The sequence below is a fragment of the Paenibacillus sp. P5_B5 genome, assembly GCF_056400365.1.
The window spans coordinates 1-57,671 of the sequence record NZ_JBFULK010000018.1 but is presented as its reverse complement, the minus strand read 5'-3'; the positions used below and the strand labels follow the sequence as shown (position 1 = coordinate 57,671).

The window sequence follows — 57,671 nt, the reverse complement described above, 5'->3', positions numbered from 1 at the left end:
GAAAAAGATTCATTCCAAATACTTTCCTTTCCAGAAAGCTTCGACCTGCGCCTCTGTAGCTTTTAAGGTGCCGCTATTATCAATTAGAACATCTGACAGCTTCTTCTTATCTTCGATAGGCATTTGTGCTTGTAGTCGTGCCTCAGCATCTGCATGACTGTATCCATCACGCTCCATCAGACGCTGTAATTGAACTTCTTCCGGTACATAAACGACCATGACTTCCTTAAACATATTATCAAGACCTGATTCATACAGGAGGGGTATGTCAACTACGATGAGCTTGTCCGGTTCAGAAAGCTCGTATCGTTCCATACGGCTTTTCATTTCACTGCGAATAGAGGGATGCATAATGGCATTCAGCACTTTACGTTTCGATTCATCAGCGAATACAATACTCCCAAGCTCTTTCCGATTTATGGTTCCGTCTGAATTTAGAATATGAGACCCAAATTGTTTGGTAAGTTCTTCTAATGTATAGGTACCTGGTTCAACAACTTCTCTGGCAATCACATCTGCATCAATTAGAATCGCACCACGCTGCATCAGCATGCTCGCGACTGTGCTTTTGCCACAAGCGATACCTCCAGTGAGTCCTAGGATCATTGTGCTCTTTCCCCTTCTTATAATAATTTCATAATACCCATGATGATTAATACACATCCTGGTAGTAATGAAAGCTTCTTAATCCAGCTTACATCTGCAAATCGCAAGCCGAATTGAAGTCCAAGTGCAATGAATAACCCACTTGAGCATACAATGAAAGCTGCGGTTAGCAGGGGTGCGAGACCAATGAGCGCAGCACCGATTCCTGCGCCAAATGCGTCAAGAGATAATGCTACCCCTAAAAGAATCGCCTCTGAAATCGAAATACTACCTGATTTATCTATATCTGCGGCTACAGGTGTGCGCAAAATTTGAATAACTAATCCGAATCTCCGTAATTCAATATTAAAAATTTCTCTTACTGTTTGGGGCTCATGATAATCAAGTAACAAGGGCTCTTCTTTATCAGTTTCTACACTTTCACTTTTATCATTACTTTTCTGAATGAATAATTGAACAAGCGCCCATATTCCAATACAGATTAGAATGATTGCACCAATTCTGCTGGCATAATCAGACGTAATGAAAGAAGAGAGCATTGCTCCAATACCCATAGATGCAAAAATAACCACACCAGAAAAGAATGAAATAATGATAATCGCAAGTAGACCAATTTTAATTTTACGCAAACCATACATCATGCCTACACCAAAACCATCAAGAGACAAAGCAAAAGCAAGCACAAGCAATGAAATAATTGACACGATACACCACCTCCATGCACTCCTATCATATGGAGAGGTTATTGTCCAATGTGCCTATTTCTTTTGTTGTCGTTTAAAGGGTTGGCAATTAGGGCAAGTGTGTGTGCCACGGCCTCCAATGACCGATCTCTCAACCATATGTCCACATTGCACACATGGCTGCTGTGCCTTACCGTATACTTTGAACTGATGCTGAAACATTCCGATTTCACCTTGACCATTTACGAAAGACTTAATCGATGAACCACCAACAGCTACAGCCTCATGTAAGGTTGCGAGAATGGAATCGTATAATCGTTTAAGTTCATTCTTGCTCAAGGAGTTCGCAGTTCGCTCCGGGTGAATCCCTGCGAGAAATAAAGACTCATCCACATAAATATTCCCAATGCCTACGATATAGGCTTGATTTAACAATAGTGGCTTAATCATTGTTGAACGCGGAGCTACTACCTGCTTGAAAGCCTCATAGGTAAAGCTCTCATCAAGGGGTTCAAGACCAAGCTTATTCAGTGGCGGCTTAAGCAATTCCTCACCTTTAGGAAATAGATCCATTGTTCCGAACTGACGTACATCCTTATAGCGCATTTCAGTTTGATCTGTAAATAAGAATAAAACATGCGTATGTTTCTCTACCGGATCTGTGTTCTGATACAAACCATAGCGACCTTCCATTCTCAAATGGGAGACAAGCACGTAATCATCGAGGATGAAAGTTAGAAACTTACCTCGGCGACCAATATCACGTATCGTCTGACCTTCTAACAGGGCAGCAAATAACTGTGGGTCATCTGGCAAGCGAATAATGCGGTTTAATTTGACATCAACAGATTGAATGGTTTTACCAATGACGAGTCCAGCAAGTGTCCGCCGTACTGTCTCTACCTCTGGTAATTCAGGCATATCTAATCATCCTTATCCTGTAGCGTTTACTTAGCATCATACCAATCTAATCCAGCTGATACATCAGCTTTCAGTGGTACGTCTAGCTGAATGGCTTGCTCCATCACTTCTGGAACAATCTGCTTCATTCGTTCAAGCTCATCAGCAGGAACTTCAAATACAAGTTCATCATGTACTTGCAGTAGCATACGGGAACGTAAATTGTCCGTATGGAGTCGTTCTGCCATATTGACCATAGCCAGCTTAATAATATCTGCAGCTGTTCCTTGAATTGGTGTATTCATTGCTGTTCGTTCTGCAAAAGAACGTATATTAAAATTCGATGCCGTAATATCAGGCAAATATCTTCTGCGTCCAAGCAGTGTAGAGACATAACCATCCTGACGTGCTTCCTGTACAATCGTATCCATAAATTTCCTAACACCTTGGAATACAGTAAAATACTGTTCAATAAATGTAGCTGCCTCTTTACGTGTAATGTTCAAATTCTGAGATAGCCCATAATCTGATATCCCATACACGATACCAAAATTAACTGCTTTGGCTTGGCGTCGCATATTCGAATCAACCTGATCTTTAGAGACACCAAATACATCCATAGCTGTCTTTGTATGAACATCGAGATCATTCATGAATGCCTCGATTAAATTCTTATCTTTAGAGATGTGTGCGAGCACACGTAGTTCAATCTGGGAGTAATCCGCTGCAAGAATATGCCATCCAGGCTCAGATGGGACGAATGCTTTACGAATTTGTCTTCCCTCTTCCAACCGGATCGGTATGTTCTGCAGGTTCGGATACTGAGATGACAAGCGGCCTGTAGCAGCAATCGTCTGTTTGTAATATGTATGTACTTTGCCTGTCTCCGGGCGAATCTCCTTAAGCAATCCTTCTACATAAGTTGAGTTCAATTTAGCGAGCTGACGGTAACGGAGAATGAGATCCACAACCGGGTTATACGCTGCTAGCCTCTCCAGTACCTCTGCATCTGTCGAATAGCCAGTTTTGGTTTTCTTAACTGGTGGTAAACCAAGCTTCTCAAATAAAATTTCACCAAGCTGCTTAGGCGAGTTAATATTGAACTCGGTTCCAGCAAGCTCATAAATACGTCTCATCGCCTCATCAAGGCGAGTCGACAAGCTCTCGCCCAGCTGCTCTAGGGTGCTTGCATTAGCAGCGATACCACGCTGCTCCATATCTGCTAGCACGCCCGAGAGCGGCAGCTCAAGTTCATAGAACAGCCGCTCCATGCCGCTGTTCTTGAGCGCTTCGGCTAGCGGCTCTGCAAGCCGCGCCGTTACTTCCGCCTTGCGGCATAGATGTGCCGCAAGCTTCTCTTCCTCTGGCAAGCGGAACTTCATTCCCTTGCCATAGATGTCTTCGTCGGCGGCTAGCGGAACGCCGACGTTGTGCCTTGCCGCTAAGCCGCTTAGGGTTAGACCCGACTCTGTCGGGTCAAGCAAATAAGCGGCTAAGAGAATGTCGAACGTCACGCCACGCAGTGTGACGTTCGACCAGCGCAGCGCGATGTCCATCCGGTGAAGGTCATATACGACCTTCTGCACCTGCGCATCGCCCATCCACGAACACACAACCTCCGCGCGTGTATTCTCACCACTAAGTACTGTGAATGGTACATAATACCCCATCTCTGGGGTGTGAAATGCCGCTCCGATCACTTCAGCATGATGTGGATTATCACCAATCACTTCAACGTACATTCCTGTTACATCAGTTAGTACTTCAACTAATTCCCTAAGCTCATCGTCATTATGAAGTACCTTGACAGGAACCGTTGGCACATCGGAAGCAGTTGTCCCCGTAAGTAGTTCATCTCCGGATTCAATTCCTTCAGTTGTTCCAAAGTCGGTTTTATCTAAGAGTGATTTGAACTCTAACTTACGAAACATCTCTTTGAGCCTCTGACTCTTCCAGCCCTGGAATGCAAATTCACTCCAGTCTGTCCCCATAGGGACTTCCCGGAAAATAGTCGCAAGCTCTTTACTAAGCTTCGCACTATCCGCATTTCCCACTACTTTCTCACCGAGCTTACCCTTGATCTGATCAGCATGTGCTAGCACTTCTTCAACGGACCCATATTCATGTAGAAGTTTAAGAGCCGTCTTCTCTCCGACACCAGGTATCCCAGGTATGTTATCAGATGTATCACCCATTAAACCTTTGAGATCAATAATCTGTAAAGGTTTTAGTCCATATCGTTCATTAACTTCATGAGGATCATAACGATCCACCTCTGACACACCTTTACGAGTAAGCGCAATGGTCACATTGTCTGAAGCTAGCTGCAGCATATCTTTATCACCAGATACAACTACAACTTGACGACCTATTTGATCTGCTTCTTTCGTCAATGTTCCAATAATATCGTCAGCTTCGTAACCGTCAAGCTCGAATTGACGAATGCCAAAAGCATCAATCAATTCGCGAAGAACAGGAAATTGTTCAGAAAGCTCTGGTGGTGTCTTCGATCTACCACCTTTATATTCTGCAAAATTCGCATGACGAAACGTAATTTTGCCAGCATCAAACGCAACTAGAAAATGCGTTGGTTTTTCTTCCTCAATTAACTTCATCAGCATCGTCGTAAATCCATAAATGGCATTGGTATGTAACCCTGCTGAATTACTAAGCAGCGGCAAAGCATAGAATGCTCTATAGGCAATACTATTGCCATCAATTATCAACAATTTATCCATCCAAACACCCCGTCTTTCCTCTACCTTCATCATATCACAGGTGAGGACAAGTACAAAAATTATTCCATTAAATATCCATCCCAAAACTAATTAATTCTTTAAGACTGAAAACAAAGCACACCTTCATAAACATATAATAAGAATAAAATAATCATTATACTCATCATGTCCACTCTGGACATATAACAATTTTGTAGGAGGTTCTTCCTATGAGCCCCTTTTTTATACCTAACCAAAAAAAGGTCATATTTTTTGATATGAATAACACATTAGTTGATCGACGTAAATGTTTTGATTCTGCATTCATAGCTGTCATGCAAGATTTTACTGGTAGATGGAGCAGTGATGACCTCTCCATGAACTCACAGCAGGTCCTCCAAAACTATAAACTAGAATGGAGCCGTCATCGTAAAACAACAGGCAAAGATTTTGAGTCAGGTGACGAGCTTCGTTACAATTGTCTATCAAAAGCACTTGAACCTTATCATTTTAAAGTGACACCAGGATTTTCAAAAATCTTTTTTACTGAAATAGACGATGCTGAGGAGAGCTATATCAGTTTATTTCCCGGGGTAGAGGAGACCCTAAGAGCGTTATCTACTAAATATACACTTGCCATTATTTCAAATGGCAGTCGTAAACGACTTGAACAAAACTTGCATAAGCTACAATTAACGAGATGGATTCGAGAAGATCGTATCTTCTCTTCACAGCAGGACGGACCTCGCAAACCACACCCAGGTTTATTTGAAACAGCTATGACAGCGACGGATTGTACGCCAGCACAAGGCTTAATGGTTGGGAATTCGTGGAAGAATGATATAATCGGAGCCACACGTTGTGGTCTTGATGCCGTATGGATCCACCCCAATCATATGAAAAAGATGTCCCAGCGAAAGCTTGGACGACAGAAGGTAGTCATTATTCGCTCCTTCCGCCATCTAATAAATGCTCTACTTTAATAGAAGGTTAACGGGTCAGAAAATAGAATGGGGCTGTTCCCCCCAGTAGTTTGATCTACTAAAAGAACAGCCCCGTTTATATTTATTTACTATAGGCTTGTCTTACTTAAAAGTAGCGAGCAGCAGATACGTAACGATTCTTCCAGTATCCTTTGTTCAAATCACTCGTTGTTACTCCATACACACTTCCAGTTGTGTTGTGAATGAATTTGCCATTACCCATGTAAATCCCAACATGTCCAATTTTACCAGGTGTTTTAACGCTCAAAAAGACCAAATCACCTTTTTTCAAATTGCTTTTTGATACCTTTTTACCTTGATTATATTGGGCATTAGCACCCCATTTTACATCAACACCGACTTGTTTAAGTGCATATTTAGTAAAAGAAGAGCAGTCAAAAATAAGGTTCTTAGGATCGTTTACACCGTATTTATATTTAACTTTACCTTGTAGTGACTGAGCAAATTTAATTAACTTGTCCGCTTTCTGCGCAGAAGTCATTGAACTTGTGCTTGCAGCAACTTGTGGTGTATTACTAGTTGTTGTTGCAGCGAATGCCGCTGTTGTTGGCATAAGTAAAGCTACACTAAGCACGGTACCCAAAACTACTTTACCAAACGTTTTAAATTGTTTTTTCATAGTTGTTTGCCTCCCTGAAAACGTTTTGATGATATGCCATAACTATAGCACATCAAAAAGCGTCCCTATTTTTCCAGAAAGGCTTGAAAGTCACGATATGACTAGGTTTGTCCAACTTTATGAGAAAACCATTATAATCTTATTAAATTACATAAAGAAACGTATCCATCACTGAGACGGATACGTTTTTCAATAAAAGAACATAACGATCAATCAAATCAAGGCGATTGCTAATAAATCGAATAGAGCTAATGTCGTAATAACTCCTCCTCCCCAGAATCCAGAGATTCTGCATTGATTCCGATTACAAGGGGAATTGTGCCTTATAAACAAATTTTGTCTATCAACTCCTACAACACGACCTTCAAATACACGCCCATCATGCATACAAACACGTACATTACGATTCATGAAATTATTACAGACATGAAACTTCTCTACCATCGACATTTCTATAAAACCTCCCCAATCTTTGAATTACTATACTATATGTCACTAGTTAACTAATAGCTTGGGTATACATCTGCACGTATAAAAATAACCATACGTCTAGCAAATGCTAGACGTATGGTTATTTTTGCTACTCTTTATTACTTGATAATTCTAATAGTCTATAATTTTATACATTTAAATCTTTCCGTTTACCAGTTGCCATATAAATAACACCCTCACCGATATTCGTCGTATGGTCTGCTACTCGCTCTAAGAAATAGGCAGCCTGGATGAGGTGAACTAGTTGTCTATTACGTGTATAATCATTCGTCATTAAAGATAAAGTATCATGCATTACATTAGCATATAGGCGATCAACCTGATCATCCTTCTCAGCAAGAGCAGATGCCCTGTGAATATTGCGTTCCGTATATGATATTAGACTTTCACGTAGCATTTCTAGCGCTATTTCAGCCATTTTCGGGATATCAATTAATGGTTTTACAAGCTGCTCACCCTTTAATCGCACTGTTATTTTGGCAATGTCAACTGCGTGGTCTGCTATCCGCTCTAAGTCTACTGCAATTTTCATCGCTGTACCAATAACGCGTAAATCTCCACCCATTGGCTGCTGTAATGCGATTAGACTCAAACATTCTTCTTCGATCTTAAGCATAGCATCATCAATTTCATCATCCTTCTCGATGATCGTTTGCGCTAGATCAGCATCTACCCTCGACAATGCTTCAACCGCCTGATGAATCGCTTTCTCGACATTTTTGCCCATCAACGTTAAATCATTCTGCATTTCACTAAGTGCTAGATGAAAGCTTGATCTTGTATCCATAAGAGCCTCCCGCTTATATTCATATTTTCACTTTGGACTATCCAAATCTACCTGTAATATAATCTTCTGTGCGCTGATCTGCTGGGTTAGTAAATATTTTATTCGTTTGATCTGTCTCAACCAATATACCATTTAAGAAAAATCCTGTCCGATCTGAAATTCTCGCTGCTTGCTGCATATTATGCGTTACAACTACAATCGTATATTTTTCTTTCAGTGTTTGAGTTAATTCTTCAACCTTAAGAGTTGAAATCGGATCAAGTGCTGAAGTAGGTTCATCCATCAGCAAAACATCAGGTTCAACTGCCAATAATCGTGCGATACACAGTCGTTGTTGCTGTCCACCTGATAAGCCTAGTGCTGATTTATTCAAACGGTCCTTAACTTCTCCCCAAAGTGCAGCTTGAGTTAAGGAGCGTTCCACGATTTCATCTAATATCGCCTTTTTCTTAATCCCATGAATTCTTGGACCATAGGCTACATTATCGTAAATACTCATTGGAAATGGATTCGGGCGCTGAAAAACCATGCCAACACGTTTACGTAATGCAACAATATCTGTGTCAGACGCATAAATATCCTTGCCATCTACATAGATACTACCTTTAATGGTTACTGAATCAATCAGATCATTCATACGGTTAAGCGTTCTTAAGAACGTTGATTTTCCGCAGCCTGATGGACCAATAAGAGCCGTAATTGTATTTGCTTCAATATTTAAATTAATTTTATTTAGAGCTTGATGTGTACCGTAAAATAAATCCAAGTCTTCTACAATCATTTTTTTGGAATCAGCTTGTGTTTGTGTGATCAAGTTATTTCCCCCCGCTTAGCTTCTTCTGTAATATCTTACTCGGTATTGTGATTAGCAAATTAAAAATAAATACGATAATCAACAACAATGCTGCACTTGCACTGGCAATTTGTCTAGCATCTGGAACAATGGCTTCAGATTGCACGTACCACAAATGCGTTGCAAGTGTTTCCCCCATCATCATTGGATTGAAGTCTGGGACAAACCGAGAGACAGATAAACCTGCGGTGAAGATTAGAATTGCTGTTTCACCAATCGCACGACCAGCTACAAGTGTAACTCCTGTCAGAAGGTTCGGCAGCGCAGACGGCAGAAGCGCCTTTACAATCGCTTGCCATTTCGTTGATCCAAGGGCTAAGCTTGCTTCCCAATACGCTGATGGAACTGTTCGAAAGCTCTCCTCCGTTACTCTGACTAACACAGGTAAATTGAGCAATGCAAGTGTTAAAGAACCACTGATGATGGATACCCTTAAATCAAACCAGTTAACGAATAGCAGGAACCCAAACAAACCGAACACAATCGAAGGAACAGAAGATAGTGCTTCAACTGAAATTCGAATTAATGATGTGAAGTTATTGTTCTTGGCATAAACAGCCAAATATATACCTGCACCAATACCAATCGGCATAGAGAATAAGAGAGATAAGAACAAAATATAGAATGTATTAAATAACTGTGGTCCAACACCACCACCTGCAACAATGTCCTGAGGCTTTCCAGTAATAAAATCCCATGATAAATGAGGTAATCCATCACCAAGAATTCGGTACAGGAACCAAGCTAGAAGTGCAATAATGAATCCAGCTATGATCCAAAAATAAATGGTTGCTAAACGATCTATAAATTTGTTTTTGTTCATAGCTGCTCACTCCTTTTGGACACAACCCGGATAACGATAATGAATAGTAAAGATACAAGTAAAAGTACAAGTGCCATCATAAACAAGGAATTATTCCAAGTAGATCCATACGGCGTATTTCCCATATCTTTAACAATTGCTGTTGTAAGAACAGTCGTTGAGTCCGTTAAGGAATTTGGTAATTTAGGAGCATTACCGATTACCATAAACACGGCCATTGTTTCTCCAATTGCCCGTCCCATGCCAAGAATAATACCTGTTATGATACCTTGCTTAGCTGCAGGTATTTGCACCCGCCAAATCGTCTGCCAGCGAGTTGCACCTAGTGCATATGAAGCTTCCTCAAGTCTACCTGGCAAAGCCCTTATGGCATCTTCTGAGATCGAGAGAATTGTTGGGAAGACCATGACTGCCAAAATAAGTGCAGCGGGTAATATACCAAAAGCCGTTGCACCCGTAATCTTCGAGATCATTGGAATAATAACCGTTAAACCAATAAAACCGTAAACAACCGAAGGGATACCGACGAATAAGTCGGTAGCCGTTCGGATGATACTCCGCATCCAATTTGGGGCAATCCTTGCTGTGAATATTGCACCCGAGACTGCGATAGGCACTGCAAGTAGAACAGATAAGAATGTGAGAACAAACGTACTGATCAAGAAACCAAGTATGCCGTACTTACCATCGGAAGGGGTCCAATCTAAAGATAAGAAGAACTCTGAGAATGGAACGTCCTTAAAGGTTTGTAACCCTTGATACCCGACGAATAAGATGATCGAGAATATTACAGCAGATACAATGATGGCACTACCGATCAGTACACGACGCATTAGATGATCAATGTGATTTGCTTTCATTATTTTAAGAATGCTGCTGGTAGGAACTTAAGCTCTTCGACTCTTTTTTGTTGGAATTCATCACTCAAGATGAAGTCGATAAATGCTTTAGTTGCTCCAGTAGGCTCGCCTTTCGTATACATATGCTCGATTCCGTACAATTTATATGAACCGTCCTTAATTCCTTCTTTGGTATAAGCAACACCATCAAACTTAATTTGTTTAAGGCTATCATCTACATAAGGTGTATCAATGTAACCAATGGAACCTGCAGTTGTTGCTACAGTTGTCTTCATAGCACCGCTGGAATCTTGTGTTACACCATCTTTCGTAAATTCAGCATTATCTAATACAATTTTCTTAACAAGCTTACGGGAACCAGAGCTGTCAGGTCTGTGAACAACAGTGATTTTGGCGTCTTTACCACCAACATCTTTCCAGTTCGTAATTTCTCCTTTGAAAATCTTAGCAGCTTGATCTTTAGACAAGTTATCTACATTAACATCTTTGTTAACGATAATTGCAAAAGGAGCAATTGCTACTACATGATCTACAAGACCTTTATCTTTATATTCATCGCCAGCTTGTACATCAGAATTTCCGATGTTTGACGTTCCATCTGCTACGTTCTTAAGACCTACTCCAGAGCCACCAGCTGTTGGGTTGATCGTTACTTTTTGGTGCTTATCCATAAAATCAGTAGCCGCCTGCTTTACTAAGGGTAATAATGCACTTGAACCTGAAGCTGTTACAGTTCCAGTCAATTCTTCTGTTACTGCTGGAGTTCCTGCTGGAGTACTTGTAGCGGTACCTTTACCAGAATCTTTACTTCCGCATCCTGCGAGTACACCCATCAATAAAACCGCTGTTAAAGCAACTCCTGTAAATTTCTTTGCAAATCCGTTTGTCACTTTCTCTTCACCCCTTAGATAATTTGCGAAGCAACATTTGCTGCCTGCTCTTATTTATTCACAAGCTCATAATAACAATGGTTTGTTAATTCACACCGCGATGTTTGTAAAGCGAATGTAAAATCTTCAAAAATTTTATCCATAAACTCAGTATTTGCATTAACAGTCTATAATGATTCAAAGCTCCAAATTGAATTATACATAACACAAAAACACCCCCACAGTATGGTTGGAATTAACACTAGTGTGTTATCCAGTAACTGTGGGGGCTTTGATAGGTTTAAAGATTATTAGTTATCGTCATCTTTTTTATCATAGCTAAAATTATTATAAAGGGCTAAATTACTTTGTTTAGCTAATAATTTTCGTTGTCCTTGGAACTCATCATAAACATAAAGCGTACCAGATCTCACACCTGTATTCCCTGGGTCAGCAACATTAAGAGTTGCTTTATATTTATTTTTACCAAGCTTAAGTGTATTTGATCCTGCCTGACTTCCACCTGATGCTGCACCCTGTTCAATTTCACTTAATTTATATGCATTTTCAAATAGCTTATACCCAGTCGAATCAATCATCGTGAAGACTAAGTTATGACCTTCTAGGTTAGTTTCTACGATTTTGGATTTAGTCATTTCGTAATCAAACATTAATTCATAGCTGCTGCTTTCACTGACTGTACTTAAATTACGTATAGTCAGATTATAAGGATAAATATCCATTGTGCTGGTGATGCTTTCACTAGATTTCTTTTCATTAGGTGCCCAGAAAGCAACAGGTCTAATGTAAGCATCTGGCTTAGCTTCACCCTCAGCTATTTTACCACCGGATATTGCATCACCTATAATTAAATGTAAGCTTGAAGTACTGAAGTCTTTTGGCAAATCACTCCAGATTTCGAGCATAGCCTTACCAGAAGGTCCAATTTTCTTCTTAATCGCGGAAACCTGAGCTGGGTATGTTGATCCATCACCAAGTCTAATAGTAGTGATTAGATTAGATAAACTTACTGGTCTTTTACTTAAATTCTCAACTTCCAATTGAATTGCTGCAATATCGCTTGCCATTCCCTCATATCGATTAATACCTACAACCTGATACTTAAGACTTCGGCCTGGTTCTGAGATTGAGTAAGCATCATTGACTCCGTAGTAAGATAAAGCTTTGAGTTTAGGCTGTGTTGGGAATTCAAGAATATCAATTAATTTTGCTGTGGCTTCTGGTGTTGCCCCAGCTTCTTCTTTCTCTTGAAGAACAAATTTGATATTAGTAAAAGTTTGATCATACGCTACAACAGCTGCGGCATGCATTTTAATACCACCAGATGCTGCGATTCCAGCTGCCTGCGAAGTTTGGACCAAGCTCGCTGCTACCTTCACCTTATCGTCAAGCAGGAAGTATCCACTTAATTTTGGTAAAGGAAGTGTTTCAGCTTCATCATTCAATATAGTTAAATCAGCAGATAACACATCGTTGTCATCCCATGGTGCGCGGTAGATCCCATTCAGTTTAGCTGAATACGAGCCATCCTTTGTACTAAATGAATAGGCACCATCCGGGCTTTCTGTTGGTTCTCCTAATCCCGTATCTGCAATATTAAATACTCCTATTGGTGTTGTAATAGCATTCTCACCAGGTAGCTTCTCGGACACGATTAACTGCCATCCCTCTGAAGGAACTGAGGTTGGGATCGAACCAGTTAGTTTCCATTCCACTGAGTCCTTTGGTCTTAGACTGATGGGATCTTTCTTGGAATCGAAGGGAAATAAATTGCCATCCGAAGTTAGAATTGAAAATTGATATTCAGCTGTCTTCAAAGAACGATTTCCCATGTTTTCTAAATTTAAGGTTACCCTTGGATTATAATTCTTCTCATTCTTACTGCTAAATGAACTCGTAACACTCATATTCATCGGAATACCACCAAGTGAAAGTAGTACTTTTTCACCAGCAGGTTTTGCTTCCGTATATGTATCTGGGACAGTGATCTCACCAAGCTTGCGTTCATAGCCAGGAAGAGTGAAATCCCACTCCATAATTTGTAAGATAAGATCAGTTATTTTAGTGGTCGAATTGACCTGTGCATAGTATGTAATTAATTGACTTGAGTTTGGTGAAACTTTCGTTATTGTTTTATCCTGTGGCTTAAGGCGAGTTGTGAATACATTTCCCGACTTGTCTTTAAGTTTAATAATGTAGTCAAACAGCAAGAGGTCTTTATTACCTTCATTAACGAATGATAACGTAAAAGCAATTGTATTACTTCCTTGCTCTGGCAGCATTTGAATATTCTTCACTTCAAAAGTAGCCTTATTCTTGATGTTAATAGAACCCACTATTGGAGGAGGGACTGGAACTACAGGCTGTTCTGTACTTGGCTCTGAGGCGAACGCTAACGATGTTATTGTACCCATGCTCAGAGACACAGCTAAAGTAACTCCAAGCATGCGTGCTCCTAAACATCTTTTCATTATCTCATCACACACCTTCTATTAATTTATAATGGTTAATCTCTTTACTCGTTAACTAAGAATTTGAGGCAACTATCACTATTATCAAACTCTAGTAAAGTATACCATGTGAAACTGAGCAAAGGAAAATATATGAACATAAATAATTCAGTTATTAATTATGCTCTACTTATAGACGTAAAAGAACGCAAAATGTTTCAAATACTTTCTTATTCACATAAAAAGACGAGATCGTTAATCTCGTCACTTGTTTCGTTCCATATTTATTTTACAGAATGAGTATGCTGAACAAGTTTGTACCCAACGCCCCTGATAGACTCAATTTGCACAGTTTGTCTACCAATCTCTAGCTTCTTGCGTAAAGAACTGACATGTACATCGACTGTCCTTTGACCACCGAAATAATCGAATCCCCAAACGATATTCATTAGATCGTCCCTCGTTACAACCATTCCTTGACGTTCCGCAAAATATAGCAACATCTCAAATTCTTTGGGTCTTAGAACAATTTGTTCTCCTTCGATTTCCGCTTCATAACGTTCTGGGTAAATACTTAAATCACCAATTACGACTACTTTCTCATCAGACTTCACTTTTTCAGTAGGAGTAAACTCATCATTTTGTGTTCTTCTTAGTACCGCTGATACCCGCGCGAGCAACTCAGCTACGCCAAATGGTTTGGTAATATAATCATCAGCTCCAAGCTTAAGACCTTGTACGACTTCATCTTCTGCATTACGAGCTGTCAAGATAATGACTGGTGTACGATTGCCCTTCTGACGAAGCTTGGTTAAGATCTCAAATCCATTCATACCTGGGAGCATAAGATCGAGCAAAATAAGATCAAATTGTTCTTCCATTGCGGTTTGTAAGCCTTCCGCCCCATTCTCTTGTACCTTCATCTCATAGCCTTCTTGCTTGAGATTATAAGTAAGTAGCTTAGCAAGCATTAACTCGTCTTCAATAATTAAAATTTTGAATGACATTCTATCTTCCACGTCCTTATTTAATTTTATTGAATGACTGGCATTACTATTATAAATCGAGTTCCCATCCCAACTTCACTCTCTACACGAATTGTCCCATGATGGAGTTCAACAAGATGCTTCACAATAGACAATCCAAGACCAGTACCTCCTGAGCTCCGAGACCGTGCTTTATCAACTCGATAGAATCTTTCAAAAATGCGAGGTAAATCTTCCTTTGGAATTCCAATCCCTGTATCGCTTACGGTTATGCGAATCCAATCATGTTCATCCGTCTGCTCTATTTCTTTATCATCTGTATAAGCTTCTGTCCGAATAGTTATTCTACCACCTTCAGGCGTATAGCTGATACCATTAGATATAAGATTTATGAGAATTTGCTGTAGACGATCCTCATCTGCTTCTAAATATAGATCTTCTTCCGTGAAAAACTCAAGTGAAATTTTTTTCTGTTTGGCTGCTTTATCCACCATTTGAATTGTATTTTCAACCAAACTAGTCAAATGAACAGGTGATAACCGAAGTGGACTCCGCTTGGATTCTATTTTGGACAGCTCAAGAATATCTCCAACAAGCCGGTTTAATCGTTCACTTTCGTTATATATAATTTGGAGAAAGGAACGTGCTGTTTCTTGATCGTTAAGCGCCCCGGCTAGCAAGGTTTCCGTAAATCCTTTAACTGAAGCAATAGGCGTTTTCAATTCATGTGATACATTAGCTACAAATTCACTACGCATCCGTTCTAGTCGGCGTAAATCCGTAATATCATGCAGCACAATTAGAAATCCGCTCCATTGTTCATTCCCATAGCCGATTGGTGTGACACTTATTTCTACAAGTCGTTCATTCGGATAATGTAAATTAAGCTCATCACGCACAAGCTTCATTTGTTGTTTGCATTGCTCAATTTGCTCGATAAATGGTAAATAGCGGCTTTTAGCATCATATTTTTTACCAACCAGCTCCTGTGAAGTAAACCCAAGCATCGTCTCAGTAGTCGGGTTAACGAGTACGATCCGTCCATTACTATCAATCATCATGAGCCCAAGCAACATATTTTCAAGAATACTGTTAAGTCTACCTTCATTCTCCGAAATTTGATTCATTTGGGAACGTAGGCTCTCAGACATTTGATTAATTGCCTCAGCAAGTTGTCCAACTTCGTCATGATGAGTCACAACAACACGGGTACTATAATTGCGATCTGCTATTTGTTTGGCAACACGCGTCATTTTCTCAATTGGGCGGGTGACACTCTTTGCAATACGATACGACGCATAGCTAACAAAGGCAAACAGGACAAACATACCAGCAAATACATAAACCCAAAAATCACGAACCGACTCTTCTACTTCACTTAAGCTCATTCCAATTCGTAGCACACCGCTGATCTTACCCGTTTGGTCTTTGATTGGAATTGCAGCATACAGCATATTCTGTTTCAATGTATCACTAAATCGAATTGCAAATCCGGTTTGCCCTTTCAGTGCACCTACTATTTCTTCACGATCTTTGTGATTATCCATCGTATGAGGATCATGCTCCGAGTCCCCTAGAACTTTGCCATCACTTCTTACATATGTTAAACGAGCATCCGCATATTTTCGTAGATTTTTGACTATTTCTGAATAATAAGCAATCTGACTTTCTTCATCTCCAGTACGATTCCACTCCCCAATGGCTAGTATTTTCAATTCCCGTTCTAAATTTTTCTTTAGTTCTTTCACATGTGACCGTTCAAAAGCTGTAGCCATCCAAATACCAGCGATTAACATCGAGATCCCAATTAGCAAAATAAGAATAAATGTTAATCTCGTACGGAATTTTTTCATAAATTCAATGTTCACCTCATCCTCATCATAACCGCTCTTACAAAATAAATAAATCCCACATATCAGCTGTGTCGAAACAACAGCTGATATGTGGGATTAGTAACTCATTTTCCAAGGAAATAGTTATCCCCATCATGATCTGACCGAGACACCTAGATTTTGATACTTATCATGTATATCAGTTAAATATCAGTTAAATATCAGTTAAATACAGGTTCCTTAAATTGAGCAAGCTTTGTCAAGGAATCCTTCTCTACATCAGCGTGAAGAGAATTACCATGTGAATCCATCGTTACAATCGCAGCGAAGCCTTCCGTCTGTAAATGCCACATTGCTTCTGGTATCCCGAAATTAATCAGATCCACACCTTCTACTTTCTTAAAGCAATCTGCATAGTATTGCGCAGCTCCACCAATAGCGTTCATATATACTGCACCATGTTCCTGTAGTGCACTAAGTGTTTTGGCACCCATTCCACCTTTACCAATAACAGCTCGGATACCAAACTTCTTAATAATTTCTCCTTGATATGGTTCCTCGCGAATAGATGTAGTCGGACCTGCTGCATTTACACGCCATTCTCCATCCTCATTCTTACTCATCACAGGACCGCAGTGATAAATAACAGCTCCATTTAAGTCAACTGGCGCATCATGATCCATCAAGTGCTTATGGAGAGCATCTCGTCCGGTATGCATCATACCATTGATAATGACAACATCACCAACTTTAAGCTTACGAATTTCTTCCTCGGAAATTGGTGTTTGAAGAATAACTTCATTACGCGGAGTCGTCGTATCAGCAGGTTCAGTTGGAATCGCATTACCCATAACTATCTCGCTTCCTCGTGGATATACCCATTCTTGTAATTCACCAGTTTGTGAATTAAGAATAACGCCTTGGCGACGATAAGCCCAACAATTATATGCTACAGATACAAAGAATGAGGCTGGAAGACGATTCATGACACCAACTTTACATCCGAGTAAAGTAACCTGGCCCCCAAAACCCATTGTACCAATTCCTAGTTTATTCGCATTTTCCATAATATACGTTTCTAACTTATGCAAATCTTCAATAGGATTCACATCTTCAACTGGACGGAATAATTGCATTTTGGCAAGTTCATAGCCTGATGTACGGTCCCCACCAATTCCAACGCCGATAAAGCCAGCTGAGCATCCTTGTCCTTGTGCTTGATAAACAGCATGTAAGATACATTTACGTATACCATCTAAATCTCGTCCTGCCTTACCTACCCCAGGGAGTTCAGCTGGCAAAGAGTACTGAATATTCTTGTTCTCACAGCCTCCACCTTTGAGGATCAGCTTGACTTCAATATCGTTACGTTCCCATTGTTCAAAATGAATAACAGGTGTGCCGGGTCCAAGATTATCGCCACTGTTGATGCCCGTTAATGAATCAACTGAGTTCTCACGGAGCTTGCTATTGTGTGTAGCCTCAGCTACTGCCTCCAAAATTTGTCTTTTCATAACAATTTGGTTGGCTCCAACAGGACAGTGTATAATAAACGTAGGCATACCTGTGTCCTGACAAATAGGCGATATATTCGTTTCAGCCATCTGAATATTATCTGCAATTGTTGATAATGATAAAGCGGATCGTGTACCTTGATCCTCCATTAAACGAGCTTTTTGAATGGCCTTACGCACGTCACCTGGAAGATTAGTGGAAGTTTCAACAATAAGTTGGTAAACGCTTTGCTGAAAATGCTGCATGAATGTAGACCTCTCTTTCATATGCGTATAACTTGATATAAAATTTATAATTTTCTGTAATCTAGTATACCACATTTACATCTTAGAATACTTCCACCCTTGAAGGAGTTCATATAATGCTCAGAACTGTGTTACCAGCCCTTATCTTCGCTTCATTGATCAGCTTTATACTACTGCCCGTCAAACCAGCTATAGGACAAACACCAGCCTATTATCATGATCAGGTTGCTGTTCTCATGTACCATCACATACACGAACAAGCGCTAAGCTCCGCGACAATTAAGCCTGCATTATTCGCAAGTCAACTTGAAGCATTAGTTAACAAAGGCTATCAATTTATTTCGCTATCTGATCTTCAGCATTATTTAAACGGAGCAACAGTTCCTGATAATGCGGTTCTCGTTACTTTCGATGATGGCTATGAGAGCTTCTATACGGATGCACTACCGATCCTCACACGTCTAAAAATTCCAACCGTGAATTATATCATCACGAACAATCTGAATCATCGGCAAGAAACTTCCCTCTCTTTTTTAACCTCTGAACAAATCGCAACTATCATAGCTTCATCAAAGCTCGTTGACTTTGGCTGCCACACTGACAACCTGCACTTTAAATACCCTAATGGTAAGGCCGCATTAACCAGCCCAATTATGCAGCCTGATGGTAGCGAAGAAGCGAATACCGCTTATCAAGAGCGCATTGCTCAAGATACGCAGAAATGTATCGAGAAGCTTGCACAAAACCGCAAGGTGAATCACTTCGCCTATCCCTACGGAATCTATAACAAAACCGCTGTAAAGCTTATCTCACAAGCTGGAATTCAGTATGCCTTTACAACCAAGAGCCAAATGACGACTAGACAATCAAATCCAATGCTACTTCCCCGAATTAATGCAGGTAGTCCGTGGATAACACCTCAAAAGTTAGACTTTGCAATCAAACAAAAAATCGAACAATACCCTCCAATAGATGAACGTGTCCCTTTGAACCTTGTCATCGACCAAATTAATGGTGGCTCCCTACATATCGAAGGTCAGGCAATTACACTCCGCATTCAAGAACATGAATGGTTAGTTCACGACCAGAGTTCTACCATTATTAAGGATCAAACCATTCATATGCAGCTATACGAGCCAATTATCCAGGATAGTGGTAGGGTAATGATGAATTGGCGTGATTTGGAATCGATTATCGGAGAGCCTATATTATATCATCCAGCCTCCAAACGTATTATTTATCGTAACAGACCATAGCCTTTTTTACATATACGCTATCTTTGTAATTTCAAACTAGAGGGCTTCATGTATAATACAAGAAATAAGAATATATTTTACCTTATCACTAGTCTGCAAGACAATGAATAACATTGAAGGATGATAACCATGAAAAACGGTCAATTCACAAATACTATTTTACAAATGCAATACGTTCCAAGATGGAGTGAATACGCCCCACGATTTAAAGATAATGCGGCAAGCCATAGTTTCCGCTGTGCTGCAATCGCAATTTTAATCGGAATTATCGAGGAAAAGCTATTTGACAATTCAATTGATAAATTAAAATTAGTCGCTAGGGCTCTCCTACATGACTTAAACGAGACTGTGACGTCTTCCATCAAACATGTCACCAAGAAGGACCCCCTAGTTGCTGTACATATCAAATCTTTGGAGAAGCAAGTCAGTCAAGATATCGTCTGCTATTTGTCCAAATCGCTTCGCCCATTTTTTACTGACTACATTGTTGATGCTGAAGATGGCACCTATCTTGGACAGCTCGTAAATGCAATTGATACATTCGATGCTATGCTATTTTGTCATCGCGAATTTATTTCCGATAACAATCCGTATTTTCATAAACAATTTCTTCTTTTTAATCAAGTCATGCATAAGTCGAATTTACAATCTATTAAGTGGCTTGTACAAGAGTTTGATAAACAAGAAGGAGTTTACGAGTTTATCAGCTACATAGTAAACCTCGATAAAGTTGAGCGTTGGAGCGGCAATTTTAACCTAATTCCAGATAATGACGCTACCCATTCATTTCGCGTAGCAGCGCTCTCCTTGTTTAATGGACTGCTAGAACGTGAACGTTTTGGAAATCAACACATTGATATATACCGATTAGTTGGCAGATCAACGCTGCATGATCTTGTTGAAGAGCGGACCGGCGATACGATCTCCAAAATCAAGAAATCGACGGAAGATATCAAACATGCATTTGAGTTATATGAAAAAGAGGTTGCTCGCTCCATGGTGCATAAGCTGCCTGACTTCTTTCATGAAGAGCTCCTTGATTTCATGGTTGAATGTAAGGATGAGACGTATGAAGGTGAGCTCGTCGACGTCGCTGATAAAATCGATGCATTGATTAAATCAAACTTAGAGATGCGCAACAACCCCCATTATGCTGGCACCTACTACGAGCAATTAACGAAAATTCAACATCGTTATGAGAATCCTTGCGTTATATTTTTCCTTGCCTATATCCTGCACGATCTAACCTATTCCAGTTTGATTGGATAATTAAAAACTCCAGTTTAATCACGCCATTCAGCGGCGAATTAAACTGGAGTTTATCATTCATATGAAGCTATTAACCTTTTTGAACAACTTCAACAACATTACGAACGGATTGAGCAGATTTATCAAGTGCTGTTTGCTCTTCTGCAGTCAATTCAAGTTCGAATACCTTCTCAATACCATCAGCACCTAGTAATGTAGGAACACACATGAACAAATTATCATAGCCGTATTCGCCTTCTAGTAATGCAATGGATGGTAGAACACGTTTCTTGTCTTTAAGAATCGCTTCAGCCATTTGAACAAGAGATGCTGCTGGCGCATAGTATGCGGAGCCATTTCCTAGTAGGTTGACGATTTCACCGCCTCCTGTACGAGTGCGTTGTACGATAGCCTCAATGCGTTCTGCAGAGATTAATTTCTCAATTGGAATACCACCAACTGTAGAATAACGTACTAGTGGAACCATATCATCGCCATGACCACCTAATACAAAGCCACGAACATCTTCAACAGAAACATTCAATTCTTGTGAAATGAATGTGCAGTAACGAGCCGTATCAAGTACACCGGATTGACCGATTACGCGGTTCTTAGGAAATCCAAGAGCTTTGAATGCTGCGTACGTCATCGCATCAACAGGATTCGAAAGAATGATAACAATTGAATCCGGGCAATATTTTTTCACATTTTCACATACAGATTTAACGATTCCTGCATTCGTATTAACCAAATCATCGCGGCTCATTCCAGGCTTACGAGCAATACCTGCTGTAATAATAACGATATCAGAACCAGCAGCATCCTCGTAGGAGGATGTACCGATAATTTTAGCGTCGAATCCTTGAACTGGACCTGCTTCAAGCATGTCTAGGGCCTTTCCTTTAGTCGGATTCTCAAGCTGAGGAATATCGACTAGTACAACATCACCAAGTTCTTTTTGTGCTAACATGAGTGCAGTAGTTGCTCCTGTAAAACCTGCGCCTACAACGGAAATTTTATTACGACTAATAGCCATTAATATATCTCTCCCCTACATGTTTTTGATAATTTGATTAGCGAATTCGGAACATTTAACTTCAGAAGCGCCGTCCATTAGACGAGCAAAGTCATAAGTTACTGTCTTATTATTGATTGAAGTTTCCATACCTTTATAAATAAGGTCAGCAGCTTCCTGCCAGCCAAGGTGTTCAAGCATCATAACACCAGATAAAATAACAGATCCTGGATTCACTACATCAAGTCCAGCATATTTAGGTGCTGTACCGTGAGTAGCTTCAAAAATTGCATGTCCTGTTACATAGTTGATGTTAGCTCCTGGTGCAATACCGATACCACCAACTTGTGCAGCTAGCGCATCAGACAAGTAGTCACCATTAAGATTAAGTGTAGCAATTACATCAAATTCATTCGGACGAGTTAATACTTGTTGAAGTGCAATATCAGCAATCGCATCTTTAATGATGATCTTACCTGCTTGCTCAGCTTCCTTCTGTGCAGCATTTGCAGCATCAGTTCCTTGCTCAGCTTTGATACGATCATATTGATTCCATGTAAAGGTTTGATCACCGAACTCACGCTCAGCTAGCTCATATCCCCAGTTCTTGAAAGCACCTTCGGTATATTTCATGATATTTCCTTTATGTACAAGCGTTAAGCTCTTACGACCATGTTCAATTGTATAGTTAATAGCTGCACGAACCAGACGTTCTGAACCTTCTTTGGAAACAGGCTTAATACCGATTCCTGAAGTTTCAGGGAAACGGATTTTATTAGCACCCATTTCATTTTGTAAGAATTCGATCACTTTCTTCACTTCAGCTGTACCTTCTTGGTACTCAATACCCGCATAGATGTCTTCTGTATTTTCACGGAAGATAACCATATCAACTAGCTCAGGGCGCTTAACTGGAGATGGAACACCATCAAAATAACGCACAGGACGTAGACAAACATATAGATCTAATTCTTGACGTAGTGCTACGTTCAAAGAACGAATTCCGCCACCTACTGGTGTAGTCAAAGGTCCTTTGATCGCTACGATATACTCACGAATTGCAGTAAGTGTATCTGCTGGCAACCAGCTACCGTACCCGTTAAATGATTTTTCGCCTGCAAATACTTCATACCATGCGATTTTCTTCTCGCCATTGTATGCTTTCTCAACTGCTGCATCTAGTACACGCTTGGACGCTGCCCAAATATCTGGACCAGTGCCATCACCTTCGATAAATGGAATAATCGGGTTGTTAGGAACGACTAAGGTTCCGTTTTCAATTGTAATTTTGTCGCCTTCTGTAGGTAGTGCAAACTGTTCGAATTTCGGCATTGTAAATTACCTCCTAATTATATTGGCCTAGCTCTCTTATCATTTAAGACAAACATAAAACGGGAGCTCCAGCATTTGAAAAGAAAATGGATATTTTCTCTAAATGCTTGAACTGCCCGTCCTATTCGCTGTTGAACGCGATTAACGGTCTTCCATCAAAATGTAATGTTGATTGGATAACCCAGTATACTCTGCTCTTGGTCTGATCAGACGATTGTTCTCATATTGCTCAAGCACATGTGCTGTCCATCCAGACGCACGAGAAATAGCAAAAATAGGAGTAAACAAATCGCGTGGAATTCCCAAAGCAGTATACACAGAAGCGGAATAAAAATCGACATTAGGTTTAAGACCTTTTTCACCTGTCACCATATTTTCGATTTTAATGGACATATCATACCACTTCATATTACCGTTCATGATACCAAGCTCACGAGACATTTCTTGTAGATGCTTCGCACGAGGATCACCATTCTTGTATACACGGTGACCAAATCCCATAATTTTCTCTTTATTACCTAGTTTATTATTGATGTAAGATTCCACATTGTCAAGACTACCAGATTCTTCAAGCATCGCCATAACAGCCTCATTCGCACCACCATGAAGTGGACCTTTGAGCGTACCGATCGCAGAAGTAATTCCTGAATAGATGTCAGTCAGTGTAGCCACTGTTACACGAGCAGCAAAGGTAGAAGCGTTAAGCTCGTGATCAGCATGCAAAACAAGTGCTTTGTCTAGCGCCTTAATAGCAACTGAATCCGGTTCTTTACCAGTCATCATATACAAGAAATTAGCTGCTAGAGAAGGATATCCTTTAGAAACTATTGGCTCTTGTCCATTACGGATTCGAGCAAACGCTGCGATAATGCTTGGAATTTGTGCTTGCAGTTTAATAGCTTTGCGAACGTTAGCTTCCATGCTCATATCATTCGCTTCATTATCATATAACGCAAGAGCAGATACTGCTGTTCGAAGAACTGCCATTGCATTCGCATCTTTAGGATACATCTGCAATTGAGCAATCAGAGCATCTGGTATTACGGAGTAAGTATTTAAATCTTGCTGTAATTGTTCCAACTCTGATCTTGTAGGAAGTTTGCCGAACCAAAGTAAATAAACCACTTCTTCAAAAGTGGCATGTTCCGCTAATTCGTCAATATCAATTCCACGATAAGTTAATACACCATCATCGATAGAACTGATAGACGAGGTTGTGGCAACTATACCTTCCAACCCTTTTGTTGCAGTCATGGGAACATCTCCTCACATCATTAAGTAAAAGAATAGTACGATTCTAATGACCTTAATTAATCATAAAGTATTTTGAACCTTCTGTGAATCTAAAAAATCATAAAATTTAGTTATCATAACAATAAAACAATATTTATAATATAGCTAATTTTCTAAATTAAGCCAATATTAAGAACCTTATCTAATTTAACCTATAAAACCTCCAATTAGCAACCACTTATAGTCTCAATACTCAAAATTGTTTTTCGATAAGCTTATATAAAACTGGAAACTCCTGATCTAATCGTACTGTTTTGAAATTACGATTCACCCAAACATGACGAGTCAAACCACTCACTAACAGCTCCCCTGAAGGCTCTAAATCAGTCCCCATATGATTATGATCCTCAACTAGCTTCATGTCCTTCTCAACTCTTCTATGTACTTGACAGCTCATCTCTAAACGAATACGAGTATAAGACTTAACTCGGGTATAGACAGATACAATATCATCATATTTCGCTGGCTTACGAAAATCTATTTCAGCATGCACCACAGGTAGTAGTAATCCAGATTGTTCGATCTCGGTATAAGGAATTCCTAATTGACGAATCAACTCTGTTCTTCCCAATTCAAACCAATTCAAATAATTAGCATGGTAGACGACTCCCATTTGATCTGTTTCTTGGTATCGCACACGAAAAGCATGATGAAACCACGGTCCTGGCATAGTTCTTCACTCCTTTATAATCTCCATAAACAATTTATCAGCAACTAATTTCCCCTGATAATACGGAAAAGCAGAGTGATGCAAGAAGCTACGCATCACTCTGCTAAATTTAAACTAAAACTAAATCAACTAAAACTTATCTTATAGTACTTTACCACAGCCGCAATAAATTGCGCCAAGCTCTGGGTATAGTGTTACTTCAACACCATCTGTAAGTAGTTGTCTTGCGTTATCAACACCAACAATTACCGGAATCCCTAGTGATACTGCTACAACAGCTGCGTGGGAAGTAATACCACCAATTTCAGTAACAAGTGCAGATGCTTTCTCTATTGCAGGCATATAGTCTTTATCTGTAGCAGTTGCAACAAGGACAGCGCCATCTTTCATCTTAGAAACAGCTTCCGCCGCAGTACTAGCAGTAATAACTTTACCTTTCACCATCTTGGTACCAATGCCCACACCCTTAGCAACCATGTCGCCAACTTGATGAACTTTAATAATATTTGTTGTACCCGCACGTCCCACCGGAACACCTGCAGTAATCACAACAATATCACCATAATTTGCATGACCCGCAGCAACTGCAGTGTTAACAGCAGCTTCAAACAGCTCGTCCGTTGTTGTTGCTGCTGGACATTTAATTGGAACTACACCCCATACAAGGGATAGACGACGAATTGTTTGTTCCGAAGGTGTAACAGCAATAATAGGTGATTTAGGACGGTATTTAGATACCATTCTCGCTGTATAGCCACTTTCTGTAGCTGTAAGAATCGCTCTTGCATCAAGTTCATGTGCGGAATTAGCTACAGCTTGCGAAATAGCTTCCGTAACTGTCGTTTGTTGCGATTGTGCTTGACGAGTAAAGATTTCACGATACTCAAGGTTTTCTTCCGTGCGCTCAGCAATACGAGCCATAGTTAGAACGGATTCAACTGGATATTTTCCTGCAGCTGTTTCGCCAGATAGCATAACTGCATCTGAACCATCGAATACAGCATTCGCTACGTCACTTGCTTCCGCACGAGTCGGACGCGGGTTGCGTTGCATGGAATCAAGCATCATCGTTGCTGTAATAACCGGTTTACCAACACGGTTACACTTCTTAATCATTTGTTTTTGAACAATCGGCACATCTTCAGCTGGAATTTCAACGCCCAAATCACCACGAGCAACCATCAAACCATCAGATACTTCTAAGATCTCATCAAGGTTGTCTACACCCTCTTGGTTTTCAATCTTAGAAATGATGTGAATTTGTGGTGCGTTATGACGTTCTAGAAGTTCACGAATTTCCATTACATCTGCTGCTTTACGTACGAAGGACGCGGCAATAAAGTCAACGCCTTGCTCAATTCCGAAAACGATATCGTTAGCGTCTTTTTCCGTGATACCTGGAAGTGAAATCTTAACTCCTGGTACGTTAACGCCTTTTTTACTTTTGATGGAACCACCGTTAACAATACGGCATTTAATTTCTGTTCCTTTAATTTCAACAACTTCAAGACCAATTAAACCATCATCTATCAAAATAGTTGATCCAACAGCTACATCATTCGGTAAATTCTCATAAGTAACAGAAATACGTTCAGCATCTCCAAGAATTTCTTCCGTAGTAAGCGTAACAAATTGATCCTGAACTAGCTCGATAGGCTCAACCTTCATTTTACCTGTACGAATTTCAGGTCCTTTGGTATCAAGTAGAATAGCAACGGATTTACCCGTTTCTTTACTAGCTTGACGGATCGTAGTGATCCGAGCACCGTGTTCCTCAAAATCACCATGTGAGAAGTTCAAACGAGCAACATTCATTCCCGCATTGATTAGTTTCTTTAAATTATCCAAAGATTCGCTTGCTGGTCCAATCGTACATACAATTTTAGTTTTACGCATGATTATCCTCCTGAGTGAATGTAAACCGACCAATTGTTCTAAATTTATTGTATCGGTCTTCTCTTAGTTGCTCCTCGCTCATGCTGAGCAGAAGTTCCAAATTTTCCCATAAAGCTCTTTTGATGTGTTCTGCCTGTTGAGTGGGGTCCTTGTGCGCTCCTCCTTTAGGCTCGGGAATAATTCCGTCAATTACACCAAGCTCATGGATATGATCGGCTGTAATCTTCATTGCTTCCGCAGCTAATAACGACTTAGAAGCATCCCGATAAATAATTGATGCAGCACCTTCAGGACTAATAACAGAATAGATGGCATTCTCAAGCATCAATACACGATTACCTACACCTAATGCAAGTGCACCACCGCTGCCGCCCTCTCCAATAACGACAGCAATAATAGGAACGCGAAATGACACCATTTCCATCAAGTTCTGGGCGATTGCTAGACTTTGTCCCCGCTCTTCAGCAGCATTTCCTGGAAAAGCACCCTTTGTATCAATAAAAGTGATGATAGGCCGGTTAAATTTATCGGCTTGTTTCATCAAACGTAGAGCCTTACGAAATCCTTCGGGATGTGGGCAGCCAAAATTTCGGGCAATATTATCCTTTGTATCTTTACCCTTCTGATGGCCTACAATCGTGACAGGAATCCCATTTATCTTAGCAAGTCCTCCAACAATAGCCAAATCATCACCGTATACACGATCACCATGTAATTCAATAAAATCGGTGAAAATAGACTGTATGTAATCAATTGTTGTTGGTCGCCCTGGATGTCTGGCAAGCTGCATTTTTTGCGAAGCTGTCATTGAGGAATATAACTCTTCTTCCAAAGCACTATATCGTTCCTCTAAGCGTTTGATTTCATCTACAAAATCAATCCCTTTTTCATCGCCAAACCTGCGTAATTCCTCAATCTTTGATCGAAGCTCGACAAGCGGCTGTTCAAAAGCTAATTCAACCGCCATTTGACACTTCTCCCTTCATCCCGTGCATATCAAGGATTTTAATAATCGTATTTCGCATATCTTTACGATGCACAACTTTATCAAGTTGACCATGTAAAAGGTTAAACTCAGCTGTTTGGAAATTTTCGGGCATCTTCTGTCGAATAGTTTGTTCAATAACTCGTCTACCCGTAAATCCGAAGGATGCAGCTGGCTCAGCCATAATAATATCACCAAGCATGGCAAACGAAGCCGAAACACCACCAAATGTCGGATCCGTAATAATTGAAATAAACAGACCACCATGCTCGTTAAGCTTTGATACAGCAGCACTCGTCTTGGCCATCTGCATGAGACTGAGAATACTTTCCTGCATTCTTGCTCCACCTGATGTAGAGAATAAGATAACAGGAGCCTTCTTGTCAATTGCATATTCAATGAGATTTGCAATTTTCTCGCCTACTACTGATCCTAGTGATCCACCCATAAAATCGAAGCTCATCGCTCCAATTGCAACAGGAAATCCTCCAATAGTTGCTGATCCCGTAATGATCGCGTCCTTCATCCCAGTTGAAGTCTGCGCTTTCGCAAGCTTAGTCGTATAATCTGGAAATTGAAGAGGATCTTCTGAGATCATCATTGAATCAAATTCAACAAAACTCTCCTCATCAACCATCATGATAATTCGCTCAAACCCGTTCAGTTTATAGTGATAACTACAGACACTACATACCTTTAGGTTCTTCTCTAATTCCTTGCTATACTGAATAGTTCCACAACTTGGGCATTTATTCATAAGTCCTTCGGGAATTTCACGCTTTTGTCGATCAGATGGAATTGTTGCATACTTCCGCTTTTGAAAAAGATCCTTTAGCACCACAGCACCTCACTGACTCAAAATCTATACGTTTGGCAAAAAACAGCCTGAATAGGAGTTTCTCGGGTACGCATACGTGATACAAAAATGAAAGTTTAAAGTGATAAAAAAACTTTCTGTTTCACGGAAAAAGACATGTCCGAATTCCGGACATGCTGCGCTTAAATTACCTATGTAATATGGTATTTAGTACCTCTTGAACTTCTTCAAGCTCTCCTTCAGGGACAAGTATTTCAAATTGGTTTTTTGTCATACTGATAGCTCGAACCTGAACGAGAAAGCCTTCTTCAGTCAAATTCTGCTGTATACGTTCGGCGATTTTAGCCGTAGGAGCAATATAAATCACCGTCCACATTACAAAAAACCTCCTTAAATTAGTGAAGGATAAATAGGTACATAAATAGATGTTATCATCCTAGGTGCCTGTACAATGCAATAATGATAACATACCTATACTTTTGCAAGCAAGAATAAGCCATTATTTATACATGGTAAAAATAAGTTATTATGTTATCGATTTCAAAATAGTCAGTTCACTTCATTCCCTCAGATGGGAAATATAGTCAGTCACTTTCCCATTATGGTGTGCGATTCGTGCCGATGCTGCGGCTGCAAGTCCTGCGACTAAATCATCCAAAAAAACATGAATAGCTTCCTTATTGTCATTCAATTTGCGAATAATCCCCGTTTTCTGCTTATCCAGATATCCAAATGAGGTCAGACCAATCATGCCATAAACATGAACAATCCCAAGAGCAAGTGTCTCATCCACACCATAAAGGCCTTCATCTGCCTCCATTATGGCTTGAAGTGGCTGTGGGAGCATCTTTTTTTCTGCCAATTCATCAAGAGCAATTCCTGTATATAAAGTAAACTGCACTTCTCGTTTGGCCAGTACAGCATATATACTTTCTTCACATTGTTGAAGGGTCAGAAGGTCATTGTAAGGCTTTTGAAGCTTGTACACGATTTTGGCTATAGGTGCTACTGTTACACCTCTGTCCCGAAGTACAGAAAGAATATGGTCTAATGAATTCATATAAAAACCCTCCCCTTGTCCGAAGCTCACATTGTAATGTTGTCGGATTATACATTGTATGCGGGCTGGGAAGATTTTATTTCACAATGACCGAGTCTGGGCCAAGAATAAGCTGAATTTGTCGGATCAACTCTGAAGATGGCTTTACCTGGTAGTTCGCACTAAGGGCAAGGCTACGGCGACCATTCTCATAAAATAAAATAACCGGAAGAGAACCTGTGTGAAGTTTAAGAAGTAACTTCAATTGTGTCAGCTTACTCGGTGATTCATGTTCAGGTGTTATCCTAATGAATATTTTCTGAGAATTGACCGTCTCAGCTACAACACTCTCAGTCTTACTGGGAGGACTGGTATTATGCGCTTTGTTATTCAAACGATGTGCTTGTGAGCCAGATCGTAGTGGGCGCTGTGTTGTACGAATTTTACGAGCTACATCGGGATCTGCCAATAAATATACATCATCAGCAATTATTTTAAAGGATTCTTCGTCTCCATGCTGTAATCTACCTCTCACTAATAATAAATTTCCTTTTTGTACAATTGGAGCAACCTGCTTCCATGTACGAGTGAATAAGACTATTTCCGTTCGCATGATTCGATCCTCAAGTTCCATGAATGCCATTGGATCACCTTTTTTAGTGATGATCGTTTTCGTCTCGGCTACCATACCCGCCACAACTACCTCTGCGCCTTCCGGATATTCCTGAAGATGATGAAGGGGGTCAATTTTCAATTGCTCCATCGTTTCATCATAGGCATCAAGTGGATGACCCGAAATAAATAATCCCAGCAATTCACGTTCAAATTCTAAAATTTGCCCCTGCGTATAGGCACGTACATCAGGATATTCTACCTGCCAATTCTGTTCTTCTGTAAATCCGAATAAATGAAGCTGTAGATCATCTCTTTCTTTACGCCATTTAAGCGCATTATCTACAGTTTCATCAATCATTGCAATGAGCTGCGCACGATGACCAGGTAATTCATCAAACGCGCCGCCTTGAATGAGCGATTCAATCACGCGTTTATTACATACGCGAAGATCTACACGTTGACAAAAATCGAGCAACGACGTGAATTTGCCATGCTGACGCTCAGCTAGAATAGCGTCGATTGCTTGTGTGCCGACGTTCTTGACGGCGGCAAGTCCAAAGCGGATCGCACCACGATCCGCCTGCACAGCGCCTGTGCTGAGCGCAGGCGCACTCTCGCCGCTGCTAGTCGCAGCAGCGGCGAGATCCTCGTGCTGCTCACCGCGTGGTGAGAGTGGCGTGAAGGTCACGCCGCTCTCATTCACATCCGGTGGCAGCACGGAGAGATGCATACGTCGGCATTCGTCGACGTATTCCGCCACTTTGCGGTGATTGCCCATCACCGCGGTAAGCATCGAGGCCATGAAATGCCTCGGATAATGTGCTTTCAGATAAGCCGTCTGAAAGGCGAGAACTCCATAAGCAGTCGCGTGTGCGCGTGGGAAGCCATAATCAGCGAAGCGAACAATCATATCATAGACATGATTCGCCTCTTCTTCTGTATAGCCCTCACTAATGGAGCCCGTTACGAAATGCGCCCGCTGCTCATCCAACACCTCACGCTTCTTCTTCGATACTGCTCGCCTTAATAAATCTGCTTCTCCTAACGAAAATCCCGCCATTTTCGACGCAATCTGCATAATTTGTTCTTGATATACGATAATTCCATACGTATCAGAGAGAATCTCCTCTAGTGAAGGATGTGGATACTCAACTTTTACTAGACCATGCTTACCTGCTATATATTTCGGAATGAATTCCATTGGGCCTGGACGATATAAGGCAAGAACTGAAATGATATCTTCAAACTCGGAAGGCTTCAGCTCTTTAAGAACACGCCGAACTCCGGTTGACTCTAATTGAAATATTCCTGTCGTTTCACCACGAACAAGTAACTCGTATGTGAGAGGATCTTCATTCATATTCATCTGATTGAAATCAATTTCGATTCCCTCTTGTTCACGAATCCATTCGACGGTTCGTTCAATAATCGACAGTGTTCTCAGACCCAGAAAGTCCATTTTGAGCAAACCGATCATTTCAAGAAATTCCATGGAGTATTGTGTTAGAGCTGAGTCACCAGCACCTTCTTGCAAGGGCACATACTCTGTAAGTGGCTCACGTGATATGACAACACCTGCGGCATGTGTTGAAGCATGGCGCGGCATTCCCTCGACCCGCTTGGCCATATCTAATAGCTCTGCAACCTTCGGATTGCTATCAGAAAGCTTACGTAGATCATCATTTTGGTTAATTGCTTGTTCGATTGTGATGCCAAGTGATCCCGGAATCATCTTCGCCGCGCGATCTACATCATTAAATGGTAGGTTCAACACACGTCCAACATCTCGGACAGCTGCCCGTGCTGCCATCGTTCCAAAAGTAATAATTTGTGAAACATGATCATGTCCATATTTACGAACCACATATTCAATGACTTCATCTCGTCGTAAGTCACTGAAATCAATATCGATATCCGGCATCGATACACGCTCTGGGTTAAGGAATCGTTCGAAAAGTAATTTATATTTGATCGGATCCACATTCGTAATCCGCAGTGTATAAGCAACAAGACTGCCTGCTGATGACCCCCGACCAGGTCCAACCATAATTCCTTTGCGATGTGCGTAGGAAATAAAATCCCATACAATTAGAAAATAATCAGAGAATCCCATCTTAGCAATAATTTGGAGCTCGTATTTAAGCCTCGTCTCCAGCATATCTCGAAATTCGGTATCTAATGAATTCGTCAATTGTGCTGCATAACGCTCTTCCAAGCCCTGACTGCACAGCTGGACTAAATAATCCTCAGATGTTAATCCTTCAGGGATCGGTTCAAAATTAGGTAAGAAGGACTTGCCAAATTCAAGTTCTAGATTACACTTCTCTGCCACTTCAACTGTATTTGCCAGTGCCTCAGGCACATGGGGAAACAATCGCTCCATTTCCTCAGCTGATTTCATATACATCTGAGTTGTACTAAATTTCATTCGTGCTTCGTCATCAACTGTTTTGCCAGTTCCGATACACAGAAGAATGTCCTGAACTGCCGCATCTGGCTCCCAAACATAATGAACATCGTTCGTTGCAATTAGAGGGATGCCAGTTTCTTTGGACAATTCAATCATAGCCACATTCACTTTTTTTTGCTCGAGAAGACTATGATCCTGAAGCTCTAAATAAAAATCATCACCAAAGATCGCTTTATATCGTTCAGCAGCAGCCAAAGCTTCCTCTCTACGATCATGCAACAGATGTTGTGATACTTCACTGCCTAAACAAGAGCTTAAGCAGACAATCCCTTCTGAGTGCTTACGAAGTGCTTCAGCATCAATTCTTGGTTTATAGTGAAAGCCCCGTAGATGACCGAGCGTATTCAACTTCATCAAATTACGGTAGCCTTGAATATTCTTAGCTAATAAAATTAAATGATAAATTGGCTGTTCAAGTCTACTTCCCTTATCAGTCATAGACCCAGCTGTATAATAGGCTTCTATCCCAATAATCGGTTTAATTCCATGTTCCTTACAAGTACGATAGAAAGCTATAGCCCCATACATAACCCCATGATCGGTCAGAGCAAGCGAGTCCATTCCGAGCTCCGCTGCACGCCGAACTAGATCCTGAATCCGCGCAGCGCCATCAAGCAGACTGTATTCGCTATGAACATGCAGATGGATAAAACGACTCATTCGCTGATACCTCCGAATCCAAATTAGTTCTTATCATTTTATCATAATCGTAGACCCTAGTCCCATAAAATGAAAGTAGACGAGCTTCTTGCTTTGAGACAATTTCGGGTAAACGCATCAAATATTCAGAGTTACGTATAGGTTTCCAATCACGGTTAAAGGAGGTAAAACAATGACATCATTTATTTCCAAGATGATTGACGAATTTCTGATTGCGTTTGGAGTTGTACTTGGGGGGTGTATTCTGGCAGGTATTGCTGCGGTTATTACGATGAAAAATCCAACCCATCAAATGGATGTGATTGCTGATAACATTAAAATTTGGGCTATGGTCGTTGCAGTCGGTGGTACGATTGACCCCATTCGTTCCATACAAAGCAGCTTCCTAGATGGCCAGCTATCTCCTGCATTTAAACAAATCCTATATATTATCTCAGCCTATATTGGCGCTCACCTTGCAACAACGCTTATCCACTGGATCACTAAAGCCGGGGGGCAACCTTGAGCGGTTTCAATACCTCAACTTTCTTTAAGGGAATTAGCTTATTGATCGTCGGAGGTGTGATCGGATCTGCAGTTTTTATGTTCATATTTCAACATAATTTCGGACAGCTTGTGGCGGAGAACAATATTTTACACATTGAGAAAATCGAGCTCACCGAAGACTTAGATCAATTGCGTAAAAATGAAAAAAAATACAATATCATCAAACAAATTGACGCTCGATTGCAATTAGACACGACTACTCAGTTTACTACAGAGGTTCAGGAGGAATTAGAAAAGAAAGTAAGAGATGGGCTCAAGATTGTATATGCTCAAAAAATTACAACGGCCAAAGATAATGCACTTGTCTACGAAAAGTTGATTTCAACTAGAAACCCTTACAATGTGTTTGACAAAAATTATACAGTCACAGTCCATTTTTTCGCTCTCATTGGTACGGAATTGACCGTTTGGTTTTCAGCTAAAGAAATTCGTTTGCCTAATCCAGCAAGCTAGCAAGCTTGTATTCTTCTGCTAAGATAGCAACATTCATCGTTTCTTCATTTGCAATCCTCCTAGAATATCTTTACATTTAATAGAAGACATGTGTTTAGGAGGCAGCCTAATGATTGAAACGGTTCAATATATTTTATCTGCATTTATACTGATTACCCTAGCTTTTTCTGTATATTATGCACTTCGCTATCGGAGACAAACCAATCAAGTACAACGCGGTATTTTTGCCGCACGGATGAATATTTGCATGGGCTTAATGCTTATTCTGTTATCGATCGCGCAGTTATTCTTTTTTAATGACACAGCCATACGTCGTGTTATCGCAACTATTTTCTTATTAATTGGCTTATTTAATCTCTATTCAGGAATTCGCAATCATTCTGAGTTCCAACGACGCAAACAGTCCTAGTCATTTGCTAGGACTGATCAATAAACTGTGCAGTGAGCATCGCCTTAGCAGCTATCATATCATCACAATAAATATGTACATCGATTTTCACGAATTTTCGTGACATATCAATTATACTTGGACGTATATCAATCACATTCTCAATTTGTAGCGGTTTGACAAAATAACTGGAGATGTTATCAAGTACAAGATCACCCTTCTTAAAATCCTGTACTACTCTGAACGCAGCTTGATTCATTAATGTCACGAGTACTCCTTCAGAAACCGTACCCAGGTAATTCGTCATTTGTGGTGTAATACTGCCTTGAAATACAAGATTTCCTGCTTCGTCCCTCGATTCCGTAAAGTCTCCCCACATCAGCATCTCGAAGGTTTCACTGCTGTGCTGCTCCTTCTGGATATGCTGCATCGCTTTAAGTACATCTTGTCTTGAGATGACACCTATGATTTTGCGGCTACCATCCACAACTGGTAATAGCTCAATACCTTCCCACACCATCATATGTGCAGCTGAAGCCACTGAGGTAGTCCGGTTAACAGTTAATGGGTTTCTTGTCATTAATTTCTCTATGGTGACTCCAGTAGGTGCCCTAACGACATCCTTCGTTGTTACAATCCCAATTACCCGATTCCATTCATCAACAACAGGATATCGACTATGGTGTGTCTCTTCAACCAGTTTATTCCACTCTTGGCTTAAAGAACTCGCTTTAAGCGTATAGACATGCCGATCAGGCTTCATTATATCTTCAACAATCATGATTTTTTTCTTTATCAATCTATCATACAAGGCCCTATTAATCATTGAGGCAACGGTGAAAGTATCATATGTGGAAGATATGATCGGTAATCGCAGCTTATCCGCAAGCGATTTAACTTCGTCTGACGTTGAGAATCCCCCAGTAATTAGAACCGCTGCACCAGATTGAAGAGCACATATATGTGCTTTATTACGGTTACCGACAATGAGCAAAGACCCCGGTTCTATGTAACGCATCATCGCATCCTGCTGCATCGCACCAATGACGAATTTATTAAGTGTCTTGTTCAATCCACCGACTCCGCCCTGCACTACGCCCTCAACAATTCTAACAACTTCCTCGAAGGTTAAGTTATCAATATTTTGCCTTAGCTTCTTCTCAACACGAACAGTTCCAATCCGTTCCTTAGTGGAAACAAGCCCAATACTCTCTGCCTCTTTAATCGCTCGATAGGCTGTCCCTTCACTTACAGACATATTCTTAGCAATTTTCCGAACAGAAATCTTGCTTCCAAGCTTTAGCTCTGTTATATAATTTAAGATTTGCTCATGCTTTGTCATCTCATTAATGCTTTTGGACGTCAACCGGTTCACCCCGTAACTTATATCGATCATTTAATAATAATTACTATTATAATAGAAAAACGCAGCAGAATCATCTGCTGCGCTGAAATTGCCCTCTTCTTCTGACTTTATATATGCGGTCTAGCTCTTTCCTAGTCTCCCCATCAACACCGAACAGCTCATGTAAATGCGCTGCTATAATCAATATCGCTACCAGAAGCCAGACGATACTAAATACATTTTGCATGGAACTAAGCGACTGGATAATGAATAATCTTGGCACTGCATACACTAGCATCCCTACAGCTATGCTTAGATACGCAATATTTTTCAGCTTCCAGCTTTTCATAGAAAGTTCACTCCATTCATACGCCATATAGGTTGTACACTTCAATTATATGAACAGAAAATCAGATATATACCATTTATTCAGTCACTTTAAACCGTTCCAGATGTAGGACTAGGAAACCAATTTCGTCCTCAGGCACCTCTAGTTTAAGCTGCTTACTAATAATCGCTGAAAGCTGCTTTGCTCTTGTATAAGACTTAGGATATTCCTCAATAATTCTAGAAAGTAGTGGGTTTCGTATCGGTTTATCATGCTTGACACGATCAATTAAGCTTTTGAGATGAGTTATGAAGCGAACAGTTGAAAAGGTGTTATCAAACTGTATGCCAATACTCTTAACTTCATCGATCACACTCGATACCAGGCGCACAAGTTCTAATGAATCTAATGTTCTCCCCCGATTACGTGCCGCATGAAAGTGCATCGCGAGAAAGGATATCTCATCCTCTGGTAATTGAACATCAAGATGTTCATTCAGAAATACAACTGCTCGCTCTGCTATTACATACTCTTCACCATAGACAAGCTTAATCTCATACGAAAATGGATTGGAAATCGTAATTCCTTTCTTACATCGCTCGACAGCAAAATTGATATGATCAACTAATGCTGCGTGAATGGTTTCGGAGAATTGTCCTTCAAGATGACCTTGTGCATAAGCAATTACCTCTTCAGTTATACCAATAATTCTAGCATCGACAGCGTTAATAATCTGCTCATAATGCTCGAGTACCTCTGAAGTGTAAATAAGAAATTCTTGTGTAATATCTGATTCCTCTACAATCATACCTGGTGTGCGTTTAAAGCCTATCCCTTTACCAAATACAATAGAATTTTTTCCAGTAGAAAGCTTCGTCATTACAACATTATGAGATAGTACATGTACAATTTTACGAATAATCATAGAATCCCCCCTACACCTCGAGCGGACATAATATTAAGAATGCCATCCTTTATTAATTCAGAATCCGTACCAAATACGATATGTACATTGCCTCTTCCCATATTCATGACTCCATACGCCCCAAGCTTCGCAAGCTCAGATTCTTGTAAGATCATTTCGTGCCTCAACTTTAATCTAAGTCGCGTTATACAAGCGTCGACGGAAATTACATTATTCATACCGCCCACTTGTCTAATTACGAGCGCTACACGTTCTTCTAAATTATATGCTTTCACTGGAGAAGATTCACCCGAATGATTCTCTTGAATCTCACGTCCCGGCGTTTTCAAACGGAAAAACTTAATTACCATTATAAATATAAAATAATAGGCCACAAAATAACCCAGACCCACTAATAAAATCATGACCGTATTACTTCCTAGATTCCAATTAAGCATAAAGTCTATAAGTCCTGCAGAGAAGCTAAATCCTAGCTTGATATCAAGCAAATACGTCAACATTAAGGCTGACCCTGTAAGAATCGCATGAACGAAGTACAATATCGGGGAAGCGAACATAAAAGCAAATTCAATAGGTTCTGTAACCCCTGTAAAAAAGCTGGTCAAACCAGAACTCAGTAGAATTGAGACAACCATCTTCTTATGCTTTACATGAACAAATTTGATCATAGCTAGGGCTGCTGCTGGAAGCCCAAACATCATTACCGGGAAAAATCCCGACATGAATCTTCCCGCACTCAAGTCACCAGCAAAAAAGCGGGTCATATCACCATGAACTACCTTGCCACTTGCCTCTGTGAAATCACCTATTTGATACCAAGCAATGGAATTGAGGATATGATGTAAACCAGTTGGAATAAGTAATCGATTGAAAAATCCGTAAGTAAATACCCCGAACCCACCTCCTGACATGATCCACATGCCAAGTGAACGAATCCATTCTTGTACCGTTGGCCAAATAATTCCCATTAAGACACCAACAAGTACCATTGATAACGAGGTAATGATCGGTATAAAGCGTTTACCACCAAAGAATCCAAGCACTGTTGGCAGCTTCAAATTCTTAAATCGTCGATAATAATACACCGTTATAAATCCGGTCATGATCCCACCTAGCACACCCATATCTAAATGCTCGATGACATTACCGCTTTGATCTAATGTATCAAAATTACCCAGAACATTCTGAAAAACGAGGTAGCCTACTGTCGATGCTAACGCTGCAATCCCTTCACCACCTGTCATGCCTATTGCAATTCCAATCGCAAACAGCAGAGGTAGGTTATCGAAAATAGCACTGCCACCTAACTTACATACTTGGGCGAATTGAGTGAGGAACGGATAGTCAAACTCAATCTTCCCAATCCTAAGTAAAATTGCTGCCGCTGGTAAAACTGCAATAGGAATCATCAGTGATCTTGCAATCGTTTGCAAAAAACCTAAAATTCTTGTCATCATTGGAATTATCACCTAACTGTTGTTGTAGATCTATCTATTTGACAGCACCAGCTGTAATTCCTCCTGCAATTTGTCTCTGGAATACAAAATAGACAATTAACACAGGAATCATAGAGATAAGCAGTGCAGCAAATAGGGGACCCCATTCAGTCTTGTACTGCATTTCAGCTTGAATGACGGCGATTCCAACCGGTAACGTATACTTTTCTGGATCGTTAACTAAAACAACCCCATATATGTATTCGTTCCAGATGTTCAAAAAGTTTATAATAGTGATCGTTATCATTCCGGGCTTTGCGAGTGGCATCATAATCTTGAAGAAGGTTCCAGAGTGAGATGCACCATCAATATACGCTGCTTCTTGAATTTCTTTGGGCAGTGTCTTGTAGAAACCAACTAACACAAATATGCTAAAAGGTAATTGGTAGGCAGCATACACAAAAATTAATCCAAGCAGGGTGTTATCTAAATTAAATGTATCTAGTAAGAAGAACAATGGAATAAGTCCCATAATTAGCGGAATCATCATAGCTGCAATATACATCGTAAACATGAAGCCTCTTAGTCTGAAGTCAAACCTTGCAAGAACATATGAAGTTGTAGAGGATAGGAGAAGTGCAAGTATAGAGCTACATATTGTTACGATAATCGAATTAACAAAGTAATTGCCGATATGATAATTTCCCCAGACGTTCGAGAAGTTCTCCCAGACAAGCGGAAGATTAGGCAAATCCCATGGCTTCCCTAAGAAAAACTGCTTATTATCTTTGAGTGAACCGAATAGTGTCCAAAAGAGTGGGTATATGACAAGAAACGACCAAACACCCAATATGATATATAATACCCCTCTAAATAACCCGTTAATAAGATATCTCACCTTCATCACCTCCGTTACATCTCGTAAACTTCTTTACGTAATAGTCTTGATAGAATTGCCGTGGTAAGTAAGGATGTTACCAGGATCAATACTCCGATCGCTGCAGCATATCCCATATGAAATTGTCTAAAGCCCATTTGATATAAATAGGAGCCCATTACCTGAGTTCGGTTATCGGGTCCACCTTCTGTCATAATCCATATGATTACGATTGAACCATTCAATGTTGTAATGGTAATGTGAATGATCGACACCTTGACCTGCTCCCAAATCAATGGAAGTGTAATTCTTGTAAACTGCTTCCACTTCGAAACCCCATCAATTTCACTTTGTTCATAAATTTCCGTAGAAATCGATAAAATTGCGGCAATCAAAAGAATCATATAGAAGCCAATTCCCGCCCAAATGGAAGGCCAAAGCAATGACCACATTGCGGAATCGGCATCACCTAGCCATACTTTACGTACGAGATCATTCTCAGGTCTAAAAATATTAATAATATTATTTAAAAAACCAAGCTCTGGATGATAAATAGCTCTCCATAATACGGCAATTACAGCAACCGAAATAATATTTGGAATAAAAAAAGCGAATCGAAAGAAGCTTGATCCCTTAACCTTCAACCTTGTAATAGCTACCGCAAACAAGGTTGCAAGCGTTAAAATACCGAGTACTTTACCAATCACGAGAAAATAATCATTTAATAAAGCGGTTCCAATAATAGGATCTTGAATCAATTCTTTATAGTTATCAAGACCAATAAAGTCCATTGTTTCAGCACTGCCAGACCAGTCAAAGAAACTAACATATAAGCCTCTTAGCAAAGGATAGATGGTGAAAACACAATAAAAAATAAACGTTGGTAGCAGAAAGACAAGCAGAAATAGATTTCTCTTTCTCTTATCCTCATTCATCGTCTTTTTCACTGAAGGCTTGAGTGCTGTACTACTCTGCAAGGAAGAATCAACATTCGAATTCGTCATAAATCAACCTCCGGCCTAATGAAATATTGGAAAATGAGAATAAGGGAGGAATCCCTCATTCTCATTTAGCCTAACACTAACCTATTTTTTCTTCTCACGGGCTTTTTTCGCAGCAGCTTCCATACGCTCAATCCATTTTTCAGGAGTAATTTCTTTGGTAGTAAGAGCGATAAGTGCATTGTTACGAGCTTCCTCAACATCTTTTTCAAGAACAACCGTTGGAGCTGTAACTGTTCCTGGGTCTAAGAAGAATTTCATTGCTGCTTTGGACATTGATCCTGCTTTGGAGCTTTCAAGATCAGCCTTATAGTTCATTGGAACACCAGATAATTCAGCCCATTTAACAGCAGATTGCTTCGTATAGATGAATTGAACGAATGCTTTAGCAGCATCTACGTTCTTAGCTTTCTTCGCAATTGCCATTGTACTTGTGTATGGAACAACAACTGATTTTTGACCTGCGTCAATACCAAGTGAAGCGATGAAGCCAAACTTGAATCCGTCAGGAACGTTTCCTGCCATTTCATTCTCTACCCATAATCCGTTCGGAATAAAGGCATCTTTGTGCTGTAGGAACATCATTTGTGAATCCGTATGATTGATCGCTTTGGAAGCTGGGTCAATAAAGTCAGCATTCACGATCTTCATTAGCTTATCTAGCGCTTTCTTAACAGGCTCTGATTTGTAAATGCCTTCTTCGTTTGCTTCCATTTTGAGCAGGATAGAAGGATCTCCACCATTAGCAGCGATAATTGCGGAATCCATGAAACCACCGCTTATGTAATACGGGTATTTACCAGTATGAATGTAAGGGAATACACCTTTACCGGAATCTTTGATTTGCTTAGATACAGCCATGAACTCTTCGAAGTTCGTTGGTGCTTTCCATCCGTTATCTTCGAAAAACTTAATATCATAGAATGTGCCCCATGAACCGTATACGAGTGGAATTGTGTAATTCTTGCCACTATAGTCTTTCGGTTTAGCAAAAAGATTGTCGACAATCTTGTCGCCGTCAACGTTCTTCGCTTCTTTAATCCAATCCGATATTTCAAGCAATTGATCATCTGCAACCATTTGTGCTTCGTTAGATCCTGCACCGTCAATGTAGACAACATCAGGTGGATCACCCTTGATCCAGCGGGGTTTCATTTGATCATTGATTTGTGAGCCTGCTGTTTGTTTAACCTTGAGCCCAGGGTTTGCTGCCTCAAACTCACTAATGATTGCCTTCCACCATTTGTCCCCATAGCCACCAACAAAGTATTGGATCTCTAATTCGCCTTTAAGTCCTGCTGGAGCAGCTGGAGTCGCAGGTGCAGGTGTAGCAGATGCTACTGGCGCTTTTGTTGCTGCAGTTGTTGCACTTGGAGTACTGGTTGCTGTTGCAGATTTGTCTCCACAACCTGTAATCATTGCCAGCATCGATGCTGTAGCTAATAAGGCCACGCTCGTATTTCTCTTGTTCATTACGTGCTCATCTCCCTTTTATCTAATTATTCAGATTTAATTTCATGCCCACATGCCACCATTCGTAGTTCATCGTTGAAACAACAAAAAAAGGGCAAAGTTAAGAAGACGAATCTTCATAACTAATGCCCTTTCGGTTACATGTTATGGGTTTATGAACTTATTCAATAATATACAACAAATCCCATAATAAGTCAATTATAATTACTGAAGTGCATATATAATCGTTTGCATCAATCCAATTAAACCACCAAGCACGACGCCTAACCAGGTAATAGCTCGAAATTCCTTACCAGATAAGCTGAGAATAATTTGTTCAAGCTGCTCAATTGGAAACTTAGCAACTTGTTCTTCAACGATTTTAGGTAAGTCAATAGAACGAATAATAGAATCGATGCGAGTCTCAAGCTGGTTCAGACTCCAATCAACTACAACTGGAACCCGTGCAGTGATGGATTCAATTCTTGGCTCTAGCACACGATTTACTTTCAACTGCTCCAATCGGCTGATCCAAAGTCCCCATGGTATTTGATTCAGTTGTTTTTTCATTCGATCCATACCTGCATCCTTAGACATCCACTCAAGCACATGACCTACAGTGAGTTGCTCATACTCACATATCTTGTTCTCTAGAAGACGTCTTATCATAGCCTGAACAGCTTCTGAATCCAGTTGTTCAAGCAAGGCTTTGCGTATTTTCACCACCATTTTATCCTCGTCCATAAACATGCCTGCCAAAGCACCAAAAAATCCGCCAGACTGCTCCATGAATTGACCAGACATCCGTTTAAGCATCCGTTCACCATGTAAGGAGGATAGTTCTTTTTTGATCGATTCAACTAAAGATACTACCAGCGCTTGTGCTAATTGTTCTTTACGATCTGCGTCCCAGCCTGGAAATAGCTGTCCGATTTGCTTGTCGCCAATCTCTTGTGAATGCATCACCCAATCGAATGCATCATAGGATCGTTCCTGAAGCCACTTTGTGAGATTTTCTTTGAATGAAGCCCAATCTTCTGGGGATAAATGCTGCTCGATTAGATCTGCTATTGTCCTATCCTGTGAACAAAATTCTCTAATCCATGCCTGTAATTTATTTTCGATCGTGCTTCTTAGCTCAGGCTTACGAAGTGCACTTGCTAACCCTTCCGAAGTCACCAAATGAACCCCTACAACTTCACCCAGTGATTTCGTAATGTCATCTCTTCGCTTGGGAATGAGACCTGGTGTAAAAGGAAGCTTCTTTCCCCACAAATAAACTGGCTTTCGCGGGTAAAAAAGCATTTTGATCGCAAAATGATTCGTCAAACCACCAACAAAACCAGCAGTAACAATATAAAATACACCCATCCAAAACAAATTCATATAGCCATCCTTTCTTATTCGCGCCAAGCACCAAGGGATTTATGTCCTCATATGATGAAGTAGTTAGGGCAAATATCTCATCAAGATAACTTATCAAAAACGTTAGACTATGTCCACTTTCCGGAAGAGGTGATTACGATGTTCACACTAAACCAGCAAACAACTGTACAACGCTTAGGTGTTATGGCTACACCAAATGGAAGTGGTTCATTTCCATTTGCTGATAGTGATTTTTATCGACAGTTATGCCTATCAGGCCATAAATCGGAGCTTGAGGTGATCATCTTTTCACTTGAAGCAATCGATTGGAATGAAAGAACTGTCGCTTGCTTCACCTACAAAGCGGAAGATCGGACATGGATTTCTAACATTTATCCTTTGCCAAAGATCATATACGATAGATGTTTTTGTCGTTCCTCCAAATCGTATGAGCAATACCGAAAACTACGTTCTTTGCTTATCCGAATGCCTGGTGTTTACTTGCTTGGCAACGGACTTAGTGGAAAATGGGAAGTACAAAAAACACTTAGTCGAGAGCAAGACCTAAAGTTATATCTCCCCATTACCCGTCAAATGAAATCACTGTCACATGTACAGCACTGGCTACAATCTCATAAGGAAGTGATTCTGAAGCCTGCTGCTGGTAGTCAAGGTTGTGGAATTCTACACGTTATGACTATGCCAGGAGAAACGCCTAAATATCAGATTCAAGGTCGTAACCGAGATAATCAACTTCTATCGCATCAGTGCACAGGAATGAGTCAGTTGCTCAGCTGGATCAAGACTTTTACTTCAAATCATCATTATCTCTTACAAGAACGCCTTACACTCGTAACCAAAGATCAAATTCCATTTGACGTACGGTCCTTAATGCAGAAGAACGAGAACGGATTATGGCAATTAACTGGTCTTGGAGTTCGATGTGGTAAACCAGGATACGTCACAGCGAATATTCATGGAGGCGGATATGCGGTTGATTCAGAGTCTTTCTTTCAAAAGCATTATGGCCCGATGAAAGCTGATGAACTCATGACTGAGCTTATAAGAGTATCTTATCAAATTTCGACAGTTCTTGAAACATATCACGGAAGACTGGTAGAGCTCGGAATCGATTTTGGTATCGATGATAAGGGTAAATTGTGGATTCTAGAGGCCAACTCTAAACCTGGGCGCTCCATTTTCACACATTTGCAGGACATGAAGAAGCGCCAATTATCTATCGACAATCCAATTCGCTACGCCAAGTTTATGATTCACAGATATATAAATCAGCCTTCGCAAATCATTCAGGAGGGTAACCAACAATGAGTTTGACAACTTGTACGATACATCAAACGCAAGATTACGATAAAATTGTCTATTTCTCGAATGAACTTGCTCGGGCTCTGCAATTAACACAATCCAAGACCATTCTGATTCGAGTAGGCTCTAAATCGATGTCAGTCCCTTTCAAATTCACCAAAAGAGCTGGGCAGCATTTATCCCTTCCCGCTTCTATTATAAGTGGATTGAAAATCCCGCGTACTGGAGCTTGCTTAATTAATGCTACTAATGGCAAAGAAATTCGGCTTGGACCTGTTATTGGGATATTAACGACGATCTCGTCGAATTCATTATCACCTTTCGGGGCTCGAACCTCATTTATGAAACAAATTATGCGCACGGGGGCAAATAAATCATTTTTCATCGCCTTTAGTCCACATGATGTTGATTGGCAGGAGGAAACTGTATACGGTTATATGTTGACTCCAAGCGGTAGATTTGTTCGTAAAACAATGCCCATTCCAGATGTCATATATAATCGTATTGCATCTCGTAAGGTTGAGAATCAAGCCTATACAGAAGATTTCAAAGAAAGGTTCGTTAGACGCAATATCCCTTTCTTTAATTGGAGCTTTTTTGACAAATCGGATGTGTACAATTTATTAGAACGAGAAGAAGCATTTGACCATGTTCCCGAATCCATCACGAATCCTACTGCACCTAAACTCAAAGAAATGCTCAAAATTCATCGATTCGTCTATCTTAAACCAACCGCGGGTTCGCTCGGATTTGGCATTTATCGTATCACTTATCATCCTCATCGAGGATATTTTATTCGCTATAGGAGCAATGGCAAGAACATTCTGCATCGGTATAACACATTCGAAGGCATTCTCAAAATGCTTCGGATGAATCATGGATCTATGAATCGATATGTTGCTCAGCAAGGTATTCGATTAATTGAAATCGATAACTGTCCAATCGATTTCCGGTTCCATATGACCAAAAATAGCAATAACAAATGGGAAGTAGCAGCAATAGGCGCTAAGAAAGCAGGACGCGGCAGTGTGACCACTCATATTCGAACAGGTGGATCTCTCTATTCACATGAACAAATATTAAGAGAAGTGTATGGATCACGTACGGATGTGATGCTCAGCGCCGCGAAAGAAGCAGCTATTAAGCTCGCTGACGCAATCGAGCGAAATTACCCTCACAGGCTTGGTGAGCTAGGATTTGATATAGGAATTGACCAAGATGATAAAATTTGGATGTTCGAAGCCAATTCTAAACCAGGCCGTACTATTTTCAAACATCCATCCCTTAAAGTAGAAGAAAAGGTATCGCTTGATAATATTTATGAGCACTGTTTATTTCTAAGCAGGTTTAGGTCGAGGAGGGAGGACTAAATGTCGAAAGCTCTCCAGGCTAAATCTGTTCCATTAACACAACCAACGATTGGCATTCTGACAGTAAGTGATAATAATCATTTTTTTCGCGGGAACCTTCTAAACTTTATTGATTTAATACAAATCGGTCAGACCTTAGGTGCCATAGTATTCGTAGTAACCACAGATGATCTTAATTTATCTGGTGAAACGACATCTGGATTCGGCTATGATTTTGAAAAAAAAACATGGATGCGAGAAATATTTTCCACTCCTGATGTAATCTACAATCGGGTTCCCAATAGAAGCTATGAAATGCTCCCACAGGTGCAGCTCAAAATTAAAGCTTGTATGCGCAATAAACGAGTTCAGCTGTTTAACCCTTCTTTTTTTAATAAATGGACTTTGTTTGAATGGCTCAGCAGTTCGCCTGAAACGCAAAAATATATACCCGCTACCCATCAGTTAACTAATGCAGCCGAGCTTGAAATGATGATACGTCGCTATTCGACTGTCTTCCTCAAACCTATAAGTGGTAAGGCAGGACAAGGAATTATGCGAATCGATCGCAGGTTCGGCACCATTAGCAATCCAGTCAATAGACTCAATTTCCAGAACCACAAACAAACACAGAAGACAATGCATACCTCTTTAGTACCTCTATGGAACAAAATCCAAGAGTATCGTAAGGCACAAGATTACATTATGCAGCAAGGAATTGATCTCGTTAAATACAAGGATAGACCCTATGATCTCCGCGTTCTCATTCAGAAAACAAGCAGAGGGGAATGGAATGTTACCGGTGTTGGTGCAAGATTAGCAGGTGATTCAAGCATTACTACTCATGTGCCTAGAGGGGGGACGATCGAGGACCCTACGATGCTGCTTACCCATTCTTTCGGGGATAAACGCGGCAAACTAATTCTAAAGCAAACCAAGCAAGCCTCCCTGTTTCTTGCCAAATATATAGAGAAAAAGGCAGGTTATCGCCTTGGGGAAATGTCAATGGACCTCGGTATCGATACATCAGGTCAGGCATGGTTCTTTGAAGCCAATTCCAAGCCAATGAAATTCGACGAGCCTCATATTCGCAATAAATCTTTGGAACGAATTATACGTTATTGCTTATACCTATCGAAGACACATAAGAAGGTGAGCAGTAGATGACTTTGCAAACGTTAGGTGTCATTGCCGTTTATATCCAAGATCATAAACTTGAAGAGCTTGATTTCTTTCGTAAACTAAGTTGTTATAGCGGTAAAGAAGGCTTGCAAATCGCCTTATTCACTCCAAATGATGTAGATAATCGCAAGTCAGCCATAAGGGCGCTGTTCTATGATGAGACAACAAAGAAATGGAAGCGTAAATGGTCGCCTATTCCACCTCTCATCTATGATCGCTGTCGTTATCATGGTAAAGCAACTTTCCAAATGCTTCAGAAATTTAGACATACAAATTCGAATTTCCGCTACTTAGCGAAACCATTAGCTAACAAATGGTCCCTTCATAAAGTGCTATCAAAGCAATCCCGAATCGCTAAATATTTGCCTGAAACCTATCCTTATACCCCTTCCTTTCTTGAAAAAATGTTAAAGAAACACCGTTCCCTCTATCTCAAACCTAAGAATGGAACTGGAGGAAGGGGCATTATAAGAGTTGACCGTATAGATAACGATACCTATCAAATTCAAGGACGATATAAGAATCGTAAAATTTTCCCAACGGAGCAAATCACACTTAAAGATCTTCCCTCTCGGCTTAAAGATTACTATGTTAATGAGCAATATATTGTACAACAGGGTATTACACCTATTCTGATCGATGGCAGAGTATGTGATTTTCGACTACTTATCCAAAAAAACGGAAAAGGTGAATGGGAAGTGACAGGCTGCGCTGGGAGAATAGGACCTAAGCGAAGTATTACCTCTAACCTGCATGGCGGAGGTAGTGCAGTTTCGATGAGCAGCCTACTTCGCAGACGGTTTAATTCCAAAGATCAGTTATCCGCGATCAAGAAATCCATGTTCGAGCTTAGTACACGAATAACAAGTGCTTTAGAGTCGCAATATGGTTCATTATGTGAACTAGGGATTGATCTTGCCATTGATCCACATGGGGATGTATGGCTGATCGAAGTGAATCCTAAGCCGAGCCGTGAAGTATTTCGACGTATTGGCGATATAGAAACTTATCACAAAGCAATTACCCGTCCACTTGAGTATGCTAGTTGGTTGATAGGGAAAGATAAGGAGATAAGTGATAATTAATCACATAAGATTTCAACATAAATACGCAGTAGTTATGGCATGTCCATACTACACACTGCGTATTTATTTCATTTTCACCATACTGCATGAAGTTATGCGTATTCAATACATAAGGGAATCAATTTCATAACTGATCTAAATGGATAAGAAATTGATCAAGCAGCAAAGAAAAAGCATCTGTAATTCCCACTTACGGGATTACCGATGCTAATAGTTAAGATAAATGATGAAGAATATCTGCGAAATTGGTCACTCGAATATGAGCATCATCTAGTTCACCTTCTGAGCGGAAGGTAGCGTAGTCACAACCTATGGTTATGAGGTTATTTCCATGTCCTGCCTCAATATCGGACGAGCGGTCACCAACCATCCAAGCAGACTGAATGTTATGTTTATCCAAAAGGATTCGAACCAGGTCAACTTTGGATTTCGTCTCATATTTACCGGCACTATAAAGGCCTTCGAACAGCGGTTCAATCCCTGTATAGTGAGCAACATCCTTTACATACTGCTCCAATCCATTGGAAGCAACAAAAAGTCTAATTCCACGATTTTTCAGTTCGCGAAGTGTCTCTGCTACCCCTTCATATAGATGAGGATTACCATGAATAAGCTCTTCAGTCTCAAAATGCAAGAGCAGATCATCCGCTCGTCTGTGCGTCTCTTTAGAAGATTCAGGCATAACCCGCTCCCAAATTGCTGCAAGAAGCATACCGAGAGAACTAAGAATAATATCTACAGGCGGCGTCTCTCCTACGAATAGTTTTTCTTCGCGCAGTCTATCGAACATTTTGTCATAAGCATTAATCAGTATACTCTCGGTTTGAAATAAAGTTCCGTCCATATCAAAGATCATGGCTTGCGGCTGGTTGAATTGGCTAGTCATAGTAAACCCCTATTCTTTGATTAATTTAAAATTAATAATCGATATATGTACATCTAAATCATGCGGTAATCGCATTTTTTTGTCAAATAAATAGATTTTATCCATTGAAGTTCAGAGTAGATTAAGGTATGATTATTATGAAAATATTTTCCTTCAATTAATATGATATCATAAAAAACTTTTTCAGAAGAAGTGATGTATATGTCTTCTATTTTGATTGCTATCCATGAAAAGCAGAATGATTATAAACCTCAAGAACACAGGCTTGCTGCTTATATTATGGAGCACTCACATGCTGTAGTTTCCATGGGAATTACTGAGCTCGCTCGAGAGTCACAAACAAGTGCCGCTACGATATCTCGGTTTTGTAAATCGCTTCATTTTGAAGGATATACGGATTTTAAAATGAAGCTATCTGCTGATCTTGCACAAACTCAGCATCCCAATCAATATCAAGACATTGTAGCGGGTAATTCATTTAAAGGTATTGTTGCAGCAATGGAGTCAAACCACCTTCGTTCGATTTCAGATACGACGCGATTAATTGATCTGAAACAATTGAAGCTTGCTGTCGATGCTTTAGCTGGCGCCAGACAAATTGATTTGTATGGTGTAGCTACATCTGGTGTTGTGGCACAGGATTTTTATCAGAAGCTCATTCGAATCGGTAAGCGAGCATCAGCCTTTCCTGATCCACACATGCAAATTACAACTGCTTCAACTATGATCTCAGGTGATGTAGCTTTGGCAATCTCTTATTCAGGTGAAACATCCGAGACAATTGCAGCTTTAACTTGTGCCAAAGAACATGGTGCTACGACAATATCGCTCACCAAATATGGCGCGAATACACTATCTAACCTATCTGACATCAAGTTGTTCTGCTCTACGCTTGAAGAAGGTATGAGACGTGGGGACATGGCGTCTAGAATCGCTCAATTACATGTAATTGATGTACTATTCACATGCTTAGTTAGTCAGCATTTTGATGAACTCGTACCACGACTTGAGCAAACCTACCAAATGGTTAAAAAATATCGCAGCTAAGGGGAGAATAAAGTGATTATTCATAAGTTTGAAAGTCAACAAGTACTTAACGAAGTCGGGGCTGGTATGATTACAGCCATTGCCCAAATGAAACCAAATGCTATTATCGGTCTGGCAACAGGTGGTACTCCAGTCGGTATTTATGAAGAGATTGTCAAGAGCCATCGCAAAGGACGTGTATCATTTCGTGATGTGATAACATTCAACTTGGATGAATACGTCAATCTTCGCGAGGATCATCCTGAAAGCTATCACGCTTATATGAAACATCACTTGTTCGATCATATTGATATTCAAATGAGCAATACCAATATTCCAAACGGTAACGCCCCTGATCCTATAGCTGAATCCGCTCGTTATGATCAACTTCTTGAACAAATGGGTCAAGTGGACATGCAAATACTTGGGATTGGTCACAATGGTCATATTGGCTTCAATGAACCAGGAACCGAGCTACAATGTGGCACACATTTAGTTGAACTTAAACAAGAAACACGTGAAGCGAATGCTCGCTTCTTTGACTCCATAGATCAAGTTCCTACACATGCATTAACAATGGGAGTAGGCTCAATTCTAAAAGCTAAATCCATCATGCTTGTTGTACGCGGTGCTGATAAAGCCGAAATTGTTGAAAGAGCACTTACAGGTCCAATTACTACTGATTGTCCTGCTAGTTTACTTCAAACACATCCGCATCTAATCGTTCTTCTAGACCAAGAAGCTGGGAGGAATTTAAAATGAGTTCAGCACAGGATTTTTGGATTATTAACGCAAACATCGTAACTGAGCAAGGTATTGTTCAGAATGGTTCTATCCATGTAGTTGGGGCAACCATCGCCTCTATACAAAAGCAAGGATCAACTGCACCGGCAAACGCTCAGATCGTAGATGCTAATGGTGGATGGCTATTGCCTGGATTTATTGATGTACACGTACATGGAGGCTATGGCGCTGACTTCATGGACGCCAAGGAAAGCTCCCTAGATACGATTACTAAGTTCCATAGCTCAACGGGTACAACATCTATTGTAGCGACATCTATGACTGCACCAAGACATGCATTAGATGACGTGCTTGAATCTGTTGATGCTTATCGCAAGAAAGATATGCCTTATGCACAAGTGGTTGGTGTTCATCTCGAAGGTCCATTCCTTAACCCAACTAAAATCGGTGCACAAAATCCTGACTACGTTGTCCTACCGCAGGTCGAATGGATGCAAGTATGGAACGACAAGTATCCAGGACTTATTAAAACTCTATCACTTGCACCTGAGCGCGATGGTGCGCTTGAGATGATCGCTTGGTGCCATGAGCATGGCATTGTAACCGCTGCAGCACATACCGATGCAACATACGACGAAATCAATGCTGCAGTTAAGAACGGACTAAGCCACTCCGTTCATATGTTTAATGCGATGAGACCCATTCATCATCGTGAACCTGGTACTGTCGGCGCTATTCTGACCACGGATGAAGTATCCGCGGAAATTATCGCCGACGGCGTGCACGTACACCCAGCCTGTATCAAGCTATTAGCGGGTATGAAGCAGAAGCAGAATCTGCTTCTGATCACTGACGCTATGTCAGCCGCAGGCCTTCAGGATGGTCTCTACCAGCTCGGCGGTCAGGACGTGGTGGTTAGGGATAGCGTCGCTCGCCTGAAAGAAGGAGACTCACTAGCAGGTAGCACGCTGACAATGATCCGCGGGTTCCGTTACCTTGTAGAGGAAGTTGGCTTCAGCGTTGAGCAGGTAAGCGAATTAGCCTCAGGTAACCCAGCTAAGCTGCTTGGCCTTAGCGATACAATCGGTTCAATTGCTGAAGGTAAACATGCAGACCTACTCATTGTGTCACGTGATCTGGAGCTTGAACAAGTATTCATACAAGGTCGTCAAATTAAATAGCATAGTGACTTATAATTTAAGAAGCCAGGTGAACGTATAGATCCACACGTTCACCCTGGCTTCTTTATTTACTTTCTTCAATTGTAGAGAATAACAAACTCCATTTATTGATATGGTGATTCCACTTCCATAGTGAAACCAAATAACCTATTGTATCTGCATTGTAGATTCCACTGATCCGCTGTAACCCAACAAGTGAGCACTGTGTCTCCGTGACTGCATGTATGGGTTCCAGCTTACTAAACCCATTAATGATCACATCTGTCTTCTTAACCAGCTTACCATTCTTATAAATCCCTTCTTGCTCATATAGCGCTTTGCGATCACTTAAATCAAGCTTATAAACCTTCCCCGTTTCCTTAATTGTTATAGTAACAATATAGTTATCCATATAAGTTCCACTGCCACTGAGGGCCTGTGGTAGAGGAAGTGCTGCTGGATCATTATTCTTATCTGTGAATAAATAATAGTCTGATGTACCCGCACTCCCTCCTGTCTCTGCGCCAATCAGCATATCGGCTACTCCATCTCCATTCAGATCACATAACTTCATGTAAGGATTATAGCCACCTCCTTGAATGGGGATAACCGTTGCAAGCTCAGAAGACTCACTGTGAATCACAATACTTAAATGATCAAAGTATGGACTACTTTGAATTTGTTTTGTTCCATACAGAACAATTCGATCTTGCTTACCATCCCCTGTAACATCAGCCATCTGCATCTGAATGGGAATCCCATATTTCTGATCAGGTGTATGCCTGACTGCAGCATCGATCCCGCTTACAGTCACAGCATGAGCACTCCCCCATTGACAGCCAATTATCATCACCATTACCACAGAACACACTAATCTCAGCAATCGATACACATTCATTCCACTCCTAACTCGTTAAGTGTAGCTTCTACTTATAGATCTACTCCCACAGCTCATACGGTTAGTATGGATGATCGCTGACAAAATATAAGCCGCCTACCCAAGTTTGGGATAGACGGCTTACGGATATATAGTTATCATTTATCGGATTTGTTCTACTTCAGAACATAGACCTTAACCTGTTGAATACCAAATTGATCTACAAGCTGCTGAGAACCTGGAATGAAAATATCAATCTTATTTCCCTTAATAGCTCCACCTACATCACTTGCTGTAGCCATCATTCCATCAACAGGTAAACCGCTTGAATTATAACCTACAATATAAAGCTTAGAATTAAGTGGAATTACATTTGGGTCAACTGCTATAGTACCAAGCTTAAGTGGATTACCGAAATAATCTACTGCGCCCCAGCCGCCATTCTCCGCTGAATCTGAGGAATAAGCAGTAGCTCTCATGGAAAGCATTTTACTGTATGAAACATTTGATCCGGATGCTGTCTTAATCGTGTTACTAGAAGAAGATGCTGCTGCTTGAACTGGCTTGCTTGCTGCTTTCATAGTAGCTTTCTTAGCTACTACTGGAGTTTTTGCTACACTAGTGGCCACCTGCGTACTTACTTCTTTCACTACTACTGGTTCCGGTTGTTTTTGAGTAGCTTCTACTCGAAGAACCTCAAGGTCCTCTAAATACATGGAGAAGAAAAGCTCCATACAATGCATTTCAGGATTAGCAGTTACTTTCTCTGCAATAATATCACTCTGTGTACTCACTGGTTTTGCATTACTTACTAAATTTCCGTTCTCTGGTGCAGCTACTGCTGTTCCTGTCATTGCTAACAATGAAGTTCCAAGTACCATAGCTGCTAGTTTATTTTTCATAACCTTTTTCATATATCTCTTCCTTTCTATATGCCTACGAGGTTAGTTGTCGGGTTCGGGCTAAAGAAGAGTTGTGCCCGGCCTTGATCTGCAAGCTCTATCACCTTGTGCTAGTTTAACTTGCGATCCATGCTTCACCCCAAACGATCGATGTTTGTGAATCTCACATATTCAACATTCATGATCGTAATAATTCATCCCCCGCACTTCTATGTCTATGTACCCTAGTGAAGTTTCGGCTTGTGAATAGAATTTAGCATACAACCCCCCCCTATTAAACACACAAGAATTGGTAATTGATGCATTATGAGAAGCTCACAGAAAACAAAAAAAGCAGTAAAGACAAAGTCTTCACTGCTATTCCTTCTTATTTAGAAGTCACATGAATGATATAAGTTTAATAGTTCACTCATCCTACTCTATGTATTTACTCATCATTCTCTAATGTTCCATGTTCATTTTCTTGATCTCCACTTTGCGTATCCGATGCTTCGCTTTATCAAGCACCGTAAATTCAATACCCTTATATTCTAACTTGTCTCCTTTCTTCAGAACGTTATTCTGACTATATAACCAACCACCCACCGTATCGATATTCTCATGTTCTAACTCTGTATTTAATAAATCACTAATGATCGTTAATGAAACCTTGCCGTCTACAACAAAATGGTTATCTGAAAGCTGCTCAATCTCTCGCTTTTCCTCCGTATCGAATTCATCACGTATTTCACCAACAATCTCCTCAAGGATATCCTCAATGGTCACCATTCCTGAAGTGCCCCCATATTCATCGATCAGTAGTGCTAAATGAGATTGCTGCTTCTGCATCTGCTTAAGGAGAATTTTAATTGGAATGGATTCAGAGGCAGTCAGAACAGGATGAATAAGATCCTCAATGTTTAGCTTAGGGTTATCATCATGACGCAGGAAGAATTGCTTGGTATTAATCATTCCTACAATATGATCCTTATCTTCTGCAATGACTGGAAACCGAGTATATTGCTCCTCTTTGATCACTCTTAGGTTTTCTTGAAGCGTATCATTGATATATAAGCAAACCATATCTGTCCGCGGAACCTTAATTTCACGTGCCAATAAATCATCAAATTCAAAAATGCGATTTACATAACCTAGCTCACTTTGATTAATTTTGCCACTCTCATAGCTTTCATTTAAAATAATTCTCAATTCTTCCTCGGAATGAGCTTCATCATACTCCTTAGCAGGTTTAAGCCCAAACAGGCCAATGAGAAAGTTCGCTGAACTGTTCAGAACCCAAATAAAAGGGTACATAACTTTATAGAACATAATCAGTGCAGGTGCAAATAATAAGCTGATTTGCTCGGCTTTTTGAATAGCAATTGTTTTGGGAGCCAGTTCCCCAATTACAACATGCAAGAAAGTCATAATGGACAAAGAGAGTACAAGTGCTAATCCCTTCGTTATTTCAGGTGACAAATTCATGTAGACAAAAATCGGTGTAAAAATTGCGTGTACGGTTGATTCCCCCAAAGTTCCTAAACCTAAGGCTGTTATTGTGATACCTAACTGACAAGCCGATAGATAACCATCGAGATTGCTTGAGACCCTCTGAACCGCAAGAGCATTCTTCTTTCCTTCTAATACGAGCTGATTAACACGACTTGGACGCAGTTTCACCATCGCAAATTCTGTTGTAACAAAAAAAGCAGTTGCAGCTATTAAGAATGCGACTATTGCCAGGTTAAGAACAAGCATGTAATCAATCCCCTCAATCGATTTGTATGTACAAAGACTGTTTTGACATTCTGACGATATGCTCTTATTATAAGTTCATAAGAACCTTAATTGTGGAGGTGGTATGATGCAAACTTTTTATCTCACAAGAAAAGAAATGTCCCACTTATTGAAATCATTGCAAGGTACATCGTGCAAGACCCCACTCGCCAATCTACAGGAAGTTTGGATTAAAACACATAAAGAAGAAATACAGTATGGAAAATCGCTTGTTGCCTTTATATCCACCTCTCTTCCACCCATATTTGAAAAAATGATCAAAATGAACAAAAAAGACGCGGGTTTCTCGCTTAATGATATTGTTGCCTTAGGTAGCCAAATCGAATACACACAGTTTGCTATTACATCTGTCCAGAACTGGGTCAAGAGAGATTTTAAAGACCTGATCGGTTGTCCCAAAATCGGCAAGAAATACTCACTTGAACAAGCAGCAACGCTGTTCATCATCGAAGATTTAAAATCATCACTTGATTTTGAGTCAATCCGTAAATTGTTATTAATTCTGTTTCATGATTCGGATAATACGAATGAAGACATCATTTCTCCGATTGAATTGTATGCGGGATATTCATCTATCTTTGAGGAGCTAGACCGTAATAATGATCAAGTGATGGATATTGGCCACGACAGTCTAGTGCGGCAAGAACAGAAGCATGATCATCTGATGGAAGCTATGATTAAACAAAAAGCAGACCGTTACGTAAGTCAATTAGAAAGCTTGAACGGACTTAATGATGAGCAAAAGCAAGCTGTAAGCAATACGATCGTTATCTGTATGCTGGCTGTTCAAACCTCCTATTTCCAATCCTTAGCAAAGCGGTTTCTGAATGGTACTTTGTTTCTTCAAAATTTAAATTAATCGATCGTTTCTTTGTAAATAGGAACATGATTAGTAATACGATTAGTTACATCGTAGGATAGAAAGGGACATATCAGATGAAACCATATAAAATCATAAATTCTTGGGTAAATGAGCACATACATGCGGAACAAGCAGTAACAGCCGATACGAGTGCCGTCATGTCGTTGTTACGCGATACAGCTATCTGGTTACAAAGTAAAGGCTCTACGCAATGGAGCCAGCTTCTTGAGGGTCATGATGTGCATGGTATGGCAGATTCCATTCAGAATGGAGATGTATTTCTTTTTAAACAAAAGGATAGTGATACACTCGCGGCGGTCGTCATGCTTCTACAGCAGCCAAGTGCATGGGATCGCGAGCTGTGGGATGATGCTACAGTTGTAGAGGATGCGATTTACCTCCATCGCCTTGCATTAAATCGGAGTGAAGCGGGATCAGGACTTGGCAGTAAAGTCATGCGCTGGGTTGAGAACAATATTTCGTTCCCTGGCAAAAGTCGTATTCGACTCGATTGTATTGTAGGAAATGAGAAGCTATACCATTTGTATAGTCAGTTAGGTTATGTTCATCAAGGTATTCATACTAGCGGCTTTCATTGTTTTGAGAAACTTTTAGCTGTGCATGATGAGTCGTGAAATTACAAAAGACCTAGGAATGCAAATAAAAGCTGGCACCTGTGGTCATACCCCTGTCAAGTAGACAGATGAAAAAAGCTATGCTGCCAGCGCGCACCGGTATTCGATCGGCGCGCGCTGTTTCAGTTTAGATTGGAACCGCTGGTAATTGTAATAATAAATATAATCTTCTACCGCTTGATGAATCTCA

54 protein-coding genes and 1 riboswitch (1 of these 55 running past the window's edge) are annotated in these 57,671 nt (G+C 40.4%); of the genes, 15 read left to right on the top strand and 39 right to left on the bottom strand.

Annotated elements, in window-relative coordinates; genetic code table 11:
* The 5 genes in view from AC1DOK_RS20345 to polA are tightly spaced (at most 51 nt apart) and all read right to left on the bottom strand, a layout consistent with a single transcriptional unit that may run on beyond the window.
* Positions 1–13, bottom strand: the beginning of a protein-coding gene (locus AC1DOK_RS20345) for a lytic transglycosylase domain-containing protein (protein WP_477556153.1). Its footprint begins 560 nt before the window's first position; 13 of the gene's 573 nt are visible here — the first part of the coding sequence; it begins with the start codon at positions 11–13; the stop codon falls past the left edge of the window.
* Entirely contained in the window at positions 10–606 is a 597-nt protein-coding gene (coaE, locus tag AC1DOK_RS20340) for a dephospho-CoA kinase (protein WP_477556152.1), read from the bottom strand. Before coaE ends, AC1DOK_RS20345 begins: the two co-directional genes overlap by 4 nt.
* Positions 607–623: 17 nt before the next feature.
* Positions 624–1,313 (bottom strand): sporulation membrane protein YtaF, encoded by a 690-nt coding sequence (gene ytaF, locus AC1DOK_RS20335; protein ID WP_477556179.1) that lies wholly within the window; start codon positions 1,311–1,313, stop codon positions 624–626.
* A 51-nt stretch (positions 1,314–1,364) separates the two neighbouring features.
* The gene (gene mutM / locus AC1DOK_RS20330) at positions 1,365–2,210 is read right to left on the bottom strand and encodes a DNA-formamidopyrimidine glycosylase (protein WP_477556151.1); all 846 of its coding nucleotides are present in this window, start codon (positions 2,208–2,210) and stop codon (positions 1,365–1,367) included.
* A gap of 26 nt (positions 2,211–2,236) precedes the next feature.
* Complete coding sequence (polA, locus tag AC1DOK_RS20325) at positions 2,237–4,927, bottom strand: DNA polymerase I (protein ID WP_477556178.1); 2,691 nt, start codon at positions 4,925–4,927, stop codon at positions 2,237–2,239.
* A gap of 209 nt (positions 4,928–5,136) precedes the next feature.
* Between polA and AC1DOK_RS20320 the strand changes: the two genes are divergently transcribed.
* On the top strand, positions 5,137–5,889 hold the full coding sequence (locus AC1DOK_RS20320) for an HAD family hydrolase (protein ID WP_477556150.1): 753 nt from the start codon (positions 5,137–5,139) through the stop codon (positions 5,887–5,889).
* 106 nt (positions 5,890–5,995) lie between these two features.
* On the opposite strand, the gene AC1DOK_RS20315 is transcribed toward AC1DOK_RS20320, so the two are convergent.
* The 11 genes from AC1DOK_RS20315 to AC1DOK_RS20265 form a co-directional block, all read right to left on the bottom strand.
* Positions 5,996–6,529, bottom strand: a complete 534-nt coding sequence (locus AC1DOK_RS20315) for a C40 family peptidase (protein ID WP_477556149.1) — start codon at positions 6,527–6,529, stop codon at positions 5,996–5,998.
* 213 nt (positions 6,530–6,742) lie between these two features.
* Positions 6,743–6,979 (bottom strand): LSm family protein, encoded by a 237-nt coding sequence (locus AC1DOK_RS20310; protein ID WP_477556148.1) that lies wholly within the window; start codon positions 6,977–6,979, stop codon positions 6,743–6,745.
* 169 nt (positions 6,980–7,148) lie between these two features.
* The gene (phoU, locus tag AC1DOK_RS20305) at positions 7,149–7,808 is read right to left on the bottom strand and encodes a phosphate signaling complex protein PhoU (protein ID WP_477556147.1); all 660 of its coding nucleotides are present in this window, start codon (positions 7,806–7,808) and stop codon (positions 7,149–7,151) included.
* Between the two features lie 37 nt (positions 7,809–7,845).
* The gene (gene pstB / locus AC1DOK_RS20300; RefSeq protein WP_477556177.1) at positions 7,846–8,619 is read right to left on the bottom strand and encodes a phosphate ABC transporter ATP-binding protein PstB; all 774 of its coding nucleotides are present in this window, start codon (positions 8,617–8,619) and stop codon (positions 7,846–7,848) included.
* Positions 8,620–8,623: 4 nt separating this feature from the next.
* Positions 8,624–9,484 carry a phosphate ABC transporter permease PstA gene (pstA, locus tag AC1DOK_RS20295; protein WP_477556146.1) on the bottom strand — a complete coding sequence of 287 codons (861 nt, stop codon included), beginning with the start codon at positions 9,482–9,484 and terminating at the stop codon, positions 8,624–8,626.
* A complete protein-coding gene (pstC, locus tag AC1DOK_RS20290; protein WP_477556145.1) occupies positions 9,481–10,344 on the bottom strand; it encodes a phosphate ABC transporter permease subunit PstC in 864 nt (287 codons plus the stop codon). Before pstC ends, pstA begins: the two co-directional genes overlap by 4 nt.
* Positions 10,344–11,234: a phosphate ABC transporter substrate-binding protein gene (locus AC1DOK_RS20285; protein WP_477556144.1), complete on the bottom strand. Its 891-nt coding sequence runs from the start codon at positions 11,232–11,234 to the stop codon at positions 10,344–10,346. The genes pstC and AC1DOK_RS20285 overlap by 1 nt, the downstream gene beginning before the upstream one ends.
* A gap of 290 nt (positions 11,235–11,524) precedes the next feature.
* Positions 11,525–13,705: a hypothetical protein gene (locus tag AC1DOK_RS20280; protein WP_477556143.1), complete on the bottom strand. Its 2,181-nt coding sequence runs from the start codon at positions 13,703–13,705 to the stop codon at positions 11,525–11,527.
* Positions 13,706–13,968: 263 nt separating this feature from the next.
* A complete protein-coding gene (locus AC1DOK_RS20275; protein ID WP_477556142.1) occupies positions 13,969–14,691 on the bottom strand; it encodes a response regulator transcription factor in 723 nt (240 codons plus the stop codon).
* Between the two features lie 26 nt (positions 14,692–14,717).
* Positions 14,718–16,523, bottom strand: coding sequence for a two-component system histidine kinase PnpS (pnpS, locus tag AC1DOK_RS20270; protein WP_477556141.1), 1,806 nt, complete (start codon positions 16,521–16,523; stop codon positions 14,718–14,720).
* Between the two features lie 200 nt (positions 16,524–16,723).
* Positions 16,724–18,262: a fumarate hydratase gene (locus tag AC1DOK_RS20265; RefSeq protein WP_477556140.1), complete on the bottom strand. Its 1,539-nt coding sequence runs from the start codon at positions 18,260–18,262 to the stop codon at positions 16,724–16,726.
* Positions 18,263–18,378: 116 nt separating this feature from the next.
* Between AC1DOK_RS20265 and AC1DOK_RS20260 the strand changes: the two genes are divergently transcribed.
* Together AC1DOK_RS20260 and AC1DOK_RS20255 are read left to right on the top strand one after the other, a co-directional pair.
* Positions 18,379–19,518: a polysaccharide deacetylase family protein gene (locus AC1DOK_RS20260; RefSeq protein ID WP_477556139.1), complete on the top strand. Its 1,140-nt coding sequence runs from the start codon at positions 18,379–18,381 to the stop codon at positions 19,516–19,518.
* Between the two features lie 129 nt (positions 19,519–19,647).
* Complete coding sequence (locus AC1DOK_RS20255; protein WP_477556138.1) at positions 19,648–20,787, top strand: YfbR-like 5'-deoxynucleotidase; 1,140 nt, start codon at positions 19,648–19,650, stop codon at positions 20,785–20,787.
* A gap of 70 nt (positions 20,788–20,857) precedes the next feature.
* Here AC1DOK_RS20255 and mdh read toward each other — a convergent pair whose 3' ends face one another.
* The 10 genes from mdh to AC1DOK_RS20205 form a co-directional block, all read right to left on the bottom strand.
* On the bottom strand, positions 20,858–21,802 hold the full coding sequence (mdh, locus tag AC1DOK_RS20250) for a malate dehydrogenase (RefSeq protein WP_477556137.1): 945 nt from the start codon (positions 21,800–21,802) through the stop codon (positions 20,858–20,860).
* Between the two features lie 15 nt (positions 21,803–21,817).
* Positions 21,818–23,113: an NADP-dependent isocitrate dehydrogenase gene (icd, locus tag AC1DOK_RS20245; RefSeq protein WP_477556136.1), complete on the bottom strand. Its 1,296-nt coding sequence runs from the start codon at positions 23,111–23,113 to the stop codon at positions 21,818–21,820.
* A 141-nt stretch (positions 23,114–23,254) separates the two neighbouring features.
* Positions 23,255–24,367 carry a citrate synthase gene (gene citZ, locus AC1DOK_RS20240; RefSeq protein ID WP_477556135.1) on the bottom strand — a complete coding sequence of 371 codons (1,113 nt, stop codon included), beginning with the start codon at positions 24,365–24,367 and terminating at the stop codon, positions 23,255–23,257.
* A gap of 232 nt (positions 24,368–24,599) precedes the next feature.
* Positions 24,600–25,076, bottom strand: a complete 477-nt coding sequence (locus AC1DOK_RS20235; protein WP_477556134.1) for an acyl-CoA thioesterase — start codon at positions 25,074–25,076, stop codon at positions 24,600–24,602.
* A gap of 141 nt (positions 25,077–25,217) precedes the next feature.
* A complete protein-coding gene (gene pyk, locus AC1DOK_RS20230) occupies positions 25,218–26,972 on the bottom strand; it encodes a pyruvate kinase (RefSeq protein ID WP_477556133.1) in 1,755 nt (584 codons plus the stop codon).
* On the bottom strand, positions 26,965–27,939 hold the full coding sequence (locus AC1DOK_RS20225; protein WP_477556132.1) for an acetyl-CoA carboxylase carboxyltransferase subunit alpha: 975 nt from the start codon (positions 27,937–27,939) through the stop codon (positions 26,965–26,967). Before AC1DOK_RS20225 ends, pyk begins: the two co-directional genes overlap by 8 nt.
* Positions 27,929–28,795 (bottom strand): acetyl-CoA carboxylase, carboxyltransferase subunit beta, encoded by an 867-nt coding sequence (gene accD, locus AC1DOK_RS20220; RefSeq protein ID WP_477556131.1) that lies wholly within the window; start codon positions 28,793–28,795, stop codon positions 27,929–27,931. The genes AC1DOK_RS20225 and accD overlap by 11 nt, the downstream gene beginning before the upstream one ends.
* Positions 28,796–28,961: 166 nt before the next feature.
* Positions 28,962–29,150 (bottom strand): glutamate decarboxylase, encoded by a 189-nt coding sequence (locus AC1DOK_RS20215; RefSeq protein ID WP_477556130.1) that lies wholly within the window; start codon positions 29,148–29,150, stop codon positions 28,962–28,964.
* A gap of 183 nt (positions 29,151–29,333) precedes the next feature.
* Positions 29,334–29,834, bottom strand: a complete 501-nt coding sequence (locus AC1DOK_RS20210) for a phosphatidylglycerophosphatase A family protein (protein WP_477556129.1) — start codon at positions 29,832–29,834, stop codon at positions 29,334–29,336.
* A gap of 76 nt (positions 29,835–29,910) precedes the next feature.
* Positions 29,911–33,558, bottom strand: coding sequence for a DNA polymerase III subunit alpha (locus tag AC1DOK_RS20205; RefSeq protein WP_477556128.1), 3,648 nt, complete (start codon positions 33,556–33,558; stop codon positions 29,911–29,913).
* 172 nt (positions 33,559–33,730) lie between these two features.
* Here AC1DOK_RS20205 and AC1DOK_RS20200 point away from each other — a divergent pair, with 172 nt between their 5' ends.
* The 3 genes from AC1DOK_RS20200 to AC1DOK_RS20190 all read left to right on the top strand — a co-directional run bounded on the left by AC1DOK_RS20200 (position 33,731) and on the right by AC1DOK_RS20190 (position 34,966).
* Entirely contained in the window at positions 33,731–34,063 is a 333-nt protein-coding gene (locus AC1DOK_RS20200) for a YtrH family sporulation protein (RefSeq protein WP_477556127.1), read from the top strand.
* Complete coding sequence (locus tag AC1DOK_RS20195; RefSeq protein WP_477556126.1) at positions 34,060–34,557, top strand: sporulation membrane protein YtrI; 498 nt, start codon at positions 34,060–34,062, stop codon at positions 34,555–34,557. The genes AC1DOK_RS20200 and AC1DOK_RS20195 overlap by 4 nt, the downstream gene beginning before the upstream one ends.
* Before the next feature lie 109 nt (positions 34,558–34,666).
* Complete coding sequence (locus tag AC1DOK_RS20190; RefSeq protein WP_477556125.1) at positions 34,667–34,966, top strand: YtpI family protein; 300 nt, start codon at positions 34,667–34,669, stop codon at positions 34,964–34,966.
* Between the two features lie 7 nt (positions 34,967–34,973).
* Here AC1DOK_RS20190 and AC1DOK_RS20185 read toward each other — a convergent pair whose 3' ends face one another.
* The 8 genes from AC1DOK_RS20185 to AC1DOK_RS20150 form a co-directional block, all read right to left on the bottom strand.
* Positions 34,974–36,341, bottom strand: a complete 1,368-nt coding sequence (locus AC1DOK_RS20185; RefSeq protein ID WP_477556124.1) for a DRTGG domain-containing protein — start codon at positions 36,339–36,341, stop codon at positions 34,974–34,976.
* A gap of 40 nt (positions 36,342–36,381) precedes the next feature.
* Complete coding sequence (locus AC1DOK_RS20180; protein WP_477556123.1) at positions 36,382–36,639, bottom strand: hypothetical protein; 258 nt, start codon at positions 36,637–36,639, stop codon at positions 36,382–36,384.
* 76 nt (positions 36,640–36,715) lie between these two features.
* Positions 36,716–37,543 carry a PRD domain-containing protein gene (locus AC1DOK_RS20175; protein WP_477556122.1) on the bottom strand — a complete coding sequence of 276 codons (828 nt, stop codon included), beginning with the start codon at positions 37,541–37,543 and terminating at the stop codon, positions 36,716–36,718.
* The gene (locus AC1DOK_RS20170) at positions 37,540–38,988 is read right to left on the bottom strand and encodes a PTS transporter subunit EIIC (RefSeq protein ID WP_477556176.1); all 1,449 of its coding nucleotides are present in this window, start codon (positions 38,986–38,988) and stop codon (positions 37,540–37,542) included. Before AC1DOK_RS20170 ends, AC1DOK_RS20175 begins: the two co-directional genes overlap by 4 nt.
* A gap of 46 nt (positions 38,989–39,034) precedes the next feature.
* The gene (locus AC1DOK_RS20165; RefSeq protein ID WP_477556121.1) at positions 39,035–39,883 is read right to left on the bottom strand and encodes a carbohydrate ABC transporter permease; all 849 of its coding nucleotides are present in this window, start codon (positions 39,881–39,883) and stop codon (positions 39,035–39,037) included.
* 8 nt (positions 39,884–39,891) lie between these two features.
* Positions 39,892–40,791, bottom strand: coding sequence for a carbohydrate ABC transporter permease (locus AC1DOK_RS20160; RefSeq protein ID WP_477556175.1), 900 nt, complete (start codon positions 40,789–40,791; stop codon positions 39,892–39,894).
* A gap of 150 nt (positions 40,792–40,941) precedes the next feature.
* A complete protein-coding gene (locus AC1DOK_RS20155; RefSeq protein ID WP_477556120.1) occupies positions 40,942–42,330 on the bottom strand; it encodes an ABC transporter substrate-binding protein in 1,389 nt (462 codons plus the stop codon).
* 204 nt (positions 42,331–42,534) lie between these two features.
* The gene (locus AC1DOK_RS20150) at positions 42,535–43,695 is read right to left on the bottom strand and encodes a DUF445 family protein (protein WP_477556119.1); all 1,161 of its coding nucleotides are present in this window, start codon (positions 43,693–43,695) and stop codon (positions 42,535–42,537) included.
* 138 nt (positions 43,696–43,833) lie between these two features.
* Here AC1DOK_RS20150 and AC1DOK_RS20145 point away from each other — a divergent pair, with 138 nt between their 5' ends.
* Genes AC1DOK_RS20145 through AC1DOK_RS20130 form a run of 4 tightly spaced genes read left to right on the top strand, consistent with a single transcriptional unit; the run spans position 43,834 to position 48,613 of the window.
* The gene (locus tag AC1DOK_RS20145; RefSeq protein ID WP_477556118.1) at positions 43,834–45,003 is read left to right on the top strand and encodes a YheC/YheD family endospore coat-associated protein; all 1,170 of its coding nucleotides are present in this window, start codon (positions 43,834–43,836) and stop codon (positions 45,001–45,003) included.
* Positions 45,000–46,367 carry a YheC/YheD family endospore coat-associated protein gene (locus AC1DOK_RS20140; protein WP_477556117.1) on the top strand — a complete coding sequence of 456 codons (1,368 nt, stop codon included), beginning with the start codon at positions 45,000–45,002 and terminating at the stop codon, positions 46,365–46,367. The genes AC1DOK_RS20145 and AC1DOK_RS20140 overlap by 4 nt, the downstream gene beginning before the upstream one ends.
* Positions 46,368–47,513, top strand: coding sequence for a YheC/YheD family endospore coat-associated protein (locus tag AC1DOK_RS20135; protein ID WP_477556116.1), 1,146 nt, complete (start codon positions 46,368–46,370; stop codon positions 47,511–47,513). It abuts the gene before it with no gap.
* Entirely contained in the window at positions 47,510–48,613 is a 1,104-nt protein-coding gene (locus AC1DOK_RS20130; RefSeq protein WP_477556115.1) for a YheC/YheD family endospore coat-associated protein, read from the top strand. The genes AC1DOK_RS20135 and AC1DOK_RS20130 overlap by 4 nt, the downstream gene beginning before the upstream one ends.
* Positions 48,614–48,827: 214 nt before the next feature.
* On the opposite strand, the gene AC1DOK_RS20125 is transcribed toward AC1DOK_RS20130, so the two are convergent.
* Positions 48,828–49,499, bottom strand: coding sequence for an HAD family hydrolase (locus AC1DOK_RS20125; protein ID WP_477556114.1), 672 nt, complete (start codon positions 49,497–49,499; stop codon positions 48,828–48,830).
* A 201-nt stretch (positions 49,500–49,700) separates the two neighbouring features.
* Here AC1DOK_RS20125 and AC1DOK_RS20120 point away from each other — a divergent pair, with 201 nt between their 5' ends.
* From AC1DOK_RS20120 to nagA, 3 genes are read left to right on the top strand one after another with little or no spacing between them, the layout of a single operon-like run.
* Positions 49,701–50,546, top strand: coding sequence for a MurR/RpiR family transcriptional regulator (locus AC1DOK_RS20120; protein WP_477556113.1), 846 nt, complete (start codon positions 49,701–49,703; stop codon positions 50,544–50,546).
* Between the two features lie 12 nt (positions 50,547–50,558).
* Positions 50,559–51,287, top strand: coding sequence for a glucosamine-6-phosphate deaminase (gene nagB, locus AC1DOK_RS20115; protein WP_477556112.1), 729 nt, complete (start codon positions 50,559–50,561; stop codon positions 51,285–51,287).
* Positions 51,284–52,450 carry an N-acetylglucosamine-6-phosphate deacetylase gene (gene nagA, locus AC1DOK_RS20110; protein ID WP_477556111.1) on the top strand — a complete coding sequence of 389 codons (1,167 nt, stop codon included), beginning with the start codon at positions 51,284–51,286 and terminating at the stop codon, positions 52,448–52,450. The genes nagB and nagA overlap by 4 nt, the downstream gene beginning before the upstream one ends.
* A 64-nt stretch (positions 52,451–52,514) precedes the next feature.
* Here nagA and AC1DOK_RS20105 read toward each other — a convergent pair whose 3' ends face one another.
* The 3 genes from AC1DOK_RS20105 to AC1DOK_RS20095 form a co-directional block, all read right to left on the bottom strand.
* Positions 52,515–53,285: a hypothetical protein gene (locus AC1DOK_RS20105; RefSeq protein ID WP_477556110.1), complete on the bottom strand. Its 771-nt coding sequence runs from the start codon at positions 53,283–53,285 to the stop codon at positions 52,515–52,517.
* Positions 53,286–53,482: 197 nt separating this feature from the next.
* Entirely contained in the window at positions 53,483–54,220 is a 738-nt protein-coding gene (locus AC1DOK_RS20100; protein WP_477556109.1) for a 3D domain-containing protein, read from the bottom strand.
* Between the two features lie 5 nt (positions 54,221–54,225).
* Positions 54,226–54,459, bottom strand: a riboswitch (cyclic di-AMP (ydaO/yuaA leader).
* Between the two features lie 190 nt (positions 54,460–54,649).
* Positions 54,650–55,945 carry a hemolysin family protein gene (locus tag AC1DOK_RS20095; protein ID WP_477556108.1) on the bottom strand — a complete coding sequence of 432 codons (1,296 nt, stop codon included), beginning with the start codon at positions 55,943–55,945 and terminating at the stop codon, positions 54,650–54,652.
* A 106-nt stretch (positions 55,946–56,051) separates the two neighbouring features.
* On the opposite strand from AC1DOK_RS20095, the gene AC1DOK_RS20090 reads away from it, so the two are divergent.
* Together AC1DOK_RS20090 and AC1DOK_RS20085 are read left to right on the top strand one after the other, a co-directional pair.
* Positions 56,052–56,843 carry a DUF1836 domain-containing protein gene (locus tag AC1DOK_RS20090; RefSeq protein ID WP_477556107.1) on the top strand — a complete coding sequence of 264 codons (792 nt, stop codon included), beginning with the start codon at positions 56,052–56,054 and terminating at the stop codon, positions 56,841–56,843.
* Between the two features lie 77 nt (positions 56,844–56,920).
* Positions 56,921–57,481: a GNAT family N-acetyltransferase gene (locus AC1DOK_RS20085; RefSeq protein WP_477556106.1), complete on the top strand. Its 561-nt coding sequence runs from the start codon at positions 56,921–56,923 to the stop codon at positions 57,479–57,481.
* A gap of 78 nt (positions 57,482–57,559) precedes the next feature.
* Here AC1DOK_RS20085 and AC1DOK_RS20080 read toward each other — a convergent pair whose 3' ends face one another.
* The gene (locus tag AC1DOK_RS20080; protein ID WP_477554110.1) at positions 57,560–57,667 is read right to left on the bottom strand and encodes an IS3 family transposase; all 108 of its coding nucleotides are present in this window, start codon (positions 57,665–57,667) and stop codon (positions 57,560–57,562) included.
* Between the last annotated feature and the right edge of the window lie 4 nt (positions 57,668–57,671).

What these genes read in the sequence shown, in the direction of transcription:
- polA (WP_477556178.1), bottom strand. Translation starts at nt 4,927, where the DNA reads ATGGATAAATTGTTGATAATTGATGGCAATAGTATTGCCTATAGAGCA.
- AC1DOK_RS20210 (WP_477556129.1), bottom strand. Translation starts at nt 29,834, where the DNA reads ATGAATTCATTAGACCATATTCTTTCTGTACTTCGGGACAGAGGTGTA.
- AC1DOK_RS20155 (WP_477556120.1), bottom strand. Translation starts at nt 42,330, where the DNA reads ATGAACAAGAGAAATACGAGCGTGGCCTTATTAGCTACAGCATCGATG.
- pyk (WP_477556133.1), bottom strand. Translation starts at nt 26,972, where the DNA reads ATGCGTAAAACTAAAATTGTATGTACGATTGGACCAGCAAGCGAATCT.
- nagA (WP_477556111.1), top strand. Translation starts at nt 51,284, where the DNA reads ATGAGTTCAGCACAGGATTTTTGGATTATTAACGCAAACATCGTAACT.
- AC1DOK_RS20205 (WP_477556128.1), bottom strand. Translation starts at nt 33,558, where the DNA reads ATGAGTCGTTTTATCCATCTGCATGTTCATAGCGAATACAGTCTGCTT.
- AC1DOK_RS20135 (WP_477556116.1), top strand. Translation starts at nt 46,368, where the DNA reads ATGTCGAAAGCTCTCCAGGCTAAATCTGTTCCATTAACACAACCAACG.
- AC1DOK_RS20260 (WP_477556139.1), top strand. Translation starts at nt 18,379, where the DNA reads ATGCTCAGAACTGTGTTACCAGCCCTTATCTTCGCTTCATTGATCAGC.
- AC1DOK_RS20150 (WP_477556119.1), bottom strand. Translation starts at nt 43,695, where the DNA reads ATGAATTTGTTTTGGATGGGTGTATTTTATATTGTTACTGCTGGTTTT.
- AC1DOK_RS20175 (WP_477556122.1), bottom strand. Translation starts at nt 37,543, where the DNA reads ATGATTATTCGTAAAATTGTACATGTACTATCTCATAATGTTGTAATG.
- AC1DOK_RS20185 (WP_477556124.1), bottom strand. Translation starts at nt 36,341, where the DNA reads ATGATCGATATAAGTTACGGGGTGAACCGGTTGACGTCCAAAAGCATT.
- AC1DOK_RS20095 (WP_477556108.1), bottom strand. Translation starts at nt 55,945, where the DNA reads ATGCTTGTTCTTAACCTGGCAATAGTCGCATTCTTAATAGCTGCAACT.
- phoU (WP_477556147.1), bottom strand. Translation starts at nt 7,808, where the DNA reads ATGGATACAAGATCAAGCTTTCATCTAGCACTTAGTGAAATGCAGAAT.
- AC1DOK_RS20180 (WP_477556123.1), bottom strand. Translation starts at nt 36,639, where the DNA reads ATGAAAAGCTGGAAGCTGAAAAATATTGCGTATCTAAGCATAGCTGTA.
- AC1DOK_RS20265 (WP_477556140.1), bottom strand. Translation starts at nt 18,262, where the DNA reads ATGCAGCATTTTCAGCAAAGCGTTTACCAACTTATTGTTGAAACTTCC.
- AC1DOK_RS20165 (WP_477556121.1), bottom strand. Translation starts at nt 39,883, where the DNA reads ATGAAGGTGAGATATCTTATTAACGGGTTATTTAGAGGGGTATTATAT.
- AC1DOK_RS20160 (WP_477556175.1), bottom strand. Translation starts at nt 40,791, where the DNA reads ATGAATGAGGATAAGAGAAAGAGAAATCTATTTCTGCTTGTCTTTCTG.
- AC1DOK_RS20190 (WP_477556125.1), top strand. Translation starts at nt 34,667, where the DNA reads ATGATTGAAACGGTTCAATATATTTTATCTGCATTTATACTGATTACC.
- AC1DOK_RS20200 (WP_477556127.1), top strand. Translation starts at nt 33,731, where the DNA reads ATGACATCATTTATTTCCAAGATGATTGACGAATTTCTGATTGCGTTT.
- AC1DOK_RS20275 (WP_477556142.1), bottom strand. Translation starts at nt 14,691, where the DNA reads ATGTCATTCAAAATTTTAATTATTGAAGACGAGTTAATGCTTGCTAAG.
- mdh (WP_477556137.1), bottom strand. Translation starts at nt 21,802, where the DNA reads ATGGCTATTAGTCGTAATAAAATTTCCGTTGTAGGCGCAGGTTTTACA.
- AC1DOK_RS20235 (WP_477556134.1), bottom strand. Translation starts at nt 25,076, where the DNA reads ATGCCAGGACCGTGGTTTCATCATGCTTTTCGTGTGCGATACCAAGAA.
- AC1DOK_RS20130 (WP_477556115.1), top strand. Translation starts at nt 47,510, where the DNA reads ATGACTTTGCAAACGTTAGGTGTCATTGCCGTTTATATCCAAGATCAT.
- AC1DOK_RS20310 (WP_477556148.1), bottom strand. Translation starts at nt 6,979, where the DNA reads ATGTCGATGGTAGAGAAGTTTCATGTCTGTAATAATTTCATGAATCGT.
- AC1DOK_RS20085 (WP_477556106.1), top strand. Translation starts at nt 56,921, where the DNA reads ATGAAACCATATAAAATCATAAATTCTTGGGTAAATGAGCACATACAT.
- citZ (WP_477556135.1), bottom strand. Translation starts at nt 24,367, where the DNA reads ATGACTGCAACAAAAGGGTTGGAAGGTATAGTTGCCACAACCTCGTCT.
- AC1DOK_RS20125 (WP_477556114.1), bottom strand. Translation starts at nt 49,499, where the DNA reads ATGACTAGCCAATTCAACCAGCCGCAAGCCATGATCTTTGATATGGAC.
- AC1DOK_RS20090 (WP_477556107.1), top strand. Translation starts at nt 56,052, where the DNA reads ATGCAAACTTTTTATCTCACAAGAAAAGAAATGTCCCACTTATTGAAA.
- icd (WP_477556136.1), bottom strand. Translation starts at nt 23,113, where the DNA reads ATGCCGAAATTCGAACAGTTTGCACTACCTACAGAAGGCGACAAAATT.
- coaE (WP_477556152.1), bottom strand. Translation starts at nt 606, where the DNA reads ATGATCCTAGGACTCACTGGAGGTATCGCTTGTGGCAAAAGCACAGTC.
- mutM (WP_477556151.1), bottom strand. Translation starts at nt 2,210, where the DNA reads ATGCCTGAATTACCAGAGGTAGAGACAGTACGGCGGACACTTGCTGGA.
- pnpS (WP_477556141.1), bottom strand. Translation starts at nt 16,523, where the DNA reads ATGAAAAAATTCCGTACGAGATTAACATTTATTCTTATTTTGCTAATT.
- AC1DOK_RS20255 (WP_477556138.1), top strand. Translation starts at nt 19,648, where the DNA reads ATGAAAAACGGTCAATTCACAAATACTATTTTACAAATGCAATACGTT.
- AC1DOK_RS20215 (WP_477556130.1), bottom strand. Translation starts at nt 29,150, where the DNA reads ATGTGGACGGTGATTTATATTGCTCCTACGGCTAAAATCGCCGAACGT.
- AC1DOK_RS20140 (WP_477556117.1), top strand. Translation starts at nt 45,000, where the DNA reads ATGAGTTTGACAACTTGTACGATACATCAAACGCAAGATTACGATAAA.
- AC1DOK_RS20315 (WP_477556149.1), bottom strand. Translation starts at nt 6,529, where the DNA reads ATGAAAAAACAATTTAAAACGTTTGGTAAAGTAGTTTTGGGTACCGTG.
- AC1DOK_RS20320 (WP_477556150.1), top strand. Translation starts at nt 5,137, where the DNA reads ATGAGCCCCTTTTTTATACCTAACCAAAAAAAGGTCATATTTTTTGAT.
- pstC (WP_477556145.1), bottom strand. Translation starts at nt 10,344, where the DNA reads ATGAAAGCAAATCACATTGATCATCTAATGCGTCGTGTACTGATCGGT.
- AC1DOK_RS20145 (WP_477556118.1), top strand. Translation starts at nt 43,834, where the DNA reads ATGTTCACACTAAACCAGCAAACAACTGTACAACGCTTAGGTGTTATG.
- pstA (WP_477556146.1), bottom strand. Translation starts at nt 9,484, where the DNA reads ATGAACAAAAACAAATTTATAGATCGTTTAGCAACCATTTATTTTTGG.
- AC1DOK_RS20225 (WP_477556132.1), bottom strand. Translation starts at nt 27,939, where the DNA reads ATGGCGGTTGAATTAGCTTTTGAACAGCCGCTTGTCGAGCTTCGATCA.
- AC1DOK_RS20280 (WP_477556143.1), bottom strand. Translation starts at nt 13,705, where the DNA reads ATGAAAAGATGTTTAGGAGCACGCATGCTTGGAGTTACTTTAGCTGTG.
- AC1DOK_RS20105 (WP_477556110.1), bottom strand. Translation starts at nt 53,285, where the DNA reads ATGGTGATGATAATTGGCTGTCAATGGGGGAGTGCTCATGCTGTGACT.
- AC1DOK_RS20120 (WP_477556113.1), top strand. Translation starts at nt 49,701, where the DNA reads ATGTCTTCTATTTTGATTGCTATCCATGAAAAGCAGAATGATTATAAA.
- AC1DOK_RS20100 (WP_477556109.1), bottom strand. Translation starts at nt 54,220, where the DNA reads ATGAAAAAGGTTATGAAAAATAAACTAGCAGCTATGGTACTTGGAACT.